Genomic DNA, 57,055 nt, shown 5'->3' on the forward strand with positions numbered 1-57,055 from the left:
CCGTACCAACCCCGCCTTCACTCACCCCGCCTGAGCAGGAGTTCGCCATCCACATGGCCTACGCCCCCGCCGACTACCACCTCGACATCACGGTCAACAAGCCCAAGCACGAAGGCCCGGCTCCCACACACGCTGTGTGGGAGCCGGGCCTTCGTGCTTGGGAGGGTGCAGCCCCGTCAGGGTGAGACGCAGGTCACCCAGAAAATACGGACATAGCGGGAAGTTACCTACCTATGGTGAGCGTTTTATCGCATACATCACGAGAGAGTTGGGGGCTCCCTTGACCATGTCCGACGGCAGCGACGACAGGTCCCGCTTCACTCACTTCCACTTCGGCCACGAGCCGGAGCCGGCCGAGCCCACTCCCGGCACCCTCGCCATCCCCCACCCCGGCCCGCTGAGCCCCCGCGGCATGCTCATCGCCTGCGCCCGGTGCGAGGCGACACGCGACTGGCTCCTGGTCCATGTCCACCCGGACCTCGTCTTCGTCCGCTGCCGCTGCACCCACGAGTGGCGCGAGCCGGACCTGGAGGCCCGCGACGTGGCCGCGGCGCGGGGCGAGAACTTCGAGGAGCGCGAGTGGAGCTCCTTCGAGGAGATGTACCGCGGCCTCGGCTTCGACGGCCTCTTCCACGGCACCTACCTGGCCTAATGCGCGGTGTTGTATCGGCTGCAGCATTCGGCGAGACCGATAGAGGCTGCTGGCCTGCCGTCTTACGAGGAGGCCGGCTTCGAGTCGGCCTCCTCGTCCAGCACCAGGACTTGGGCCCGCAACCGATGCAACGTGTATGCCGACCGAGGCGGCCGGTGAGTCGGGACGGTGGACGTCGGTTGCCGTTTCCTCATTCACCCTTGCGCCCCTTGCCGAGCTGCTTGTGCTCGTCCTCAGTGAGCAGCGCGAGCACCTTGCGACCGTTGTAGTGATCTCGCCACTGGCGACGCACCGCGGGGTCGGCGAGGAGGGCGACGCCCTCCTCCTCTGAGGACGTGATCTCGACTGACTCCCAGTTGCCCTCCAAGCCGATGAACGCGGTGATGACGATCCGGACGGCTTGGCGGCAGAGGGGCCGGGTGGTGCGCTTCACGCACGATTCCTCCTGGGAGCACACGGGGCGGGCCGGTGAGCTGGATCCGTGTTACCTGCGATGGTGCGTGCTACCGGCGTCGGCGAGCGCCGCGTCCACGCTCCGCTGCAGGCGCAGAAGCCTCCCTTGGGAGACGATCTGCTGGACGCACGTCGTGCCGAGAGCGTAGATGAGCAGGGTGTGGTGAAGGCCGCCGCCGAGGCGGCAGTGGCGACGGTTCCGGCAACAGCGAGGAAGTGGATGCGGGCGAAGCTGTCGGCGAGGTCCTTCGACGCCTTCGACGTGCTGATGGTGACCGTCTCCCAGGGGCAGCGGCTGATATGGGTGTCCATGTTTGCTCTGCTTGGCCTATTTGCGCCACGACCGGCTGGGCGCACCGGTGCCAGAGCCCACGCTGCCCGAACTGGCTTGCCGCCAGGAGGCAATGGCGTCCGACCGGCGTCATAGGATTCGGACAGCCGCCCGGAGAAGCAGTGGCGGACCAAGGTGTGCTGGAGTGCCATGCGGTTTTTGGTAGTCCCCCGCGGCAAGAGGGCCTTTCCGTTGGTCCCCCGGCCCTTCGCGCTACTTGAGGTCGACGAGTGGGACGACTTCGGCTTCCGCACCCAGTACTCGCTGTCGGTCGTCGACAGCGGTGGAAGAATGCACGAGATCGGAGCGGTCAAGATCGGCCGCCGAGGGATGTCCGTCGCTACCGACGACATCCGCCCCCGGATCCCGGAAGACTTCACCCAGCTCTCGGCCGAGTACTTCTCCGTTGGGCAGGAGGATCTCTACTACGCGCAACTTGCCGACGTCGGCGGCTGGATCCGCCAACAGGTCCTGACCGGTCTCCGGGACATGGCCTACGCCCCGGAGATCCTGGAGGAGGTGTCATCGGAGGACGTCGCGCACAGGTCGCTGTGGCGCGTCGTCAAGCCGAACCTCATCCAAACGCAGTTCGCCCGCCTCGCGCAGCACGGCGGAAGCCGCGTTCTGAGCTTCAGGGTGGCGTACCACCTGCCCGGGCCCGACGGCGACGACGGCCTGCATCTGACCTTCCACGCCCGCCCGGAGCACCGGCCTCCCCACAACATCCATGTCCTGACCGGGCGCAACGGCGTCGGCAAGTCCTTCCTGCTCAACAAGCTCGTCCTCGCCGCAGTCGACCCGCAGGCCGACCCCGACGAGGTCGGGTCCATCGACGAGGTCGGCCGCGCCAAGTTCCGCTCCTTCACCAACCTCGTCTATGTCTCCTTCAGCGCATTCGACGACCTGCCGAGTTTCCCTGAGGTGAGGCGGATGCCGGTCAGTCGCATCGACCTGCGCGTCCAGGGCAAGAGCGGGTCCCCGAGGCTCAAGACACCGACAGCACTGCTCAAAGAGTTCGCCGAGGGCGCCGAGGCGTGCTTGTCCGGCGGGTACAGAGACCGCTGGACCAGCGCGCTGGAGACCCTCGCCTACGGGGGGAGCGGCCTGCTCCCTCCGGACTGGATCGAGCAGTTCCTGGCCAGCACGAGCGAGACGGTCCGAAACAGGAAGGCCAGGGCGCTCTTCCGGAACCTCAGCTCAGGACACAAGATCGTTCTCCTGGCGATCACCAAGCTGGTCGAGCTCGTGGGCGAGCGCACTCTGGTGATCATCGACGAGCCGGAAACGCACCTGCACCCACCACTGCTGTCCGCTCTCGTCCGGGCGATCTCCGACCTGCTCACCGAACGGAACGCGCTGGCGATCGTCGCCACCCACTCCCCCGTCGTCCTCCAGGAAGTGCCGGCCAGCTGCGTGTACAAGCTCCGCCGGTACGACAATCTCCTGGTGGCCGACCGGCCGACCCAGGAGACCTTCGGCGAGAGCATCGGCATCCTGACGCAGGAGGTCTTCGGCTTGGAAGTCACCAACAGCGGCTTCCACCACGCCATCGCCCAGTTGGTCGCCCAGGGCCGCACCTACGAAGGGATCATGGACGAGTACGGCGGGAACCTCGGCGGCGAGGCCCGTATCCTCGCCCGCTCCCTCGTCGCAACTCACAGAGTCGGCCGCGCCCGGGGCGAGGACCTCAGATAATGCACCCGCTCCCCAGACCACGGCTGGACGCCGCCACCGTCTTCGGTGTGTGCTCCAACGCCGCCAAGCTCAAGAAGGACAAGAAGGCCCTGGAGGGCCACTCCCAAACCGTGGTCGACGCCGTCGCCGCGTACGAGGCCGCTGCCGCCAGCCGGGCGCTGCACACCCTCCAGCACCTGGTGCACGAACCGGGCGGCGCACCGGATCTGACCGGTATGCCACCCAAGCCGAAGACGGCCGCGATCAACGTCGCGCTCATCAACGGTTACACCAACCGCATGGCCAAGAAGGGCAGTGCCGGCCACACCTTCTACCTGGAGCTGCAGAAGTCCGGCCCCGACGGCCAGTGCGCGCTGTGCGGGTGCCGATACGCCGACACGCTCGACCACCAACTGCCCAAGACTCTGTACCCGTTGCTCGCCGTCGCCCCCAGCAACCTGGCACCCGCATGCTCGGGTTGCAACAAGAGCAAGCTGGACCTCAACCCGGTCGATGCCAGCCAGCAAACCCTGAACCCCTACTTCGACCACGAGGCCGACCAGCACACCTGGCTCACCGCCCGGATCACCCCCCTGCCGCAGGGCAACGACACCCCGTTCGACATCACCTTCCACGCGGAACCTCCGCCCGACATGCCGCCGGTCCTGGCAGCCCGCGCGAAGTTCCACATCGATCAGCTCCACCTCGCGGAGGTGTACGCGTCCAATGCCGCTTCCCGGGTACGGACCGAGAGCCGCCTCATCCGCGACCTGGCCTTGGTGGACCCGGACGACATCCGCGAGCACCTTGCCTACAATGCCAAGAACTGGACGACGGAGCAGCGCAACGGCTGGGAAGCTGCCCTATACACCGCTCTGGCCAACGACGACTGGTACGTCAACGGTGGGTACCTAGTAGTCGCGGGCTGAGCCGGGGACCTTCGTGTTCGGCGGCCGATCGACCGGTGCCGCTGGCGAGAAGCATGCGGCAGCAGGCCAGTGTTCGCGGTCGATTGGTCGGGACGGGACGACGAACGCCCCGACCCCAAGCGTGTGTGCTCGACACCGAGGGCGTGGGTGGGGCGGGTGACAGCCGTTCAGCTCGCTGGTGGCGCGGGTGCGTCACCCGCCCGGTCGGCCGGGGTCGGCAGCTCGGTGGGCGCGGGCGTGGTGGTTCATCAGCCGGTGCGGCGGGTGGCCGCCCTGCCGGGCACCGCAGATGCGGCTGCTGTCCGGGGACACGGCCACCCGCTCCATCTTGCCGCTTGGCCGCGCAGGTGCCTCGCTATCTTGATCAACGCGCTCCCGCTTGAGGAATACGACGCACCAGGAATAAGTGGTCTCCGCCGGTAGAATAGGTCGAATTGCATCGGATGCAACATATTGTGACGGCATCTGGCGCTGAATCCGGACATGGCAATAGCCCGCACCACGATGTGGTGCGGGCCCTTCTTCCTCATCCGGCCGAGGCGGCTGCCGTGGTCAGCGGGTGGTGTAGCGGGTGACGCCGTTGGCTGTGTCGGCCACGACGACGTGCCCAGCCCGCTGCAGGCGACGGAGGCTGAGTCGGATGGGGCCGGGATGTCGGCCCAGGTGCCGGGCGAGGTTGTCGGCGCTGCACGGCAGCCGGGTTCCGCGCAGCCACTGGACGACGTCGGTGTCGGTGAGAACGTCCCAGGTGCGGGCTGCCCGGATGGTGACGAGGACGAAGGCGCCGCACACGATGAGGTTGCCACCGTGGAAACCGGGGTCGGTGACGGCTTCGTGGACGCTGCGGAAGGCGAACCCCGCAGCACCCGTGGCCCCTGAGGCGACCTGGATTCGGACGAACGTCTTGATGGCGCGGTCGCGGGTGGTGCGGGCGGTGTACTTCACGTGCTGGAGCCTCCAGAGCCGAGGACGAAAGGAGAGCTGGGCATCGGTGCGGGGATGCCTGGAGCGGGTCAGCTGGGCGTGTCGCGCTGCGGGGGGATCCGCCCGGCCGCGAGGGCGGCCATCGTGGCGCGCTGGAGGCGCTGAAGCTTCATCTGGAGGGCGATCTGCTGGGCGCACACCAGGATGAGGGTGGCGGCGAGCAGGTTCAGGTGGAGGCCAGCGCAGGTCGCGGCTGCCGCGGCGGTGGTGACGGTGCCGGCGATGGCGAGGTACTGCGCGGTGGCGAAGGTGTCGGTGAGGTCGGCTTCCTGGGCGTCACTGTCGGTGCTGATGGTGAGCGTCCTTCGGTGGTGTCTCAGCGGCTGGTGCGACTGTGCATGGCGGTGAGCAGATCCAGGACCAGCTCGACCGGTGCGTCGCTGTCGAAGACCGCCTTCCATCCTGGCTCGCAGGCCGTGCCGGTGACTGCGACGGTCCAGGTGTCCGCGTGCGGGTCGTCGGGGGCGTAGCCGAGGTAGACACGGGTGTCGGGGGACGCGGCGTGGATGGTGCCGCAGGGGTCGATGACCCAGCTCCAGCTGTGCGCAGTGAGGAAGCCGCTGATCTCGTACGGGCTGCCCGCGCCGATCAGCCAGTCGCGGTGCGCGATCGGGCCACCGGGCTTGAGCCCGGGGACGGTGGGAGCGGTGACGGCGATGGTCACAGTGGATGCCTTCCTGCTCGAAGACGTCCATGTTTGCTTCGGTATCAGCTGTTTGCGTAATCCGTGGCGTCTGCCCGGGGCGAACACACGGCGCCGTGATTGTGACCTGCACCGGTAGCTGGACACTTGCAGAGGCAGATGGCCGACACGGGATGCAGTCCGATCTGTGCGGCGGCGACCCACCTTTACATCCGGTACGCAAACCCCTACTGCCTGCGCATGATTGATGCACGAACGAGGGGCTTGCCACAGATCCGAGACAGGCAGATTCCGCTTCCACGTTTTCCCGATGCTTCGTCAGCACCAGTTCTAAGGTGGTGATTTAGTCGGCATCCACAGCCTCGGCGCCTTTGGAACGGTCGGAGGGCTGGCGCTGAGGCACAGTCGCCGACTCAGGGCCATAGGCGGGGAAAGGGCAAAGACATGAAGCACTTGGTGGAGCTGCCGGTCGGCGAAACGACCGTGAAAGTGGAGATCTCGGTCGAGGATGACGGGCTGGTACAGGTCTCCCGGCCTGAACGACTGGCCCGACGCGCCGCCAGGTCGCTGGGCGAGATGCTCGCGGATATCCGCCCTGTCGCCGAGGAGTTCGTCACGGGGCTCGGCTCCATGACACAGCGCCCTGACGAGGTGTCACTCGAGTTCGGCCTGACGATGTCGGCCGAGGCAGACCTAGTGATCTCCTCGGCGGCTGCGGAGGCGAACTTCACAGTCTCCATGACGTGGCACCCCTCGCGTGGCGACACCGAGCCGACCCTGCCGTCGTGACAACGTCGGAGGCCCTGGCGGGCCACGACGCGGGTGCGCTTGAAGCGGCGGTCGTACGTATCCACAGCAAACTGGCCGGCCCGATCGGTGTCGGGTTTCTGATCAGCGAGCGATTGGTGCTCACCTGTGCGCACGTTGTGAGCAGCGCGTTGGGCCTACCGGTGGGTGAGAGGCCACCGGACGACGTCGAGGTAGCTCTGGACGCCCCACTGTCCGGGCCACGTCCTGGTGAGGCGGTGCCTGGTCAGGCAACGCTGAAGGTCTGGGGGCCAACGCAGCCGGTGGGCGCGGACCTTGCGGTTCTCGAACTCGGCTCTCCGCTCGCCGGGACCCGGCCGGTGCGGCTTCTCCAAGCGGGCCCGCAGGAGGTTTGGGGGCACTCGGCGAGGGTGTTCGGTCTTCCGCAGGGCCGGCCGGGCGGGGTGTGGCACGCAGGCGTTCTGCGGGGGCGCCAGGCCGACGGCTGGGTACAGCTGGACCTGTCCGGCGAGGGCTACCGGGTGTCGGGCGGGTTCAGCGGCGGCGCGGTCTGGGATCAGGAACTGGGTGGGGTGGTGGGCTTGATGGCGGTTGCCGAGGCCGGCAACCCTCCCGTCAGCTACCTCCTGCCGGCATCAACGCTTTTCGCCTCCTGGCCAGAGCTGCAAGCGCTGGCTCTGCCGCCGTCGCCGTTCCGAGGGCTGTCGCCGTTCCGGGAGGCGGACGCTGCGGTGTTCTTCGGCCGGGACGCAGACGCCGTCGAAGTTGCCTTGATCGTCGGCGGCGAGCGGTGGACCACGCTGGTGGGACCCTCGGGGTGCGGCAAGTCATCGCTCGCGATGGCGGGGGTCATCCCTCGCCGACGCCAGGCCGGAGACGTGACCGCGGTGGTCAGGTTCGCCTGGTACGACAGCGGGCTGCGGGCGCTCGCCGCAGCCCTAATGCCTCTGCTGGGGCCGGAGCCCGCCGAGGCCGAACGTGCGGGGCGAATCTCCGAGCTGGCAGCAGAGCTCGGGCAGCGGGGCCTACGGGAGATCACCCACCGCATCCTCCACCTGCACTCCGGACAGCGGCTACTCCTGGTCGTCGACCAACTGGAGGAGCTGCTCACCCTCGGCGACGACGACATCGACGCGGTCGCCGAGGTGCTGACCGGACCGAGCACCACGCCAGCGGTTGCAGTACTGGCCACGCTGCGCGCCGATCTGCTGGACGCCGCTTTGGTGCACCCTCGGCTGGGCCCGCTCGTCAGCCGACGCGTCCACGCGCTCGACCCGATGACGCCCGACCAACTCGGCGAGGCGGTCCGCCGCCCGATCGAGGCCGTGCCAGGCATCTCCTACGAGGAGGCCCTGCCCGAGCGCATCCTCGCCGACGCCGGGACCGGGCCCGGTGTCCTCCCTCTGCTCGGCTTCACCCTCGACCTGTTGTGGAAGGCACGCAGCGGGACGCTCATCGGCCACCGCGACTACAGCGCGCTGGGCGGAGTCGCCGGAGCCCTTGGCAGATACGCGGACGAGGCATGGGCTGCCGCGATCGGAGCCGAGGACGCCGCCGGCGGCGAGCGGCTGCTGACCCGGCTCGTGAGCGTACCGCTGGGGACAGCGGCACCTGTGCGCCGTACCGTACTGCGCCAGGAGACTGGCCCCGCAGAGTGGGAGGTCGCCGAACGTCTCGCGGCCAGCCGGCTTCTGGTGATTCGAGGAGCGGGCGGTGCCGAGAGCGTCGAGCTCGTCCACGAGTCACTGATCACCGCCTGGCCGAAGACCCGGGACCGTGTGGTGGCCGACCGCGCCTTCCTGGCCTGGCGGGAGGGCGCTCAACGCGACATGGAACGCTGGACGAACGCGGACCAGCCCGCCGACATGCTGCCCAGGCGCACCGCACTGGCCGCCAGCACCCAGTGGCTGCCCGCACGCCAGGCCGAACTCAGCGAAGCGGTGCGGGAATTCCTCTCCCGCGGCCGTCGGCGCCAGCGCCGACGTCGCGCTCTGCTGGCGGGTATCCTCGCCACCGCCTGCGCGCTGGCGTTGATCACGGCCGTCGCCGCCGTGAACGCACGACGAGCGGACCGCGAGGCCGCCCAGAACGCCGCACTCACCCGCGCCGACGCCCTCGCGGCCAAAGCCGCCGACCTGGTACGTTCCGATCCCGGCCGAGCCGCGCAGCTCGCGGTCGCCGCCTACCGGACCGCGCCGACCCAGCGCTCCATCGGCCAGCTCTACTCAACGCTCGGCCTGCCCGTGAACCGGATCCTCTCCGCTACCGGAAGCCCGGTGCTGCGCGTTGCCGCCCAGAGCCGTGGACCGCTGATCGCCGCGGCGAGCGAGGACAGCTCGGTCCGCGTGTGGACGACCGAGGGCGGTGCCGTGCCGGTACTGCAGACCACGCTCGCCACGCACGCGTCCGCTTCCATCGCGCTGGCGCCCAGCAGCCCACTGCTGGCCGCCGCGTGCATCGACAGCAATGGAATGTGCCTGATCTCCGTCGCCGATCCCCAGCACCCCCGCGTACTGTCGGTCCTCCCGCTGCCGCCCGCAAAGCAGCTGCCCACCGACGACCGTCGCATTTCCTCCCTCGCTTTCAGCCCGGACGGCTCCCTGCTCGCCGCCGCAACGTTGAAGGGCCCCACCCTGCTGTGGTCCCTCACCGACCAGGCTCATCCTCAGTTCGTGGATCTGCTGGCCGGCGAAGGCAGCGGGGACATGGTCGGCGCGGTCGCCTTCGCACCAAACGGACGGCTTCTCGCAACAACGAACCAGATGGGCACGACCCGGCTGTGGGATCTCACCACACCAACCACGCCGCGCGCTGGAGCGACGATTGCCCGTGGCTACCAGTCCCTGGCATTCGGCCCCGACAGCACATGGCTCATCGCGGTCGGCAACTCGCACATGGACGTGTGGAACCCTGCTGACACCAGCAAAGCGATCATCGACTACCCGCAGCTCGACTCGACGGACCTGACCAGCGTCTCCGTCAGCACCGACGGCCTGTCGGTCGCCATCGGCGGAATCAACCCTTCCGGCAGCAGAGGCGTGCTGTGTGGGTTCGACACCGCCGAGATCGCGCCCGGCGCGACGTTCCCGAACATGTGCACCAGCATGGGCTTCGGCACCGCCGCCCTCGCCTACACCAGCGATGGCCGTATCGTGGCCGGCGGAGCCGACCGGGCCGTACGCCTGTGGACAGACCCGCTGCCACACATCACCGGAGCCCGGGTGACGAACCGCCAGCACTGGGCGTTCAGCCCCGACGGCCAGCTGGCTGCCGTCAGAAGCGGACCGGAGGCGGATTTTGACCACATGCCGCGCGAGGTACGCCTGTGGAAGATCACCGGCGCCGGTCAGCCCGAACGACTCGGCGTGATCACCACCGAGGCATCTCCGCAGCTCGTGTCGTTCATCAGGCCGACCATCCTGCTGACAGTCGACCACGACGGCGCCGTCCGGCTGTGGGACACCAGCAACCCGAGCTCCCCCGCCCCGGGCATCGTGCTCGACCGCGCGGACTTCAGCGTCGATCGCGCCAGCTTCATCTACTTCGTCGGCGTCACCGTGGACGGCGACAAGATCGCCGTCCAGACCACAAACGAGCTCCACCTGTGGCAGGTCACCGACAGCCAGGCCGCCCACCGGATCGGCACCATACCCATCCCCGACAAGGAGAGGGTTACCGGGATCATCGACCGTGACACCGCTTTCGTCGCGTCGGCGGACAGCATCGCCTGGTGGAACATCACCGATCCCGGCCACCTGCAGCACTCCGGCGAGTCCGCGGTGAAGGGTGCCGTCTACGGTTCGCTGAGTTCTGTGACGGGCCTCGTCGTCGGCACCGGACACAACAGCTACAACAACGTCCCGCTCCAGCTGTACACGTTCGACCACGGGCAACTGCGCAACACCGTCCAGCTCGCCGAGAACTCGGGCAGCGATCTAGCCCTCGACAGCACCCTCCACCTGGTCGCGGCGTCCGGCCCCTCCGGGAACAGTGTCACTCTGTTCGACATCCGCGACCCTGCCCAGCCCAAAGCCCTGTCGACCGTCGCCGTCGCCAGCATCGGCCGCCTACAGACCCTCGAACTCCACCCGGAGAAACACCTCCTGGCCGCATCGGGCAGCGAAGGAATCCAGCTGTGGGACATCCGCGACGCCGCAAGCCCGAAACCGATCACATCGTTCCGGCCGGCCAGCAGCATCGGCACCGATATGCAGCTCACCCCGAGCTCCGGCCTGGTCTCCATCTCTGGAGGAGGCGAATCCGTCGCCTTCCTCGACCACGACCCCGCCGCCATCGCAGCCCGCCTCTGCACACTCGTCGGCGGAGACATCACCAAGGACGAATGGGCCCGCGCCGCCGCGGGCATCCCCTACTCACCCGCGTGCCCGCGCTGAACCGTTCAGCTCGTAACCCGACGGGGTGACCTTGCTGGGCCAGCCGCCGCTGAAAGTCACACTGCCTGTGACCTGCACCAGCAGCTGGCTACTTGCAGGTCCAGCTGGCCAAGTGCTTCACCAACCAGCGCCGATCCGGGGGTGCTACCTACTGCGCGGGCCGATCCGGGGCCCGTCCTGGCCAACTACTGACGCGGGAAATAGCCAACCCCTGCTGAACGCGGCCCCCCACCGCGGCCAACCCACCGCGGCTTGGCCACCTACCGGTGCAAGTCACAGTGATCGTGACGTCCATGGGTCTGGCCTCCCAACGGTGAAGCCGGGCTCAGCAGCCACGCGAGAAGCGTCTCCACTGGGTCGGCTACCGCAGCAAGTCGGATTCAGCCGTGAAGGGTTGGGCCTGGGCGCGCCGTGTATCGGTGCTGCGCGCCTCGGCTCGGCAAGGTTGTCAAATGCCCCAACGGGCCTGTGTGGGCTGCGGTACAACGGTTGCGATCCGACCGAAGAGAGGAACACCCTGATGCGAAGTGGCCGCCGCGTTCGATACGGCTCGGGCGACAACGCGGTGCTGAGGATGGCTCTGTGGCGCGCGTGGAAGTCGAAGTGCTACTGGTGCAAGGGACCGGTGGAGTTCAACACCTGCCAGATCGACCACATCATCCCGCAGGACGTCAGCGACGATCGTCTAAAGATCCTCAAGGTGGAGTTCGGCCTGCCGGAGGACTTCGACCTCAACGACCCGCAGAACCTCGCGCCGATCTGCGTGCCCTGCAACGGGGCGGGCCGCAAGGGTGGTGCCACCTACAGCGAGCCGGTCTACATGAGCCAGCTGAAGCAGGCGGCAAGGCACCGCCGGGCGGTCGTCGCGTCCGTGAGGGGCTTCGGCCGTTCCGGCAAGGTCGCCGGGCACCTGCTGGAGGTCATCACGGCGGACCTCGGCCAGGGGAACGTCCGTGAGGAGTTCCTAGAGTTCGCGCCTACGATCGTCCAGATTCTGGCGATGGCCGACAGCGACCTGGCCGGCTACCTGTCGTTCGAGCGTGTCGAGGTCGAGGTCGACAGACAGCTCGGGACCGAGCAAGGCGTCAACGTTTCCCTCGACGAGCGGGGGCGGATGACGGAGTCCCTGCTCAAGGAGGTGTGCGGGGCTGATCTCGCGTCGGTGTTCCAGGCTCCCATCCGGGAACTGCTGCGTGAGATCGGCACGCGAGCAACCGCCGGTTTTGAGGCGCTGGAGTCGGACAGCCCGATCTGCGCCGGCGAGCCCGTCCGCGACTGGCTCGTCGTCGATGTGGAATCGCTCGACTACCAACGGGAGAGGGACGTCATCGAGGTCACCATCGGAGGCGTCTTCGAATGCAGCCTGTCGGCGGGTCTGACGCGCAGCGATCCCCGGGGAGACGGACTGGAGGATCTTCAAGGTGACGCGGTGGTCAGCGGCACGTTTACAGCCTCTGCGTCCTGGGACCTGGCTGATGCTCTGTCCGGACTGGAAGCGGGCGACTGCGTCATCGGCGAGTGGACGCAGGAATCCTGGTGCTGATCTGAGCCGCCGAGCCGGGGTGCCGTCAGGGTCATCTCCGGTTGGGACGAGGCGAGTTCGCGGCCTGCGACGGCGGGAGTGCCGCCGGTGAGGCGGGCGTCTCGGTGACGGTGCGCGATCGTACGCCGCCCCGGGGACGGGCCCCAGCGGTCCGGCCGTGCTCGGTGCGGCGGCAGGCGTCCAGGAGGACGGGGGCGTGCGTGGCCCACACGTCCATCTCGTGCCAGATCTCGGCGGCGACTTCTTCGACGAGGGGGTGGGAGAGGTCTTCGGAGGAGGCGATGAGCTCGCGGAGCCGTCGGTGGGCCGAGGTGTAAGTGGCCGTGAGCTCGCGGGTGCTGTGGGCGAGCCGGGGGTCCGGGCGGTCCGTGGCGCTGACGTGACTAACGTGCAGCAGTAACGCGGCCCCGTGTTCAAGAACAGTCGTGAAGCTCGCCCAGGCGGCGAGGTCGCGTTCGACGATGCGGGTGTCCCACGCGTCGGTGTCCACGACGTTGCCGCTCTCGTCGCAGAAGCCGTCGTTCACGGCGTCCCAGCTGATGCTCCTATCGGCTGTCAAGCGGCGGTGAGCCAGTCGCGGTAGGCGTTGGCGAGGGTGTCGTCGCGGCGGGTGCCGCGCTCGATGGTGGAGATGACTGCGGGCCAGACGCCGAAGTGGTTGGCGACGGCGGTGAGGGTGATGTTCTTTGCCCGGCGTGCCGGGCGAAGGTCGGCGATCTCGGGGACGGCGACGGTCGTGGTGAGGCAGCGGAAGATCTCTCGGGCGATGGCGCGTTTGAGGAGGCGGATGATCTCCTTCTTCGTGCGGCCGGCCTGGGTCTGGCGGGCGACGTAGTCGCGGGTGCGCTGGTCGCTGGACATGCGCACGAGGGCTATGCGGTAGAGGGCCGCGTTGGCCGCGCGGTCTCCGCCGCGGGAGAGGCGGTGGCGGTTGGTCTTGCCGCTGGAGGCGGGGACGGGGGCGACGCCGCACAGGGCCGCGAAGGACGTCTCGGTGCGCAGGCGGTCGGGGTTGCCGCCGGCGGTGATCAGCAACTGGGCGGCGGTGTCCGGGCCGACGCCGTGGGTGGCGCGCAGGCCGGGGTTGAGGTCCGTGACCAGGGTGTCGAGTGCTGCGGTGAGGGCGTGGTGTCCTCGGTCAGGGCCTGGACGCGCTTGGCGAGGGTTCTGAGCGCGGTCAGGATCGCGGTGTGGACGCCGTCGCCGGTCGGGCGGAGCCGGGCGAGGGCCTCGGTCCGCTTTTCGCCTTGCAGTGCGCCGTACTTGGCGCGGATGTCGTCGGGCGCGCCGATGAGGGTGTGCCCGATCTGGTTCAGTGTGGCGGTTCGGGCCTTGACCGCCGATCGGGCCGCGTTGTGCAGGGCCAGGATACCGGCGACGCTGTCGTCCTTGGGGGTGCTGGAGGCCCGGCCGGAGAGGACCGCGCGGGCGGCGGCGTAGGCGTCGATGGGGTCGGACTTGCCGATGCGGCGGCGCTCGGCCTTGTCGGGGCGGTTGACCTCCACCACCGTCAGGCCCATCTGACGGGCGGCGCGAGCGAAGCCGGAGCCGTAGGAGGAGGTGCCTTCGACTCCGACCGCGGTGACGGTGCCGTGGGCGGTCAGGAAGGCGATCGCCGCCGTGTAGCCCGGGGCGGTGGTGGGGAACTCGGCGTCCGCGACATGGCCGCCGCAGTCGGTGACGACCGCGACGTGGATGGTGTCAGCGTGGGAGTCCACACCACCGAACACCGTGTGATCCGTGGCGCTGGGGGTATTTGGTCCTGTCATGCTGGAGCTGCCTTCCTAGCCGGAGGCGGCCCGGCCGGGTGGGGCAGACAGGACACTGAGGGGGCCTCTGGCCAGGCTCCTATAAGGTCATGCTCCGCCTGGCCGGGGCCATCGAGAACGGGCCCCGGCAGCCGGACGGAACAGCCGAAGGACAGCCCAGCAGGGCGTCAGTCAGTGGCAGAGCCACGACCACCGGGGACCCAGTTACGACTATCAGTGTCGGTGGCCGCCCGGATGCCGCGGACCGCCCCCTCGATCGCCTCGAAGGAGCCGGGCGGGCGGCTGGCGGCCGGCTGGGGTTGAGGTTTGTCGTTCACCGGGCCTTCCTTGCCGGGTCGGGCGCAGTACGGGTGCGTGCGGGAAGCCCCGTGGCGGTGGCGGGCAGAGGGCTCCGGCGGGCCGTGGACAGGAGGGCCGACAGGGCCCGGGTGGATCGGGCGTCAGGGTGTTCGAGGGAGGCCGGGTCAGAGGCCGGGTGGCGGTATCGGAAGTCCAGGGCGGCGATGGCGAGGGTGTCGGCCTGGGTGATCGGCTCCAGCCGGGCGAGGTGGGTCATGTAGGCCGGGATCCGGTCGTCCAGCGGGCCTGCCCCGTGGGGCAGTTCGTTGGCCCGGGCTACGGCGTGGGCGACCTGGACCTCGACGAACGGTGTCCAGCCCGGGTCGAGGTCGGCCGCCCGGCACATCTCGGCACTCACGTTTCGAAGGGCTTCGGGCAGGGTCCTGCCGCCGGGGATCCACTGCTCGTGCTCGTCCCGGCCGGTGTACCGCTTCTCCGAGAGTTGCAGGCTGCTGTGGACCACCGCCCCCAGCAGTTCGCGCAGTTGCTCATCGCGGAGCCACGAACCGCTCGGGCGGGGAATGCCGGGACGAGCGGCGGGCGATCGGCTGCGGGTGCCGAGGGTGGGGGTGGGGTCGGCGGCGCGCTTGGCTGCTGCGAAGACGGCGTCGCGGTGCCTGGCCGATGCGCGGTCGAGGGCGACGAGGGTCTGCGGGAGGCGACCGTCGAGGGCATGCTCGATGCCGTGGTCGGCAGCGTGGGCGAGGAGGAACGCGGCGTCGGCCGCGACCACGGACGCCAAGTCGGGCCCGGAACGGCTGTGTTGGTCGGCCGAGGCGTCGAGGGCGTCGAGGACGGGCACACGGCCGGCCAGCAGGTGCGCGTCGTGCAGCACCTCACGGGCAGCCTCGCGGCCGTAGGGGTAGATGTCGAGTGCGGCACCGGCCTCAGGGTTCGGCGGGCGAGGGACGGGGGCCTCCATGGAGTAGCGGTCTACCGGCGGGGTGCAGGAGCGGCGGTGGTACCGGTCGCCGGAGCGGACGGTGGGGCAGCGGGGCTGCCGATGCTCGTGCTGGTCTCGGCCGTGCGCAGGCCGATCGACCGCAGGACGGCCGCCGCCCGTGCCGGTTGGAATTCGTCGATCGAGCGGACGGTCACGTACGGCAGGTGGTGCACCGGGACGGTGCGCACCGACCGGCGAGCCGGGGAAGGGCGGGAGAGCTCGTCGTGGAGCAGGTCGACGAGGTGGGGCGGTGCGCCGGCGGAGAGCGTGACCGACCAGCGGTCGGGGCTCAGCCCGGGACCGGCGATGAACCAGTAGCCCGGCGGATCTGTTCTCGGGTCTGCGGTGTCGGTGGGCTGCGCGGTGCGGGCGGCGAAGCAGGCCAGCCGGTCCGGGGCGCTGTGGAGCTGCGCGTCGGGGCGGTCGAAGGCGATGCTCCACCCGTCCGCAGGTTCCCTGCGGCGGTAACCCGCTGCTGGGTCGGTCGGGCCGAGGACCTGCTCCGGGTTCTCCCGCAGCCCCCGGGCCAGGGCGTCGACCAGGGGGAGGGTGATCTCCTCCGGGGTGTGGGCGGTGACGGCGGCGTGCCACCCGGGGTGGCCCTGGGAGGCGATGTCGATGGTGAGCACGGGGTGGGCGGCGCTGCGCGGCTCGGTCACSAGGGCCCGGCCGCAGGGACTGCGGGCCTCCCGGATGCTGTTCATGTGCTCGACGCGGGTCCAGCCGTGGTCGTTGACCAGCAGCGCGGTGGCGCGGTTGAAGTCGTACGGGCCGCCGGCCAGGTACCGGGGCCGGACGTGGACAAGCGGCGGCGGGCCGTGGGGGTCCTCGGGGATCGGTGCCTCCTGGTGGGGCAGTTGGTAGTCAGCGGGTGCGCCGACACCGGCCGCTCGTTGCGGAGCTGCTGATCGCCATACGGGATCGGGCGGCGCGTGGCGAGGCGGCGGCGTTGGTTCGCGTCAGCGTCCGCGGGCGGGGTCGGGCGGTGTGGGTCCAGCCTGCGGCGGTGCGGCGGGCGGCCCTGGCCGGGAGTGGATCTGGGTGCTTCGTCCGCGGGCGGCGGCGGCCCGGGCGCTGTCCTCCTCGGCGGGGATCGGGGGCAGCGGCTGGCTGGTGTCCTGGGTCCAGTCGCTCGCGGCCGCCCAGGTCTCGAAGCCGCCTTCGCGCAGGGTGTAGGTGTCGGCTCGCATGTCGATCTCCTCGAAGAACACGCGGTACTCGGGCTGGCCGGGGAGCTGCTGGGTGTCGCGGGCGATGGCCCAGGTGTAGAAGGAGTACTGCAGCCGGGCTGCCCACTCGGGGCCGGAGCTGGGAAGGCCCTCCGTGCCGCGCTCGGGGTCGGTGACCGTGTCGTCCGTGTAGTCGTCGCGGATGTCGAAGCGGTCGCCGGACAGACGCAGGCGCTCCTCCAGGTCGGTGGTCGCCGAGTCCGCGGGCGCGACGGCGCCGTCGGACTGCCGGGCGATGACCGTCGGGTCGGCGCCGCGGGCGATGAGCCAGCGCTGTGCGAGAGCGACCAGCGGCTCGCGGGAGTAGTCGAAGCGGAAGGTGCCCGCGTCCAGGTCGCGGTGCACGTGGATGGCCGCGATCTGCGGCAGCCCGGGCACATCCCAGGTCATCGAGCCGTCGTAGACCACGTAGTAGCTATCGGTCGGCTGGGCGGCGTGCGGGGCGGAGCGGTGCTCCTGGGCGAGGGGTCGGAGGCAGTCAAGGACGCGGCTGAGCTGCGACTCGGCGGAGTCGTCCGCGTCGGTGACTGGCTCCAGCTCCTCGACGAGGAAGTCGAGGTCGGTGGCTTCGATCGGGTGTCCTTAAAGCGGGGCGGGCTGGCGGGGAGAAAGTCCGGCGGCAGACAGACCGCGGTACCGGCCGGGCGGATGCGCGGTGGTGGTGCTGGGTGCCTCGTCCGTCGGCGTGGCACTGGACGCCGGGACCGGGGCGGCGGAGGGTGCGTTGCTTCGGACGCGGGCCGCGTGGGCTGCCGGGGAGAGCCGCTCGTCGGCGTCCGGGACGAACGCGTTGACGCTGACGTTCTCGGCGGTGAACCGCAGCGTCCGGAAGGCCCCAGTGCGCAGCAGCGGTTCGGGGTCGGCGAGTTCCCGGGTGAACGCCGCGCAGGGCTGACGGTCACCATGTCGGAGGGGTCGAACCAGTCCTGGCGCTCGATCAGGTCGCGGAGCAGGAGCGGACATAGAGATTTCCGGAAGTGGGGAGCAGTGGTCAGCGGGTGCGTTTGGCCTGTGGGCCGAGGAGTCCGGTGGGCCGGGGGGTGTCGGCGCGGGGGGCAGTGGTGATCACGGCTGCGGCGGGGCTGCGGCTGCGCGAGGCCCGGGCAGCTGGTGAGAGCGTGACGTCGGCCGTCTCCAGACGGACAGCGCCGAGGAACTGCTGCGGGATCCGGTGGGTGTGGCGGTGGACGGGAGCTGGGTCGGATACGGCTGCGGAGAGAGCGCGGACGAGGTGGAGGGGGGTGAGGGGGGACACTGCGGCGCGCCAGCGGTGGCCCGGTGCTCCGGTGACGTCGATGGAGGCTCCCCAGTGCGTGGTCTGTGTGAGGGCGTCGGCGGCCCTTGTGCCGGGGACGAGCCGGCCGTGGGTGATCCGGGCGGTGGCGTGTCCGTCGGGCGAGATCAGGTGAAGGTCGGCGTCGTCGGTGTGCGTGACCCACCCGGCGGCGGTGAGCGGCTGCACGGAGTCGCCGACGCTCATGCCGGGTCCGGGGCCGAACGAGGCTGAGGTGCCGAGGTCGATGTCGGTGGCGAGGGAGTCGGTGAGGCTGTCCAGCCAGGCGGCGGTGATCTCGGGTGGGACCGTGTCGGTGAACTCGGCCGTCCACACCGGGCGGGGCTCGGGCCCGTACGGCCCCACGGTCACCAGCACGCCCTGGCCGGGTCCGCTGTCGGCCCGCGCCCGCCCGCAGGAACTCTCCATCCGCCCGGGCCTGGTCTGGTGCCACAGGGCCGAGGCGTCCGGGAGCGGCGCCGGCCCGGAATTGGTGCCGGCCAGCTGGCGGGGCGAGACGAGCACCCGTTGCGGGGTCCGCGGCTGCATCACCTCGGCAGATATCCGCTGCCGGTGCGCGGTGGGCAACTCGTCGAGCGAGCGCACGGCCGGGCGCAGCAGGGTGGCTGCGGCTGCTTGGAGGAGGACTGCGGGGGTGCGGGAGCTGAAGGTGGTGTTCCAGGTGCCGCGTTCGGCGGCGCCGGTCAGCACGGTGGTGGCGTCGTCGGTGGCCAGGGGGCGGGTGAGGGCGGCGAGGCGGTCTGGGGCCATCAGGATCTCGTGGCCGTCGCGTTGCTGGAATGCCCAGCCGCCGTGGCGCAGTACGCCGAGGGCTGCGTCTTGGCCGGGCAACGGGTACGTGAGCTGCAGCGGCCAGTGCTCGAGTCCGTGGGCGAGGGTGTAGAGGAACGAGGCCGCGATCTCGGAGGGCGCGTGGTCGTCGAAGGTGGCGCTCCAGCGGTGGCGGGTCCGGTGGGGGCTGGGCGCGGTGACCTCCCACCGGGCCGGGTCCGGCCGCCAGGCCAGGAGCGCCTGCCGGTCGGGGCTGGCGAGCAGGATGGCGTCGCCGGCCGACGGTGGGGTGGTCCAGCCGAAGTGGGTGACGAGGTTGAACGCGAAGTCGCTGTCGCCGCGGCCGGCCAGGTGGAGCGGGGAGAGGAGGGCATGGTCGGCGGGGGCAGTGGGCACACGGGTCTTTCTGGGCAGGGGCCCGGCGGGTCAACGCCGTGGCGCGGAGGTGGCGGAGGTGATCGGCGGCGCCGGTGTCGACGACGTGACGGCCGCGGTGAAGGAGAGGAGCCGGGTTCGGGCGCGGGCTGCCTCGGTCCGGGGCGCGGGTGGTGGCTCGTCGAGGGAGTCGGCGGCGCGGCGCAGCAGGGCGCAACTCTCCGCCGGGGACCGCTCGGACAGGCGGCGCAGCTGGTGAGGGATGCCGGGGTCGAACAACGAGCGGTTGTCGACGCCGGCGGCCGCCAGAACGGCCTGCACGGCAGCCGCCTCGAACAGGGGCGCCAAGTCGTAGTCGAACTCGAAGCGGTCACAGATGTATTCGCCGCCGCCGGCCAGCACCTCGGCGAGGCCGGAAGGCTCGTCCGCGACGCGGAGCTCGGCGACGAGCAGCAGGGTGCGCACGGCGTTGCTCAGCAGGGCGGAGTCGGCGTCCTGGCTCGTGAAGGGCAGATCGGCGGTGGAGTTGATGCGCTCCAGGACCTGGTGGATCGCCTGGGTGTAGCGGGGCAGGAGCCTTTCGCTGATCGCGGCGGCTGCGCGGGCCGGGTCCGGGTCGACCGCGATGCCGTGCGGTGCCAGGTCCTCGTGGTCGTAGGCGGAGCCGAACGCCTCGGGCAGCAGGGCGGCGACGATGTACTGGCCGGTGTGCGGGCGCGGGCGGGGCAGGACGAACAGCTCGCGTCCGCCGGGACCGCGCAGGAGCCCGGCGGAGTCGTAGACGAATTCGCCCAGGGCCCAGGAGGCGTGGGCGAGGTCCCACAGCCGGGCGTCCATCTCGCAGCGGGCGCCCGAGGTGGCCAGGGAGGCGGAGGACGCTGTCCACTGGCCGGGCAGGCGCGGTGCGAGCGCCCCGGTGAAGGTGGCCAGAGCCTGGTCGGGCCTGGAACGGCGGTCTGGGGGTGCGGAGTTGGTGCTGCTCAACGGTTCCTCATGGCTGGGGGCGGCTGGTCGGGCAAGCCGGTGCCGGGCCAGGAAATCGACAACTGACTGAGGTTGTGGATTTGTGCGGCCATCGGTTGTCGAGGTCGGCCTGTCCCGGCCGGGTGTCGGGTGCGTCGGGTGGGTGGCGGTGCCCCGGCCCGGCGGCGTGTTGTCGGCGAGGCACGGTCGCAGGCGCGGAACTGCTCGGGCCGGAAGCGCGGTCAGCGGCCAGGGCGCTTGGGCGTGGGTGCCTCGGTTGCCAGCGCGGCGCCTGCGGAGGGTGCCATCGTGTCGATGGCAGTGCTGCGGGCTCGGCCCCGGGCGGTGGAAGCAGCCACCCGATCGGCCGGGAAGTACGTGCTGTGCCAGTCGCCGAGCGCGTCGTACACGCCGCCCAGGCGCCTGAGAGCGACGATCGCGGCATGAGCGTCATCGCTCCCCCGCCCGGCCTCGTCGGCGGGCGCGGACAGCGGCAGGTGGTTGGCAAGTTCCGTGGCGCCGGCGGTGTGCAGTGCGGCGGCAAGGGTCTGTCGGGAAGCCGGGGCATCCCGCAGTTGCTGGACTGCCGTGAGGGTGGCCGGGGAGGCGGCGAGGTGCATGACCCGCTCGATGGTCATCGCGACGGGCTGGGCCATCGCCGGGTCATTAAGGCCGAGGGATCGGGCGGCCAGGACTGCAGTGGTCCAGGCCGGCCACAGGTCGCGGCCGGCCTCGGTGCTGGCCTGCCGTTCGATGTTGTAGTTGCCGGTGTGGGCGAGAAGCCGGATGTCCTGCAGGCGTCGCAGGTGGTCCTGGACCTCGCCCGGCGGGATGTCCTCGATGGCAGGTCCGCCGTTCGGTCGGGCCTCGGGGTGCATCTCGTAGTAGCGGGCGCCGAGCAGGACCCGGATGGTGCCGGGCGGTGCCAGCAGCTGCAGGGCGTGCTCGATGTGCGGGTCGGGTGTGGTGGTCAGTTGGAGTTCCTGGGGCCGGGCCGGTGGGTGGGAGCGGAAGGGTGGGGGCTGCGGGGGTGGCGGCTGCAATTCGCTTACGGGGGTCAGCGGTTGCGTGCTGCAGGAGGTGTGGTGGTCGGCTGGAGTGGCGGAGCCGTTGTGGGAAGTGCGGCGGGGGCAGCGGTGGTGCGACCGCGGGCGGAGGCGACCCGTTCGCTGACGGTGGGCGCCGGGGACAGCTCTCGGTACAGGTCGATCAGGCCCGTCAGGTGCTGGTGGCGTTCGGCGCGTGCGGCCAGGGGCCTGCTGAGCACGGTGTGGAGCATGAAGGCCGGCACGTCGCCCGAGTGGAGCTCGCGGATCTCGCCGTCGGCGAGTGTCTGGAGCTGGCGTCGGACGGCGTCCAGGCGGGTGAGGGCGGTGTCGACGGTTTGGAGCAGCTCCTTGTGGGCGTCGTCGAGCCGCAGCGCCGCCTGGTTGAGCTGCCGCACGAGCAGGCCACGGGGGCCGCTTTCCCCTGCGCCGGGCAGGGTCCGGATGCGGTTCACCCCGAGCGCCTCGTGGACCGTGCGGGTGCCGAGTTCGTGGGCCAGCAGCGGCTTGGGGACGTAGGCGACGGTGTACGGGGTCGTCGAGTCGAGGACGGTGCGCAGGCCCTCGATGCCCTCCAGCCACTGCTCGCCCCGGTCACGCGCACCGGCACAGGTCCAGCCGTCGACGTGGCGTTGTGCGTCAAGCAGCACGAGGTCGAGCGCGGCGGATGCCACCCGGCGCAGGCGCGCCGGCAGCTCGGGGATCAGGTCCTGCGGGCCGTAGCCGGAGGTGACGGGCAGGCCGCCGGGGCACTGTGCGGCGACCAGTGCGGCGGCCGCGATGGCCTCGTCCATGAGGTAGTCGTCCGGGTCGGACGCGCCGGTGTACCGGGTCAGGCGGTGCTCGATGACGATGTGGCGTTCGCCCGCACGGGCGAGGTCGACCTCGCTGGCGAACTCGCTCGCGTGGTCACTGTCGAACGGGCCGATGCCCCAGGAACCCATCGGGCGGATACTCCTCTGTTCGTCGGGAAGGCGGTCAACGGCGGGCGTTGTTTGTGCTGGCGGGTGCGGGCGGGCCGGCGGCCGCAGTCGCGGCCGTGGAGACGGCGTCCGGCGATGGGGCGGCGCTGGTGCGGGCCAGTGCGGCGTCGCGTCGCACCGTGTCGGCGGGCTCGTTGGCCTGCCGGTAGAGGTGGATGGCCATGCCGAGCTGCTCGACGGCGAGGTCGTAGCGGGCGGCGAGCGTCTCGATGTCGCTGCCGAGGGTGCGCAGGACGCCCCAGGACTGGATGTCGCGGTGGTCGCCGTTGCGTGTGCGGGTAAGGCGCGTGATCACGTGGTCGGCGTTGCGGCGGAGCTCGTCGTCGAAGTTGTCGACGCGGTGTGCCTGCCGCTCGACCAGGCGGGCGAGGGTGCGCAGCTCCCCCGGTTCGGGGTGCCGGTCCGGGAGTCCGTAGGTGTCGAGGCCGAGGCGGTCCAGGACGAGCAGGCGTCCCGCGAAGGCGGGTCTGCCGTCGACCAGGCGCGCCGGTGCCGGACCGCTGGCGGGGTTCTTGGTCATCGTGCTCCCGGGGTGGTGCGAGGCGGGTGGACGCTGACCGGCGGCGTCGGGCCCGCGTTGCCTGGCAGTGAGATGGGCAGGGGGGTCCGGGCCGGGGAGGTTCCCGCGAGGGAGGCGCGCAGGCGGGCACCTGCGTCGGTGAGCCGGAGCTTCTGTCCGAAGTACAGGTTCGTGCTGGTGTCGCGCACGATGAGTTTGCGCTCGATCAGGGAGTTCACCGACGCGGGACTGAGGCGCTGGCCCCCTGCGCTGATCTTCGTGCCCTGGCGGATGCTTGTCTCGCGGACGGTGACCGTACCGAGGGCGACGGCGTCCAGGACCTGCTTCTGCGGGTCGCTGAGTTTCGCCTCCCGGCGCGGCGGTGAGTTGGTGCGGGCCTTGCTCTCGGCCTCCGCGGCGGGCGGTGGGCTGGAGGCTGCGGAGGTGAGGACCTTGTGCAGTTCGGTGAGGGCCTCCAGGTGCTGGTGGAGCTCGGCGCGGCGGGCGACGAGGAGGTCCAGCGACTGGGCGGTGCTGCCGAGCACGCCGTGAGTCTGCGGCAGATCGACGTCCGCACCGTCGATGACGCGCTGCATGTCACGCCGGATGCTGGAGGCCAGCGCCACCAGGTTCTGCTGGACGTGGTCCAGGCGGCGGGCGGTGCGGTGGACCTCGCTGGTCAGGCGGCCGAGCGGGGTGTCGTCCTCGTCGTGCCAGCCGGGCGTTGCCGTCAGCCGCTCGACGCCGAGGGCGCGCAGGACCAGCGCGGTGCCGACCCTGGTCGGGTCCGCAGTGGGCCGTGCAGGAGCCGGTGGATCCGGCTGGGTCACCGCCACGGGCGGACTCCCTGGCGTTCGGCGACGGCGGCGAGCCCGGCGTGGACGGCTTCGTCGAGGGTGCTGACGACCGGGACTCCGGCGCCTGCCAGGCGTTCGGCGCTGTGCAGGCCGCCGCTGTACAGGACGGGGACGGCGCCGACCGCGCGGGCGGCGACCGCATCGTCCGCACTGTCGCCGATCACGACCACGGTGGCCGGGTCGACGTTAGGGCCGAGCGCGGCCAGGTGCGCCGTCAGAGCGGGGGCTTTGCTGGTGGCCGAGGGCCCGACGCGGCCGTCGACCCGGTCCAGCAGCCCGGCGATACCGACCTGGTGGACCTCGCGCAGCAGCCGCTCGTGCGGGGCCAGGGAAAGCAGGGACTGGCCGATGCCTCGGGCGCGCAGGGTCATCATCCACGACCGGGCTCCCGCGGTCAGCCGGACCGGACGCTGGTCGAGTACGGCGAGGAAAGCGGCGTCGTTGGACTCCCACTCCTGGTCGCTGATCGTGCGTCCGAGGAGGTGGTCGTAGAACGAGCGGATCGGCACCCGGTGCTGGGAGCGGTAGGTGTCCACGCTGACCGGCTTGCCGCCGAGCGCGGGCAAGGTGGCGTTGAGGGCGGCGACGTGGTCGTCCACGTCATCGCGGACGGTGCCGTTCCAGTCCCAGACGATGCGTGCGGTGACAGGGGAGGTGGTGGTGCGGTGGGTCAAGCGGTCTTCTCCACAGTGAGGTTGGCGGGGGCGATCAGGTCGCCGCGGGTGAGCAGGAGGGCCGTGGCGAGGGCGGCGGCGAGCACCGGGACAGCAGCAACGGCGGTGGTGCCGTGGTCGGCCAGGTGACCGGCCAGGGCGGAACCCAGTGCCTGGCCCAGGCCGATCACCGCGATCAGCCAGGCGGCGGCCTCGGTCGCGGTGCCCGCGGGCGCGAGGCGGTCGCAGACGATGAACGTCACGGTCAGCAGCGGAGCGAGGTAGAGGCCGGGACAGAAGCTGAACACGAGGGCCAGGGACGGGGCGGTGACCAGCGCCAGTGGTGCGAAGCAGACGGCGTATCCGGCGGTGGCGTAGAGCAGTTGCCGCGCCAGCGGGACGGGCCACGGGATGCGGGCGTATGCGATGCCGCCGATCAGGCTGCCCACCGACAGGGCTGCGGGCAGGAGCCCGGTGAGCCAGCTGCTGGCGGTCAGGTCTGCGAGCGCCAGGGCCAGGACGTTGAACGCTCCGAGGCTGACACCGAGGCAGAGCATCGCGGCGAGCAGGAGCCGCAGGCCGGGTGAGCGCAGCGGGCCGCTCCAGTGGACGGCCCGGCGGGAGGGTGGTTCCCAGGAGGCCGGCGCCCGGGTGGCGACGGCCACCGTCCCCAGCACCCCGAGGACGCCGCAGGCCCACAACGCCGCTGCGGGAGATATGAGTTGGGACAGTGCGGTTGCCACGAGCGGTCCTGCGAGGAAGACCAGTTCCTGGCTGGTGCTGTCGAGGGTGTAGGCGATTCGCAGTTCGGCCGGGCCGGTGACCAGGCGTGGCCACAATGCGCGAAGTCCCGATTCCAGGGGTGGAGTTGAGGCCCCGGCGAGCACCGCGAGGGTTGCGGACGTGATCGGATCGGCGGCCACGTCGATCATGGCGAGTGCGGTGAAGGTGGCGAACGCCACTGAGCCCGCGATTGCGGCGACCGGCCCCAGGCGGGTGCGGTCGACGAGACGGCCGAGCAGAGGCTGGGCGATTGCGCAGGCCAGTGCGTACAGAGCGGCCAGGGCACCACCGAGGGCGATCCCTCCGCCCCCGGCCCGTACAGCGAGCAGCAGGGCGATGGGAGCCATCGCGGTCGGCAACCGGCCGGTCAGGGTGCCTGCGAGCAGGGGGGTGACGTGTGGGGCGGTCAGGACGTGGCGTAGTGAGGTGCGGGCGGCGGAGGTGGTCACGGGCTCCAGACGGGTGGTCGGTCGGCGGTGCGGGCGGTCAGCGGCCTCCGGGGGTGCTTCTCGCGCGGCAGGGTGGCGCGTGGGGGTACGGGCTTGTTGCCGGGGCCGGGAGCGGCGTTGGTGACGTGGGCGGCGAGACGTTTGGCGATCTCGTCGTGCTCACGCCTGGCCTGCTCCAGCTGGTCCTTGGCCGCCTGCTCCAGAGCGCGGGCGTTTCGCCACGCCAGCTCCGCCTTCTGAACGCGGTGGCGGGCAGCCCGCAGCGCGTAGCCTCGTTCCTGCGGGCCCTCCACGGCCTCGGTCATGAACCGACCCGCCGCAACGTCGAGCGTCTTGGCCAGAGCGACGACCTCGTCGAAGCGGACCGGGCGGCTGCCGTTCTCGATCTTGGCGATCTGGGTCTGGTGGAACTTGAAGCCAAGCCGGGTCATGCGCTCGGCCACGTCCTGCTGGGACAGTTGGGCAGCTGTCCGCAGGATCTTCAGATTGTGAGCCACCAGGTCCTCGCCCTCCAGCGGCGTGACGCGCTGGGCCGTGTGGGTGCCCTCAGAGAACGGTGACGTCAGCAGGTCCTCCGGCTGGGGTGCGATCCGGTGGTGGGGGCCGGCGAGGTGTGGATCAGGGGTGGCGGGCCCGGTCACGCGCGTGGACGGCGGCCCGGTGCCGGTCGCGGTCAACGGCTTCTCCGGGCGGGTGCGGGCACGGCCGGGACGTGGGTGACGACAGGGGCAGCGGCACCGGCGACCCGGGCGGCAGGCGAGAGGCCGCGGGCGGTGTCTGTCCGGTCGGGATCCGGGCCGACATCCAGGAAGCGGCGCAGCGCGTTGGGCAGGTCGGCGGAGAAACGCCGGACCGGGGACTCGGCGGCCAGGGAGCCGACGACGGCCTCGACGAGCTGCTCGGGGCAGTCGCCGACCAGCTCGGCCTCCCAACCCTCGCCGTCCATACCCACGGTGATAAGCCAGGCCCTCCCGCCGGGATGGCAGAGGACTTCGGCGAGACGGTCGGGCGAGGTGACCCGCGCGATGCCGTCGCCGGGGGCGTCCGCCCCTTCCCAGCCGGCCTCGGCCAGGCAGTAGAGAGCGTTGTCGCGATCGGCGGGATCGGGTGTGCCGTCCTGGCTGGCGGAGGAGACCTCGACCAGGGCCTCGGCAGCTGAGGCGAGGACCTCGTCGGGCGTCTGCGCGCTGAATACGGCCCGCCAGCTGGGGCCGTGGGCGGTGAGTACCTCGCGCTGGTACGAGCGGTCGGTGCTCTCGTGGAGGAGCACACGCAGGTCGCCACTAGTGAAGGCTGCCGTCTTGCCCTGGTCGGTGCGGGTCCAGGACGCGGCCTGCAGTACGCGGCGGGCCCGGACGAGGGAGGTGTAGGTGCCAAGGGCAAGGTAGGCGGGCCGGACCCCTACAGGCTTGGCGTGGTACCAGGTGGAACCCGGCAGAGGCGCCGTGACGCGCTTCCTGGGCTCGCTCTCGGCCGGGCGGCGCGGCCTGCGGGCGGGCGCGGAGCGATCGGGGGAAGTCGTGGAATCCATGGGTGTCCTCAGCGTCGCTGCGTGGCAGTGGAGTTGGCGAAGAGCGGTGCGGGCTGGGGGATGGGATCGTGGCTGAAGCTCAGGGCGGTGGTGGCCGAGCGCAGGCCGGCGGCGTTCGACCGGAGCGCGGCCCTCTCCGACGGCGAGGTCCCGTCCGCGGCAGGCGCGACCTGGGCCGGAGCGGACCTGGCCGGCGGGGCCGTCCGGGACTGCGCCACGGGCGTGGGCATCACGACGGTGGGCCGCGGAGCCGGGGCCACCAGGGTGGCGCTGCTCGTGCTCGCACGGCGGGTGGTCGCCTCCGCGCGGGACTTCGGCAGGTGGCGCTGGGACCACCGGCCGATGGCCTCCAGCGGTTCGGCCAGTGCCTTGCCCGCCGCGGTCAGCCCGTACATGTAGTTGCGGGGCTCGCCGGTGCGCCGGACGAGACCGGCCTTCTCCATCTGGGCGAGCCGCTGGTAGAGGTTGCCCGGGTTCATGTCCTTGGGCAGCGCGTCTTCGAGGATCTCGCTCGGATAGGCCGGTTCCCCGTACGCGGCCAGCGCCATGATCGTGGCGGCGGTGTGCGCCTTGTTGAGCGTGGCGAGGGCCTGCTCGGTGTACGCGCCCTGACCGGTGCCGTGCTCGGGGACGCCCTGGTGCGCGGAGGACCAGCGGGTGACGGGGATCTGGACGTACAGCGCCTCGCGGCCGGCGCGGGTGAGGGAGATCAGGGTGCTGCTGTCCTCGCGCTTGCGGGTGATGAGCCCGTCCTCCTCCATCGCGTCGAGACGGTTGTCGACCTGGGACTCGCTCATCCACCGCGACTGGGCCTCCAGCAGCGACTTCGGCAGGGTGCCGTCGGCGCTCTTGAGTAGGCGCAGGATGGAGACGGTGTCCTGCGGGCCGAGGATCGACAGGGCGTTCTGGATGCGCTGGGCCTGGGAGAGCGTGGAGAGGGCCATCAATGAGTCCTTCGAGGTGAGGGGCTGGTCAAAGCGGGGCGGTCAGGATGCCGGGGTGGCTGCGAGCAGCTGCAGGCGGCGGGCCGCGGTGTTGTAGACCTGGTGGCCGCTGCGTGCGCCGGCGGCCACCAGGTAGATCTCGCCGCCGGAGGCGGAGGCGAGCCGGGGCGGGCGTTCCTGGTAGACCAGGCGCCAGCAGCGGTCGCGGTCGAGGTAGATGCGGCGGCAGCCGGTCAGGTCCCACAGGCCGCGTCGGCCGAGGACCGGACCGCGCTGCTGGCAGTTCAGCAGGTGGTGCACGGCGGCTTCCTGCATGCCGCGTGGGAGCTGGTCGAGGTCGGTGAGCGCCGCCGGGTGGGCGTCGAAGTCGAGCAGGGCGGCGGCACTCACGAGCCGTCCTTGGCTAGACGGAAGTGCGGGGGACGCCGGGCCGGGGCAGGGAGGCGGGATCCGTGAACGGCGGATGCGGCAGCAGCCGGTGGTGCGGATGGTCGGGGTTGGTGGTGCACGCCCCGAACGGGCCGTCGGGGGCCCGGAGTTTGAGCAGCAGCGCCTCCAGGTGGTCGCGCTGCCACACCGACGGTCCCGTCGCGCCGGAGCGGGCGTCGGTCAGCTCCTGCCATGCCAGCCAACAGTGGTGGATCCGGGCGAGGGCCTCGTCGTGCTCGGGCCAACTGGTGCACCACGGCCGCCCCGAGGTGATCTCCTGCCCGTACACACCGAGCAGGATGTGGTCCACCCAGGGCACCATCGTGGCCACTTCGGCGGCCAGCGCGTCGTCGTCGAACGCCAGGATCGTCAGCGAGATCAGTTCCTCGGGCTCGTCCGGCGAGCCGACGTCTGCGGACTCCTCCTCGGTGTCGTCGAAGTCCTCCCGGGCGGCCTGGTCGTGCTCTTCCGCGAGGCGCTCGGCCACGATGTCGAGCGAGTCCCGCTCGGCCTGGATGCAGGCGAGAACGGCACTCCACTCGGCCACGGTCTCCGGTGTGACCGCGGGCGGACCGGGCGGATCGGGGGGTGTGAAGGTGGGCAAGGAAGAGCTCCAGGGAATCGGTGGTGCGGTTCGGCGAGCACGACTCTGCCCGCCGACCGTGTCCTTGCTCGGGAGATATCGGGTCGTGTATGGCTTCCCGCAATTCACGCGGATGGCGCGGCATGGTTCCCGCACAGCGCAATTCCGGGTGACAGCAACTGCGTTGCCAGAGCTGCCTGTTGGGGGACGACGCCGTTGCCGAGCGCGGTGAGCTGAGCCGACCGGGAAATCCCTGTGATCTGCGTCACCCACCCCTCTTCCAATCCCATGACCCATTCCACGAAAGCCGGGGAAAGACGGCCTCGGGAATCCACCGGATCGGGAGCCGTTCGCGTTACGCGCTCCCAGCGGGCGATGGCAGGGGCGTACTCGCCCCAGCGCTCTCCGGGGGCGTCTGCGCCGGGGACCACATCGGCAGTACCACCTGCGAAAGCGGGGGCGGCAAGCCCCCGCTGGCGTGGTGCCCCGGTGTCCCCGTGCCGTCCGTCTTCGGTGTCGGCAGCAGCCGGGCGGCGGCGCTCGGCAGGGTCAGATCCCAGCGGCTGCCGCGCTGGTTCGGGCCGCCCTTGGTCCCGTCGGTCGCACGCGGGGTCGGCAGCAGGTGCTCCACCAGGTCGGAGAGGTTCGGCCCGTGGCCGCCGGCCTTCCGCAGGTCCGGGTGCTGACTGCCCCCGATGCTGCCCAGGTTCGAGGTCGGGGTGAGCAGCAGGGTGACCACATGCCCCAGGTCCTCCCGTTTCGGGTCCGGGCCCTTGAAGTCCCGGGCCCTCGGCGTCGGCAGGCCAGGCGGCGATGAAGGCCCTCTCGCGTCGGTGTGGTGCTCCGACGTCGGAGGCTCGTAGCACCTGCCAGCGCGCATCGAACCCCGCGATGGCCAGGTCGCCGAGTACGGCACCGAGTGCCCGCAGAGGATGCTCATCTCCTGCGTCTCCCAGACACCACGGGCAGAACTCCACGTCGCCATCGGCTGGCGAGTGAGCGGGGGTGGAGAGCAGGCCGCGGACGTTTTCAAGGATCACCATGCAAGGTCGAAGAGTTGAGATGGCGCGGGCGATGGTGTGCCACAGGCCGGAGCGGGTTCCCTCGGCGAGGCCGCGCCGGTTGCCGGCCACCGAGACGTCGGTGCAGGGGAATCCGGCGACTAGGACGCAGACCGGCTCGACGGTGGTGAAGTCGACCTTGGTGATATCGCCGAGGTTCGGAACCCCGGGCCAGTGGTGTTCGAGGATGGCGGCAGCTCCGGGAGCCGGGTCGGCGTGCCAGGCGATCGAGCCACCCAGGACGGACTGCACGCCGAGGTCGAGACCGCCGTAGCCGCTGCAGAGGCTGCCGATGCGTATGCCGTCCGGGTGCCCGGTCACCGGGCCCGCCCGGTGACCGGCGCCCCGTCTGATGCCGCATCCGGTCGCCGGATGCCGGTCGAACGGGCGGCGTCGAGTGCGGGGGAGGCGAAGAGGTTGGCCCGGGCTGTCAGCACTGCCACCAAGGCGAAGGCGGTGTTGGTGCGGGCGGGCGCGACATCCGGGCGGTCGGTCTGCGCGCCCTGGGGCGGTGGGCTCCAGGTCTCGCGGACGAGATGGTCGTGGACCTCGGCGAGGTCGGCCAGCGGATCGCCGACGGCGGCGACCGATGGAATCCCGGGCTGCTGGGAGAGTGCGGTGACCTGCAGCGCGCGGGCCCGGAGTTCGTTCGCCGTGCTGGCCAGGCACTCGATCTGGATATCGGGAGGGAGGTGCAGGGAGGGCTCCGGGGAAGTGAGGAAGGCCCGGTCGCGGGTGGACAGCGACGGGCAGGCCGGGTACGGCAGGCCGCTCTGCCCCGGTGTGTCGGCGGCGCGAGTCGGGCCGGGGGTGGTCAGCGGGTGCGCGTGGCCCGGGGCGGGGGCCCGGAGTCAGTGCGGTCGGCGCCGCTGCCCTTGCGGAAGGGCAGGCGCAGGGAGGAGCTGAGCCGGGCGGCGGCGCCGCGCTCCTTGGGAACGGGCTCGCCAACCTGACGGCGCGCCCGACCGATGCGGGGCAGCTGGACGTGCTGACGGAGGTGGCGGGACGCCGAGGTGAGGGACCTTGCGGCGTCCCGGTACAGCCACTGGGTGTGCTGGAGGGCGATCTGGGTCGGTGGCTGTCCCTGTGCGGCGAGGACGAGTTCCATGACCTCGCCCAAGCAGTGGTCGGCGAAAGCCGACTGGGTGTAGGCGCGAGCGGCGGCCCGTGCGGCACGGCGGGTGCCGGCCGCTTCGTCCGGTTCGGCGAAGGCGTCGGTCGGAGCGGCGGAGGCGTGGAGCAGTCCGGTGCGCAGCGAGTTGAGCGAGGCCAGCTGCCCGGCGACGAGGCCGACGGGGGAAGCGGCCCGTGTGCGGGGATGGCCGGCCACGTGGCGGCGAGGTCGTCCGCCAGATCGGCTAGCGCCAACAGGTCGGGGCGGTCAGGGAGTTCAGGCAGGGGGCGCTCCGGTGTGAGGGTCAGCGGTTGCGGCGAAGCGGGATGACGGTCGCGGTCGGCGTGGAGTCCTGCGGCGGTTCACTGCCAGCCGGTTGGGCACTGACGATGCGGGAGCCTGCCCGGGCCGCCACCTGCTGGCCGGCACGTCGGGACTCCGGTGTGGCGCCGGGCAGTGACAGGACCGGGGCCGCGGCAGCGGTGGAGAGCCGGTCGGCAACGTCGCGCAGTTCTCCGGCCCCGAGGACGGCGAGGCGCTCTGCGAGGGCGACGCAGCCCTCGACTTGCGCGGTCGCGATTCCGTCCAGGTGCAGCTTCGTACTGTCGGCCACGGCGGCGAGGGCGAGGGCGGCGTGGGACGCGGCGGTGGCGAACGCCATCAGGGCCGCGCGGTCGGTATCAGGGTCCGCCACCCGGAACAGGAACTCGTCGCTGGCGTCGGCGGCGATTGCCACCAGGTGCGTTATCGGCCAGGCGGACTCACGGGGGTCTCCGGCCGGGGCGATGGCGGGCAGGGTGCAGCGCACCGCCTCCAGCCGGTCCGCCAGGGAGCGGATCACGGCCGCCGGGTCGTCGGTGTCGTTCAGGGTGCTCCGATCATCATGGAGAGGGTGATCAGCGGCGTCCTGCCGCCGGGGCGGGGTCGGTGGCCGGGGTCCGCGAGACGAGGCGGGAGGTGCCCGAGCGCCGCGATGCAGCGCTGGCAGTGGCCGCCGCCGCCTGCTCGAAGCCCCACGGCACGATCACCAGGGGCTGTGATCTGGCCTTGGCTCGGGCGGCGAGCATCCGGGCGGCGAGCCCGTCCGGATCGGCCAGGGCCTGTTGCTCGCGGTCGAGTTCGCGCTTGCGGACCTGGCCGAGGCCGGTGCGGAACTGGCGAATCGTGCTGATGGTGTGGGTAAGCATGTCGTCGGCCTCGGCGAACTGCCGGGCGACGCGCTGATCCAGGCCGGGCGCGTAGAAGTGGCTGCGGGTCTTGGTGCGGGGCCGGACCTGGTTGGCGAGGTCGCAGGCGAGGTCGAGCAGTTCGGTGAGCTTGTGCAGGACCGGGCTCGACCGGGTGGCGGCGAAGGTGGGCCCCCAGTCCACGCCGACGTTTGCGACCCCCGGCCCGGGGCGCTGTGAAAGGTCGGCCCTCAGCCTGGAGGCCGTGGCGACGTAGTCGGCCAACGCGGTGATGTTCTGCGCCAGCAGGTCCGGGATCTTGCCCGCCGGCCGCTTGGCGGTGTGCCGCAGATCGCGCCGGATCCCGGCCAGAGCGTTGGCCAGGTCGGTCAGCCGCTGGACGTCCTCCTCGTGGATGTCGGTCATCGTCGCCGTCCCGAGGCGGTGACCAGCGGTGGCCCGGCCGCAGGACGGGAGGCGACCGTGGTGGTGCGCGAGCGCCGGGCGGCGGGTGCCCTCGGAACTGCTACGGGCGGCAGCTGGTCGGCGAGCGCCAACGCCTCCCTCGCTGCGGCGATCCCGGCGTTCTGGGCCTCGGCGACCGCGAAAAGCGCCTGGTAGACGAGGCGGCGCTCACGTTCGGCGCCCTCGGTGTCGTCCTTGGCGGGCAGGGGCCTGTCTTCGAGGACGACGGACAGGTGGAGGGCGTGGGCCAGCTGGCGGTGAAGGGCGGCGGCGTGCACGCGCGTGACCCGGAAGGCGGCCACGGCGGCCAGGCGGTGCGGGTCCTCGCCGGTCGTGGAGGCGGTGAGGTCACTGATCCGGCGCGTGCAGTGGCGCAGTACGGTCCGGGCGTTCTCGCACTCCTCGGCCGCGGCACCGGACGTGAGCAGTCCGGGCCGCTCGGGCATCTTCGCGGGCCGGGCGAGATTCTCCGCGATGAGCGTGAGGACGGAAGCGAGCTGGGTCAACTCGCCAGTGTGGTCGACGGGTTCGGGCGTGGGTCGAGTGATGGGAGGCTCCTGGTGGGGACGGGGGCTACCGGCGGGAAGCGGTGACTGCCGCCGCCGAGGCTGGCAGTAGGACCGCGCTGGTGGTGCGGCCGGTGAGGGGTTCCACGGGCACGGAAGCCGAGGCGCTGCGGGCCCGGGCGGCGGTGCTTCGCGGAACGGGCGGCGCTGCGGCGTCTCGGTTGGACCGGGCTTGGTGGCGCAGGGCGTCACTGGCCTCGGTGAGGGCGAGCCGCGTACGGGAGAGGGACAGGCTCAGTTCGCGGCCGCCCGCTCGCGCACGTCCTCGGCCCGGGGGCTGCCCAGGCCGTCGACTTCGTGGAGCCGGGCGGACATCGCCACAGCTCTGCTGATGCTGGACAGTGCCTGGCCAACCTGGGCGCCGGTGTCGGCGAGTATCCGGGCGAGAGCCTTGCGGGAGCTGTCCACGGGGAAGCTGGTGAGGGCGCCAGCCGAGCCGAGCAGGTCGTGGTGGCGCGCACTGATCCGCGTGACGTGGCGGAGCAACTCGCCGACGGTGGGCGGTCCTTGTTCGCGGTAGGCCCCGGGGACGGCGGCAGCCAGTTCGTCGATCGCGTCGGCCTCGGCCCGAAGCCGGACGGTCGGCGGATTCTGCGGTCGCGGCTGGATCTGAGGGGACAGAGGGACTCCTTGCAGGGGACTACCGGGCGCGGGCGGCCCGCGGATCGGAGGTCGGTTCGCTCAGCCGCGCCGGTCGGGACACGGGCACGTGGGCGGAGCGAACCGCGGTGCTGCGGCCGGTAGCGGCTGCTGCGCGGCCGGTGGCGAACTCCGGAGATACAGCGGTGCGGCGCACGGAGAGCAGCTGCTCCTCGCCCTCACCTACCTCGACGACCAGGTCGCCGGGCTGCAGGTCAAGGGCGTTGATCTGGATGACGTCGGTGGCGCGTCCGTGCCAGTCGGGCAGCCAACCCAGCGACTGGAGAGCGTCCTGCAGAGTCATGGCGTGGTGGTCCATCTGCTTGCGCAGCGTCTGTTCGGATATCTGGCTGAGCCGGGCCCAGTCGGGCAGGCCCATCCGGCGTCCGAACGCCGCCCAGGGGGCGCCGCTGCCGAGGCCGTGCCGGTGTACGGGTTCCTCGGTGATCGCCTGACGGGCGCTCCAGCCGGCCTTGACCCGCTTGGAAATCGTGGTCGCGGTGGCGTTCGCACGCGGGTCGACTGCCCACTGGTGGATCGCTTTGGTCTCCCCGAACGCGGTGAGCGGCTCCTCGTGCTTGGCGGATCCGGGGCCGAGAGCGAGGGCGTCGCCGATGCTCAAGTCCTGTGTGACGACGCGTTTGTAGAGGGTGTGGTAGGTGGTGCCGATCCGCTCGGCCCAGCCGCGCAGCGTCATCGTCCGACCGTTGTACGTGTACTCGGGCAGCGTCTGGTCATGCTTGTCGGTGGCGATAGCCCGCTCGACCTCCCATCCGAGTGCGAGCCGGGTGCGCAGGGCCTCCTTCTTGACCACGCAGCGGGGGTCGGCGGCCCATTCGCGCAAGCTCTTCGCCTGGCCGAATGCGGAGAGCTGGCCTCGGGCCAGCTCCCAGTTGTAGCGGTCACGGCGGGTGTCGGTCGGAATGACGGGGCGGGCGGGACGGTCGTCGTCGGTCAGCGGGTGCTCCTGATGGCGGATCGGGCCGGTGCCGCCTCCTGGGCGGGCGAGGAGGCGGCACCGGATCGGGGTGTGGGGACGGGAGTTCGGGGGCGGGCGGCGTTCCGGCGCTTCTCCGCTGCAGCCGGGACTCGGTCCGCGTCGGTCCGGCGTTCGAAGCCGTGCGCGGTGCGCCAGCGCTCCTGCACGCGCTCGGCGGGGCCGAGGGCGTGCAGCGCGGAACCAAGAAGACGGCCGCCGGGCAGGGACGAGTCGCGGGCAAGCAGTCGGATGACACCGGCCGAACCGGCACTCTGGCGCAGCAGGGATGCGCGCAGGACGCGCTCGGCCCAGTACTCCGGGTCGCCGGTGATCCCGCCGCGAGTGACGGCGCGAATGCCGTCGGCGGTGATGACTCCGGAGGCGACGGCCCCGCGGTGATGCGCCTCCCGCAGCACGGTGAGCGCGTCGATCGGCTCCGATCGGTGCGCGAGAGCGGCCAGTGCCTGGTAGACGGCGCCGTGCCCGGAGCCGAGGAAGTCCGTCGGTCGCAGCCACCGGGTGATCTCGACCAGGCCGCCGGGGACGGCGGTGGCGCAGGAGAGCATCGCGGCCTCGTACTGAAGGGTCGTTTCGCGGACGCTGTCGGCGATCTCCAGCGGCCAGGGCCCCGGCAGCGGACGCGGTCGCTCGTCCAATGACCCCCAGGAGCCCACGAGTTCGAGGATCGCCGCACGCAGCTCGCCGGTCAGCTCCAGCGCGCCTTCGAGGGAGCCGGTGCGGGCGGCGTGCTGGAGCCGGTGGGCGCGTTCGTGGACCTGGCGGCGGATCGCGTCTTCCAGCACGATGCGGCCGTAGGCACCGGCATGACGCGAGACGGGGCACGCCGCGATCAGCGCGGCCCCGTACCCGGGGGTCAGCCCTCGGCTGCGCTCGGCAGCCGCAGCCGCCGCCCCGAGCGCCCAGTCGCGCAGCTGGTCCTCGCCGGCGCCTGTGGCCAGGGCGGGGTGACCGGCAGCGCGCTGGGCGAGCAGGACCTCGTACAACGCGCCGTGGGGATGGCTGTAGAAGTGCTCTGGCCTCAACCACGCTGCGACCGAGTCCAGTTGGCCGGGCGACAGAAGGAGGGCGCCGAGCAGAGCCTGCTCGGCCTCCTGCTGAAGGTTCACGGCAGCCCCCTCGCGGCGCTGGCCGGCGGCGAGCCGTCGCTACGGCCGCACTGGCATCCCGGTAGGGCGAGCCCGGCTGTCATCGCGTCGGGCCGGACCTGCGCGGTTGGCCGGTGGCAGCCGGGGGCGCGGGGGGCTTCTGGCCGGGCTCGTTGGCCTCGGCCAGTGCGCGTTTGATGGCGTCCTGGTGGGCGGCGTACCGGGACAGGGCCCGTTGGTAGCCGCGCCCGGAGCCGAGGAGGAACCAATTCACGTCCGGCTGGACGGGGGCGTGGTCGTTCTCGCTGATGACGTTCTCCGTGAGGATCGTGGATTGGGGTGGGAGACCGGAGCAGGTCGGTCCGGCCGAGGCCGGGGGAACCGGATCGGCGCCGGTGAAAAGGAATTGAGAGCGAGAGCGGCGCCGACAGCACGGTGTGTGAACCACCGCAGGCGCCGCTCTGGTGGTTTCGCGGCCATCGCGGCGCCGGTCAGCGGCTGCGCGGGCCCGGCCGCCGGGGGGTCGCGGACCGCACGGGTACCGCGGGCGGCTCCCAGTCGGTGAATCCGGGCAGCATCGGGGAAGCGGAGAGGGCGGCTGCTGCGCGGACGGAGAGCGGATGGGGCATCGCGGCAGCGAGCGCCTGACTGTCCGGGCCGTAGAGCTCGGCGAGGTAGTCCGGCACCTTCTCCTGCCACCGCCGGCGCAGGAGCGCGCCCAGGACACGGGCGGCTTCGGTGGGGGCGACGATGCCGCCGGCCTGCCGGAACGCGGACGTCGGCGAGCCCTCCCACGGATGGTCGGCGGGCATCCCGACCAGCAGCGACACCTCACCGAGGCCGAGGCGGCGTTGCGGGTCGTCCGCCCAGTACCAGCTGCGCGAGCGCCCGGTGATGGCGGTCGCCGGCCGGTCGGCTGACCACTCGTTGCCGCCGCCTGTGTGTTCCCCGCGGGTGTTGACGCGAACGCCCTCGCGCCAGCCCAGGGCCTGCGCCGCAGTTCGCGTGGGCACAGGCCCGGCCGGCTGCATGGCCTGCAGCGCCACCCGGTGGTGGTATCCGGCAACGAGGAAGGTCCGACGACGGTGGGAGGCGAGGCCGGCATCGGCCGCGTCCAGGGTCTGGAACCCGCTGCTGTACCAGTCGGCCAGTTCCAGCGCGCCGCCGAGGTGGTCGAGGACGATTGCCGGCAGAGCGCTGGACTGTTCCATCGCCAGCCACCGCAGGGAGTTGAACTTCGCGGTCAGGGTGAGTGACCAGATCAGCGTCTCGGCGATCAGTCCGATCTTCGCGTCGCTCATCTCGGCGATCGGCTCCCGGACCTCGGACAAGGTCAGCAGCGGTCCGGTCCAGCCGCCGTTGCCGTCCCAGGTCGGGTCGCTGCAGATGACGCAGGTGTCCGCCTCGTCGCACTCCTCCTCGTCGTGCCAATGCCCGAAGCTTCCTTCGAGGGCGCGCGCGAACACCTCCTCCAGCAGTTTGATGTTGTGGTCCTCGCGTCCCTGGCGCAGGCCGGCCGGTGTCCAGACCTCGCAGGGCGCGCTGACGATGAGACCCTCGACGTGGCGCAGCGCCGGATGGGTCGGGTCCAGCGACCGCACGTCGCAGACGATGCGCCGGTAGCCGGCGGCCACCGCGGTCGCCGCCGCATCGCGGTTCAGCTCGACCCCGATGACGTCGAACGCACCGCCTGTCGGGTTGAGGATGTGCAGTCCGCGTTCCCAACCACCCGGCCCGGCGAAGAGATTGACGATTCGAGGAGGATCACCGGGTCGGGGCGGGTAGAGCCAGGCGATCGGCCAGGGGTGCGCGAGCGCGACGAGCTGCGCGTAGGCCCACGGACCCATCCGCTGGTCGGGGCCGAACCAGCGGCTGTCGCCCGCGGAGGACAGGGGGCGGTAACCGCCTCGCGGGAGTGGGCTGTTCAGATACTCCAAGGGCTGGTGCTCCGAATCGTCAGCGGCTCGGGCGCGGTGGCAGCCCGCCTGCCGGGGGCACGGCCCGGCTCCGGTCCGCCTGACCGCCGGGGTCCTGCGGGGCAGGCGGGCGGCCGGAGCGCCGGAGGGCGGCCCCGGGCGGCCGGGTGGGGGCGGCGAGCATCCCAGCGGCCGTGTCCGACAGGGCGGCGGCAATCGCCTCGATCCGCTCCCTGGCTCGGGCGACCTGCAGGGCCCGGTCGTTGTCGTGGCGCTCCCACAGCCGGCTCTCGGCCGACCTCAGGAACTGGTGCAGCTGGACGAAGGCCCCGTTGTCGCCCCGGACGACGTGGGAGAGGACCCCGGCGAATTCCCCGGGTCCCTCGGTCCAGGTCACCAGCACGGCCCAGGGGTTGACGCTGTCGCCGGACGGCTGGAGCGTCCGCTCCCCCCAGCGCCCCAGGACGGACTCGAGCCCGGTCCGCAGCGCCTCGTCCTTGCCCGGGACTGCCGGCAGGTGCGCGGGCTCGTGATTCTCGAAGCGGGGATGAAGCATGGCCGTCACCTCCAAGGGGTGCGACGTAGGTCAGTTGGCGGGGCTGCCGGAGCGGCACGAGTACGGGGAGCAGCCGTCCTCGGGTCCGAACTCGGCTTCGTCGGCGGCCTGTTGCTCGTCGAGGGCGAGCTGCTCGCGGCGGGTGAGGCGGTCGATCGGGGCCTCGGACAGCGGCACCCGGGAGCGGTGGAGGTACGCCTGGCCGAGCAGGGGGCGGCCGTCCGCGGTGGCGCGGGCGTTGCCGGCCCGGATCTGGGCGTCGAACTCGACGACGTCCGCCCACCCCGCCGGGTCGCTGTCGCGGATCTCCCGCCACTGCTGGTTGCCGTGGAACGAGCACCCCAGGCAGCTGCTCTTCGGCGTGGTCTCCAGACCGTGCTCGGCAAGCAGGGCCAGGCAGTCGCCGCGCGACAGGCCGAGTTCGATCAGGGGGAACCGGTTGCGCGTGTATTTGACGTCGGCGTCCTTCGCACGGTGGAATTCATCCGTCGAGATGCCGATCCACTGCTCGGTGAAGACGTCGGCCGGGATGCGCGCCGGATACGGGTATCCGAGGATTTCCCGGACCTTCTTCTTGATCGGTGAAATTTTATATTCACCGGTGCATTGGCGGCGCGTCATCCCAGGTGAGCCGTCCTTGTTGAGGATGTAGAGCGGCATACTGGCGAAACGGTGAGCCGGGTCCAGGGCGTCGTTCCTGATATTGCCGGAGGAGACCCGGAAGATGGGTACCCCTGCGGGCTCGGCTATCTCGCGTTCGACGCGGTCGAGGTGTTCGTAGACCTTTTTCGGCTCCCATCCGGTGTCCGCGAAGATCGCGTAGTCGAGCTGCGGGAGCTCGCCGAGGGCGGACAGGAGGAGCAGGGTCGTGGACTGGACCCCGGCGCCGAGCGACAGCGTGCGAATCGTCGGGGCGGCAGTCGTGGTGGGGGCGGTGGCGGGGTGGGCGGCAGGCAGGCGAGGACTCATGCGGCGGCCTCCGCCTTGGCCTTGGCCCGCTCGGTGATCGCGGCGGTCTGCTTCGCCGATGCCTTGCCGATCACGTCGGCGCCGGATTCCTTGTACCAGGGCTGTAGTTGGAGCATCGCGGGCTTGATCCCGGTGGCGAACAACAGCGCCGAGCCCTTCTTGAGGGCGCGGATCTGGTCGGCGGGAAGGATGCGTTCCTGCCGCATCGAGACGGAAGTGGAGCGGCCGGACTCGGAGGTGGAGTGCGAGACGCTCTCGACGTCGTGGTCACCGACGAGCCTGCTGAGCTTGTCGGCGAAGTCGGCGTCGTCAATCCCACTGCCGATAATCTTGATTGTCGCGGCGCTCCACAGGGCGTCCATGCCGACTTCGCCCCACACCCGCTGGCCCTGCCGGTAGGACTGCAGGATCGTGATCGGGATGACCCCGCGCGAGCCCAAGTGCGAGTACAGGTCAGGGAGATCGGAGATCTTGCAGACGTTGGCTGCCTCGTCCAGGATCGCCAGCAGGGGCGGGTCGAGGCGTCCGCCGTCGCGCTCGGCCTGGATGACGGCAGTGCGCATCACGCTGTCCGCCGCCGCGGCGATCAGCGCCGAGGCGCTGCCGCCGCCGTCCTTGGACAGCAGGTACAAGGTGTCCTTGTGGTTGACGAACTCGGCGGGGCGGAACTGCGGCAGCGTGTCGCTCGGGGTGACCCAGGCGGCGATCTTCGGGTCGAGCAGGCACGCGGCGTACTGCCGCGCGGTCTCGAAGATGCCGTCCCGGGTCTCGACCGCGCCGGATACGGTGCCCTGCAGCTGGGCGGCTATGGCAGTGAGTTGGCTGGACTTGAGGATGTCGATCGGCGTGCGGTCGGCGGGCTGGGCGAGCCAGCCGAGCACATCCGTGATCGGCCGCCCGTCCGCACCCGCCGCCAGAAACAACGCCGTCAGCGTGTTGGCCGCGGCGGTGCTCCAGAAGTCACCCTGCGACTTCTCGTCGACGGAGGCGGTGACGAAGTGCGTGGCCAGGCGCCGAGCACCGGGCAGGTCCTTGGCGTCGGCGAGCGGATCCCACCACATGGCCTGTTCGGTGTGGGCGATCTGCTGCGGGTCCATCGTCCACACCCGGCCCACTGCGGCGCGGGCGTCCAGGGTGACTGTGTAGGCGTCGCCGGCGGCTTTGTTGCTGGTGAGCAGGACCGGGCCGGGGGCGCGCAGGATGGAGGGGACGGCCAGCGAGGTCGTCTTGCCGGAGCGGGGCGCCATGATCGCGACCGCGACGTCCTCCCAGGAGGTGCGCACCTCGGGCCCGCCGGCGCCGAGGCTGCCGAGCAGGACGCCGGTGTCGTCCGGCTTGAGCGATCCGGGTTTGGCGGCGGCGATGCTGGGGCGAAGGCTCCGGGCCTTGTCGGCGACTTCCTTCGGCAGGAGGGCGGCCAGGTCGCGGCTGGTGGCCAGCCCGGCGCTCTTGGACCGGCGGCGCTTGATCACCCAGCCGGTGACGGTGCCCGCGAGGAGCGCGAAGACCAGGCCCGGGATGATCCGGGCGCCGACCAGCATCTGCAGCGGGTCGAGTGCCGGCCACATCCGGTCCGGGTGCAGGGCGGCGGTGACCGGCTGGAAGGGCTGCCAAGTTCCGTTACCGAGAAGGTGGTTGGTGAGGTTCCCGCCGGTCCAGGCAAGAGAACCGTAGGCGGAGAGGGCGAGGCCGCCACCGATGAGGGCATAGAGGAGGGCATCGGTGCCGGGAGAGGACGAAGGAGCCTTGGGAGACGGGGAGGGCAGAGGAAGTCCTTGCTGGGAAGGCCCGGGCGCGGGGCGGCGCGCGGGCACGGGCACGGGGAAGGCCGCGAGCGGCCTGGGGACGGCGGGGCGGGCGGCGCGGTGTACTCACGCGCTCGCGGCCCGGGGCCGGAGATGTGCTGGTCAGCGCCGTGGAGAGGCGGCGGCGCCGGGAGAGGTCCACGACCGGACCGCAGGTGCGGCCAGCGCGGTGGCGGACGCGGCGTGGCGAACGTGGGCTGCCTGGGCGCGATGGCGGCCCACGGAGTGTTCGAGTTCCGCGAGTTGACAGGCCGCGTGGGCGAGCGAGTGGTCACGGTGCAGCTGCGGCGCAGTACCGTCGGGGCGCATCAGCGGGGCGATGATGCGCACCTCATGCTTATCGAGCCGCAGCGCGATCCACCGGCAACCGGCCCCGGGACGGTCCGCGGGGACGATGCCAGTGGCAGCCAGCACCCGTCGGGCGGTGGCCGCCCACTGGGCATCGGTCAGGGACGGGGCGTCGGGGTGATCGCGGATCGTGCAGTGCCATACGTCGCGGCTGCGACCCGGACGCTGTTCCCTGCCGGGCCGGTGGGCGCGCAGAAGTCCGTCCAACTCGGCAGCGAACGCGTCGAGTTCATCCGTGGCAAGCGGGGGCAGCGTGCTGATCTCCCGCCAGGCACCGATAACGGTCGGGCCGGGCCCGCCGGTACCCGCAGAAAGTGGTGTTGCGCGGACACCAGCAGGTCGCGGGTGCTGGCGTAGCGCGTGATGGCTGGAATCAGGGCGGACACGTTTCGTCATGCCAGTGTGTGTGGCCTGGCGGGCGGATGGTGCTACCGGGTGAGTGCACCGGTGCGGGACTGGCGCAGGCCGGGGGCGTCGGCCGACGACGGGGCCGGCGAGGCCGGCGGGGAGAGCCTGGCGGCGGTGCGAGTGCGGGTCCGGCTGCGGGCGGCTTCGGCGCGGGCCTGGACGGCGATGGCGCGGGCACTGGCGGTGGGTTCGGCTGTGTCGGTGGGCGGCATCGGCCTCGCCGGCGCGGTACCCGGCTTGCGTCAGCGTGCTGCTCGCGCTCTGCAGGCCAAGGGCCAGCGGGCGGGATAGGTGTCGGGCGGCCAGCCGTGCACCTGGACCAGCGGCTGGCGCACACGGCCGATCTCTCCCGCCCCGGCCAGGCAGCGGGGGCGGGGGCGGAACTCGCCTTGGGTCGTCATCGGATTGCGCCTCCTGCAGGCGAGTTGGGTCAGCGTCTGCGCGGTGCGGCTGGGGCCGGCGGCGGCTTCGCCGCGGGCGGAGCTTCGGCGGCCTCGCCGCTGTGGCGGACCGCGGCCGAGCGAATCCGGGCCGGGTTGGCCGACAGGGTGCGCAGCTGGGCGGGAAGGTTGGCGAGGTCGGCGCCGGCCTCCCAGATCTCGTCCGCGGCTCGGCCGAGCGGCTGCCACAGGTATGCGCCGCCGGGCCGGTCCTTGGTCCATCGGCTGGCGGTGGCGACCGCGTCGGAGAGGGCCTCCAGCGTGCCGCCGTCGCGGGTGATCTCCTCGACCAGGGCGGCGACTTCGGCGGGGCCGGTGGCGTCGCGGATCCGGCTCGCGACCTCGCGCAGAGCTGCGGTGGCGTCGGCCGGGGCGGGCTGGGTGTTCACCGGCGCCTTCCCGTGGCGGGGGCCGGTTCGCTCTGCGGGGTACCCGCCTGCGCAGGTCCGGGCGGCCGCGCGCCGGTGCGGGAGGTGATCTTGGCGGCCTGGGCTCGGGGACGGTCGGCGGCATTGCCGGGCCTGCAGTGGCCCCAAGGCCACTGGCCGCCGATCGCATACAGGCCGCGGTCGTCGGGGACGACGTGCATCCGGCCGCCCTCGCCGTCGTACTCCGTGGGCCAGCTGTAGACCAGCGACCCGTCGGGCTTGAACGCGGCCTCGAAGCCGGCGTTGTCGGCGAGCAGGTCGGCGACGATCCGCTCGGCGACCGCGCGGGTGAACAGCGGGGCACTGTAGGCGTCGACGAAACCGGCGCAGGTCGCAGCCAGGCCCGGCAGCGGAGCATGCTGGGAGCCGTCCGGCCAGAACAGGTGGACCCGTTCGTCGCCTCGGACCTCGGGGCCGTCCCACAGCTGCTGCTCCACCGCCCGGACTGCTGCGGCAGCTTCTGCGGGGCGGGTGTGGCCGGCCATCAGGCGCAGCGCCGCCGGGAGGTGCAGAGCGGCACCGGCGAGGGCGTCGTTGATGGCTTCCTCAGCACCGGCGACCTGACGGTCGAGTTCGTACAGGTGGCCGCTGGACGGGTCGGGGCGAAGGGCTTCGTCCCAGGCGTCGAGGTCGGTGCGGACAGTGGCGGCCATCTGGTGGGTGAGGGTGAGCAGCCCGCCGTTGATGGCGAGGGTCCGCAGCAGCGTCTGCCCGGGTCGGCCTGGGGATGCGTCGAGTTGGTCGGCGAGAACACGCAGCCACCTGGCGTAGGTCTGCGGGGGTGTGGGGGTCAAGCTCGCGCTCTCCTGGGGTCGAGGATGGTGTGAGCGGGTGCCCCGGTGGCGCTGACGGGCATCGAGGTGGCGGTGCGGGCGGCCGGGGAGCAGGCGCGGGCGGCTTCGGTCCGCTCGGCGAACGGGTCGGTCGGCGGCGGAGCGGCGGTGCTGGCGGCGAGCGCCGCCAGCTGGCCGGCGGAGTCCGCCCCGGCCTGGAACCAGGCGGCGATCCCCTCACGCTCGAACGGGAAGCCGCCCGTACGCCGGGTGGCTTCCGCCCCCGCCGTGAACGCCGCCCGGGCGGTGTCCACCACGTTGCCGCGGCCGACGAGCATCTGCCCGGCGACGTCCGCCAGGTCGTGGATGTCGTCCATGTCGGCCAGGACGTCGGCAAGTTCGCCGAGCCGCTCGCTCAGTTCGCCGAGGATCTCCAGCGCCTGCTCTCCGGCACGGGAGAGTCGCAGTTTCGGGTCGACCTCGACGGTGTAGCCGGCCCGTTCCAGGCGGCTGGCGGCCTCGCCGACCAGGGCGAGCCGGGTGAGCGGGCCTTCGAGGGTGTGGAGGGAGACCGGGTGCGGGGCGCGGCGCGGCGGGGTGAATCCGAGCGGTGCCAACAGGGCGAGAGCGGCCTGGTCCGCGCCGTTCACCTCGGCGTAGCCGAAGGTGCCGGGGGTGATGCGGACCGGGTCGGTCACCGCCGCACCGAGAGGGCGGCGGCGGCGCTCACCACGGTGCCCGGCGCCGGGGCGGGCTGCGAGTCCTGCCCGGCCCTGGCGGTGGTGCGTTGGGCGGCGGCAGAGCGCGGGGACAGCCCGGCGGTATCGGTGGGGAACTCCACTCCGTAGCCGCGCAGTTGGGTGGTGATCTGTTCCAGGTGCAGGCGCAGCAGGACGGTGGTGGCGCTGGCCTGCCCGAGCTGCTCGGCCGCGCCTTGGGCCGATGGTGTGGCACTGGCGCCGACGGCGGACTCGGCGGCCCGGCGCAGGGTCTCCTCGACCTCGTGGAGCAGGGGCTCCAGCAGGGCGAGCGGGCGGGCGATGTCGCTGGGCAGCTCGCCGTCGGCGAGGGAGTCACCCAGGTGGCGCACCGCCCAGGAGGCGATGCGGGAGCAGTCGTTGTCGTCGGGCTGGCTGAGGGCGAGGGCGGTGGTCAGGCTCAAGTGGGGTGCGTGCCTTATCCGTTAGTACGGGTTCTCGGTGCTGCGGTCGGCGTCGGTGGCGGCCTCCAGGAGCTCGGGCAGGTCAACGGGGGCGGCTTCGCGCTGGTCGAGCCACCAGCCCGCACGGTCGACGGTGCGGGCCTGCGCCTCGACCTCCTCCCACCGGCCCTCGGTGAGCGGTCCCTCGACGACGAGCGCCTTGTAGGCGGCGGCGACGAGCTGGTGGCGGCACCGCTCGCCCCAGTCCAGGATCTTCTCGGGCCCAGACAGCGGCGGCATGCGGTACTGCTCGGCCCACGCGGCGGCGGCCTGCTGCTCCTCGGCGCGGCGGCCGGCGATCCACGCGGCGCGCTCCTCGGCGCGGTTGCCGTCCCGCTGGGCGCGCCAGCAGTCAGTGCAGTCACGCCCCGAGAGCCAGCGGGCGTAGCCGGCGCGCCGGTCGGCCGGGCGGGCGGAGAGGTCGTGCTCGACCTCGTCCCCGCAGGCGTGGGTGACGACCCAACGGGTCTTAACGGCCAAGGTGTTGGTCCTTCGGGAGTGTCAGCGGGAGTGGTTGATGTAGGCCAGCCGCGGGTCGACGCTCTGGGCTGCGGCCTCGACGGGCTGCGCGGCACTGACCCGGCCCAGCCGCAGGCTGGTGGCGGTGGCGGCCTGGGCTCGGGCACCGAGCGCGGGCGAGGCAGCGGGGCGCGCGGCCTGGGCGGGGCGCCAGGCGCGGGCGGGGGCCGCAGCGGAGATCGTCTCCAGGTCGCGGCGCACGCCGCCGAGCGTGGTCTGCGCCTGCTCCAGGACGGCCGAGACCTGCGCCGGGTCCAGCGCCTGCGGGTCGTCGCGCAGCTGCTGGGCGAGCCCGTCCAGGATCTCCTGGACGGCTGCGAGCGCCGCCTGACGGTTACTCAGCAGCGCGCCCACCCGGCTGTCCTGCGCTGCCTGGCCCGGGGCCGGGTGGAGCTGGGTGGCGAACGGGTCCAGACCAGCCGTCGGCGCGGTCGGGCGGTCCGTGTCCTGCTTCGGCGCCGGGATGATCCGGGTGGCGAAGGGGTCCTGGAGTTCGGGCTCGCCGTCCGCGTCGGCGGCGGCCTTGATCACGCGGGTGTGGAACGGGTCCTGGTCGTCCGCGAGCGGGTGCGGCTCGAAGGCGGTGTCGGCGGCGACGCTCAGCCCGGCCGCGCGCAGCTTCGCGACCGTGTCGCGGGCCCGCTCGGGTCCGCCTGCCTGCTGCTCGGTCAACGAGAGCAGGGTCGGGTGGCCGGGGACCCGGTAGAAGCCGGCCGTGGCCAGGAGCCGGGCGGCGGCCGGGCTGCCCGACGGGTTGGTGGCGGTGATGCCGTGCAGGGGGTGCTCGCCCACGGCCACGTCGCTGTTCCCGGCCGGTGCGGATGTCGTCGGCGCGGTGGCGGCCCCGGGAGTGACGATCGTCGCGCCGACCCCGGCGGCGACCGACGAGGGCGAGGGGTGACCGGGGTGAGCGCTGGACTCGAACTCCGGGTCCGCGCGGACCTCGGCGCCGATGGAGCGCAGGGCCGCCACGGTCTGGCGGCCGTGAAGGAAGATGCTGTCGGTCTCGCCGGTGAACGCGAGATCGGTACTGCCGGGAATCGGGGTGAACCCGTAATCGGCCAGCAGGCGCCGCTGCCTGTAGGTGGCGTTTTCCAGACCGGTGGCGGCGACGCCGTGCAGGGAGTGGCGGACGATGCGGATGGCGGGGGTGTCGGTGATGCGGCTCTCCTAGAGCGTGACGGCGGAGGAGGGGAGGGTGGCCGGTGTGTGCGCGGCGGAGGCGGCCTGGCTGACCGGGCGGGCAGGCAGGCCGCGGGCCGCAGCGGTGCTCGCGGCGGTGGCGCGGATGCTGCGCACGGTGGCGATCGGCGCCTCGACGGCGGTGGCGAGAGCGGCCAGGCCGGCCTGGACGGTGGCCAGGGTCTCGGTCAGGCTGCTGGCCTGGTGCCGGGCGATGCCCACCTGCGCGCCGAGGATTTCGCCCTGCTCCGGGGGAAGCCGGGCGATGAACTCCCCTGTGGCGTCGAGGAGTTCCACGAGGTTGGGCAGCGCTCCCGTCTTCGGGTCGAGGGCGGCGTCCAGCACGTCGGCCACGTCGCGGCTGTCGGTGAGACTGCGCAGGTTGACCTGCTCGAGGGCGATGTCCTCGGCGGCTTCGGCGAGACGGTCGGCCGCTGCGGGGGGCGTGGCGAGCCCGACGGTGGCGACCTGAAGACCCAAACCCTGCAGGACCAGGCTGGCCCGGGCCGCGGCCACCAGGGCCTGCCGCTCGCTCGCGCCTTCCGGTGGCAGGTAGAAGTCCCGGTCGGGTGCGGAGCCGTCGTGGTGGAAGCCGAAGGTCCGCAGGACGTCGGGCACCAGGCCCTCGGTGGCGTCGGTGGCCGTCGCCGCGACGATTCCCTCGATCGGGCTGCGGGCGAAGACGACGTCGGCGCCGTCCACCGGCAGCTGGCGCGAGAGCGCATGCTCCCTGGAGGACACGGTGGCCGGCCGGGCCTCGGTGATGAGGTAGGCGGCCTGGGCGGCTCGGGCGACGGCGTCCGGCCCGTCGAAGACGTACTCCCCGTCGGCGGAGCCGCGGGTGCCGCCGTTCTGCTGCAGGAGCCGGTGGGCGCTCTCGGGGGCGTCGGGCCGGAGCCGGGCGGTGATGGAACCGGCGTCGGGGCCCGGCCCGAAGGAGATGTCGGACAAGGGTGTTCCTCGCTTGATGAAGGGGGTTGGTGGGTCGGTCAACGACGCAGGCCAGGTGCCGCCGCGGGGGGCGGGGCGGCGGTGTGCTCGCGGGACGTCCCGGGCGTGAAGGCACGGGAGGCGGCGGTGGCGGCACGGGCCCGCACCGATACCGGGTGCCGGGTCTCGCGCAGGATGTGCTGCCGGAAGCTGCGACGGACGTGGCCGGCGAACGACGCCGGGGGCTCGCCGGTGACGTACAGCTGGTTCCGCGGGAGGTGGTGCTGCAGCTCCAGGTAGTTGTCTGGCCGGTCGCGTTCGGAGGCGATCATCCACTCGTTGTCGCCGAACGTCCGACGGGCCTCCACCAGCAGCTCGCCGCGCGCGATCATTTCGGTGACCGTCCGGGAGTCGGGCGACTGCGGCCGGCTCAACCGCAGGTCGGCTTCTGCGCGGGCCGCCCGCGCGGTTGCCGCCGCGTCCGGGAACGGCCCCTCCGAGGTCAGCCAGGCGTAGTGGCGCACCACGTCGGCCAAACGCTGCTGCGGCGTATGCCAGTTGCGCACCGGCTCGCCTGCGGCAGCGAGGAGGCGGACTGCGGCAGCAGCGGCGTCGGCCTGCTCGAACACCGGGACCGCCTGGTGCATGTGCCAGGCCCCGAGCGGCTCCGCCCGGTACCAGAAGCCCGCTTCGTCGAGGACTTCCTTGACGGCCGGGTCCAGTCGCCGGGGCGCGACGACGAACTCGCCCAGGTCGAACTCCCAGCCGAAGCCCAGAACTGCGCCGGGGTTGCGGGGAGCGGTCACCGGCGCAGGGCGGCGGCGAGCGGCACATGCACCGCTGCCGGCACTGGTACGGAGGTGGCCGGCGGGCGGTTCCGCATCTCCTCGACGCGGGCCAGCAGGTCCATCTCGGCCTGGTCGCGGGCGGCTGCGGCGTCCTCCAGGATCTCCAGCTGGTCGGAGAGGTCGGCGAGCAGCTGATCGTCGACCCTGCGCTGGCGGTCGGCGCAGATCAGCAGCCGCACGCGCTCGAACGCCACTGCCGTCTCGGCTTTCGTCAGCGCGCGGTGGGCGTCCAGGACGCGGGCGCCCTGGGCGCTCAGTCGGGCCTCCTCGGCGTGGAGGGAGGCGATGCTGGTGCCGACGGCTGCCTCCACGCGGGAGTCCAGTCGGGTGAGGGAAGCGGGCATGAGGGAACTCCAGGAGGCGAAAATGGGGAGACAGTGACTGACCGTCACGGCCGGGAGCGGGACGAGTGCCGGTCCGGGCGCCGCGCGGTTGGATGAGCGGGGCGCCCGGGACAGCCGGGCAGACGGTCAGCGCGCGCGGGCGGCCGACTTGGTGACCACGACGGCGGGAGTGGGAGCGGGCTCGTCCGGGGTCGCGGGCGGCGCGGAGGCGGAGCGGATCTTGCCCGAGCTGGCCCGGGCTGCCGCTGCGGCGGCCTTCGGCATGAGACTCATCAGGCGCGAGTCCTTGCTCCAGAGCTCGGCGCGGTCAGTGAAGCGGGTGGTCGGGTCGGTGTCCCAGGGGACCAACGGTCCGCGCTCGTGCTCGTACAGGCCGATCACCTCGACACCGTGCGGGTGCAGGACGTACGCCCAGTCCAGCCCCTCGGTGTTGTCGTGGGTGACGATGTCCTTCGCGGGCGCCGAGCCGTCCGAGCTGATGATCTCGTCGGCGTCGAACTGCTTGCTGGGCTCACTCCCCCAGGGTCCGTTGATGGCGGCGCGCACGTCGTCGGGAGCGCTGTCGACCAGCTCGCTGCCGAGGGTCGACCAGCCGATCGCCGGGGCGTCGATGAGATAGGCGGCCAGGGCCTCGACGTCGCCGCCGAACCGGTGCTGGAAGGCGCCGAGCAGCAAAGGGAGTTGGTGGCTCGGGTACCCGTCGTAGTGGCAGTAGATACCGGTGTAGCCGCCGCTCTCAGTGGGGCGGGCGATGACCGAGCGGGTGGACAGAGTGCCTCCAGGGGCGGACGGGGAACGGGGGTTGGGCTGTCAGCGCGAGCGGACGGCGCTGCCCGGTGCGGGAACCGGGAGTGCCCGGTCGGGCGGGAGTGCCGGGGCTGTGGCCAGCGCGGTGCGGGTGGCCGCCGCTGCCGTGCGGACAGCGGGCGCCGGGACCGGCTGCTCCAGCGGGAGGCCGAAGTCCGCTCGCGCGGTGTCGAGGTCCTCGTACCGCGTGACGCCGAAGAAGCCGCCGCCCTCGGTGATGAAGACCGCAGCGTCGCCGTCGGCGGCATATCCGGTCAGGAAGCTGGTCGTGCCGTCGGCCTTGCTGCGGCGGGCGTGGACGACGAGGTGGCCCGCCTGGATGTCGGATGCCACGTGGTGCATCCAGATGGTCCCCGGCTCGCGGGTCAGCACGGGTCCGTCGGCGGTCCCCGCGACGACGGCCTGCTGCTGTTCCTCCGCGGCGTAGAGGCGGAGGACGTCGTAGCCCGAGGCGGTCAGCAGGCGGGTGGCGTCGGTGGAGATCCGCCGGCCAACGGACATTGGGGTGTCGCGTCGCAGGCGGTGCAGTCCGGTGGCGTCGTGCCGGACGAAGCCGGCCTGCTCCAGCTGCTGGCGGCCGCGGTTGTCAACGCTGGCTGCGGTGAGCGTCTCCAGCGCGGGGTCGAGATGGATGGTGATGGTGAGGGAAGAGGACACAGACCTCCGATCGAGGCAGAGAGGGATGGTGGGCTGCGGCTGGTGTCTAGTCGGCGTCGGTCTCGAAGTCGGGGTCGGCGTTGGGGTTGTGGACGTAGCCGAAGACGATCCGCTCCAGCTCGCCGAGCAGGAGGTCGCTGTGGAGGCGGAAGGCGTCGAGCCGTTCGGCGACGTAGTCCTGCCGGATGGTCTCGGCCTGGGCCACTCGGGCGAGGTTCTGGCTGGCCAGCCGGCCCCACTCCAGGAGGTCGGTGGGGGTGGCGGACTCCATCCACACCCACTTGCCGGAGCCCAGCTTGAGGATTCCCTGGGGGTGGAACATGCCCGATCGGCGCCTCGGGTTCGGGCTTCGTCGCTCGCCGAACCCCCGCACCAGGCCGTGCGCGAGTTTGTCCAAGGCCTCAGCCTGGATGTGCACTTCGAGGTCGTCGGCGGACAGCCGCTTGCGGACCTCAGACTCGAAATCGGTCTTGTGGAAGCGGCCGGTGTCGTCGGTGACGGTGCGGGCGGCGTCCTCGACGATCTCCTGCAGCCGGATCTCGGCGGTCTTGCTCATGCGGCCTCGCGCTCTCGCCATGCCTGGGCCATCTCGGCCAGGGCCTCCATCGCCTGGTCGATCACCTCGCTGGTGATCGCCCGGCCGGTCAGCATGAACTCCTGGTCGTAGAGCCGGACAGTGTCCGTGCCGCGGGCCTGCGCCAGCGGCGGGACCACCTCGCAGAGGAACTGGGTCGCGACGCGGCGTTGGCGGACCTCTTCCTCGGCTCGTTCCTTGCGCTCCGTCCATGCCGCGGCCAGGCTGAGCTCGCCCTCGACGACCTTGTCCGCCAGCTCTGCGTCCTCCGCGCGAAGCCGGGCGAGCCGGTTCTCCACGGAGTCGGCCTGGGCCTTGGTTTCGCGGGCGGTCTTGTACGCCTCGTCCAAGGTGAGGGCCCCGGTGATCACCGGATCAATCAGGTCGGGTGCATGCTGCAGCACGGTGTTGGCGAGCCCGATACGGCCGAGAGTCAGGCCGGTTTCCTCGCTGACCTGCCGGGCGGACTGGTGTTTCGCCACGAAACGGTCGCCCTGTTTCGCGGCGAAACGCTCACTCTGTTTCGTGACGAAACGGGCCTTGGCCACGATCATCGCCATCTGGCCCTTGGTGAGGTTACGGCGCCTGATGTTGATCGACAGGGCGTAGCCGTCGGCGTCGTCACCCTCGTAAGTGCTGAACTTCGGCTCGATGCAAGCGAGTTCGCAGGCGCGGAGGCGGTTGCGACCGTCGAGGAGTCGGCCTTGATCGTCGAGGATGATCGGCTGGAGTTGGCCGCGGGTGGCTATGTCGTCGGCGAGAGCTTGCAGTTCGTCGTCGTCGAGCAGCGGGAAGATGGCGGCGGTGGGATGGAACTCGATGAGTTGCTCCTGATCGAGGGGCTTACCCGGCGCGTACGTCAGCGGCTGCGGGTGGGGGACGGCGGAAACGGGATGGCGGGAGGCGGCGCGAGCGGCGCTTCCCGTGGCTGGGATGCGCGAGCGCTGCGGGTGGTGGCGGCTGCGGCTCGGACGGCGATCTCGTCCAGGACTTGCGGGGAAGCAGCGGAGAGCGGTTCGCCTCCCTCGATCAGCCGGGGAAAGGCGGCGGTGGCACGCTCGCGGCTCGGGAAGGTCTCGGTGATCCCGAGGACACCACCCTCGTCGATGATGTGCATCGCGGCGCCGGTGCGTTCGTCCGTGACGCTGGTCAGCAGATGGCCGAGGTCCTGCTCGACGTAATGCCAGTCCACGACGAGGTGGCCGGCGGCGATCCCGGCGTAGACCTCGGCCGTTTGAGCCGCGAGGTCCTGTTCCCAGGCCGTGGAGTGTTCCTTGGAGCCGCACTCCGTCTGCTCGTACGGCCGCAGGTGGTCGGGGTGCGGACCGGCGACCATCCGGGGGTCGGGCGGCTCACCGGGTCCGCGCAGGCCGCGCAGCGGGTGCGCCTCGTAGTCCTTGGTGAGGCCGCTCCGGATCTCGCTGACCTCACGGCTGATCGCCTGGATCTGCTCAGCGAGTTCGTGGAGACGCTCAACGCGGGGAACGTTGCGTTCGCCGAAGTCGGCGGCCCAGTCTGCGGTCGCGGTCAGCGCGGCGGAGGCCGCGTAGAGGACACCGTCACCGGGGGCGGTGATCTCCGCGAGCAGCGAGGCCATATCGCTGGTGTCGCGGGCGTAGCGGATCCGGTCGGCATGCTCATAGGTCTGCTGCCCGGCGGTGGTGTGGACGGGTGGCAGCGGCTGAGCGACGGGGACAGCCAGTGCGGGATGGAGGTCGACCGTGATGCCGGCGCGGGTGAGCGCCACGGCCGCACGGGAGGCGGCAAGGTCACGTTCCGGACGGGAGAGGCCGTTCGGCAGCCTGTACTCGGCGCTCTCGTCCAGCCGGAAGGGGGCACCTGGGGAGAAGGTCGGCCCGGGGAGGAATCCGGCCCGCTGGAGAATCCCCGCTGCCATGAACTGCCCGCCGGTGGCGATGGCCGCACCCGGGTCATCGGGTGCGGGGTTGATCACCACGCGCAGCAGGCGGGTGGTGCGCGACGGGCTGCTCATCGGGAGCCGCTGTGCGCTGAGGACTGGACCGGCGGGGTGGTCGGCCCGTCAGTTTTCGTGAACTCACGGGGATTTGCCTGCATGCGGGCGTCGGTGTCGTAGAGGCGGCGCTCTCTCGGGTGGAGCAGATGCTGCACGACGAAGGAGCGCCCGGCGATCTTGTAGAGGCCCCGTCCGCGGGTGAGTGCCGAGATGGCCTGGGTCTCGACGCCGGTCAGGCCCAGGAGGCTTGCGGTGGAGCTGAGTTGGTCGGCTTCCTGGCGGTAGATGATCCTGGTGGCGCAGTCGGTGAGCAGGCCCTCGGCCAGGGCCCGGCCGCGCGAGCCGGCGTCGCCGGCGGACAGCAGGTCGGACAGCCGGTGGATGACGACGAGGTTCGCGATGCCGAGGCCGCGAGAGAGCTTGAACTGCTGCTGCATGCGCTCCAGCAGCGGCAGGTGGCGCATGAGGCGCCACGCCTCGTCGTAGACGACCCAGCGGCGTCCGCCGCCTGGGTCGGACAGTGCGGCCTCCATCCAGGCGGAGGCGCAGGTCATGGCCAGGATCAGGCCGGTGTCGTCGCCGACGGAGCCGAGCTGGGACAGGTCGATGCTGAGCATCGGCGCGTCGGGGTCGAACTCGACGGTCGACGGGGCGTCGAACATCCCGGCCAGGTCGCCCTGGACGAGCCGCCGCAGGGCGTGGGCGAGGTCTTCAGCGGCGGCGCCGAGGCGACGGGCCGGGTCTCCGAGCGCGTCGTCGAGGCGCCGGGCGTTGCCGAGCATCGCGGCGACATCGCCCAACAGCGGTACCCGGCCGGTGCGTTCGGCGTCGGCGACGACTTCGTCGAGGGCGATGTCCAGGCCGGTGTGCTCCATCGGCACGAGGTCGCGGTGCAGGACCGTGCGGGCCAGGCTCGCGAGCAGCAGTAGCCGGCGCTTGCGGACCTCCGCCGCCCAGTCCGCCGGGTTGGCACCGGCTGGTGCGTCGGGGGCGTCGAGCGGGTTGAGCCGCCCGCCCATCCCCGGGCCGAGCGCGATGGTGCGCCCGCCGAGTGCCTCGGCGACACCGCTCCACTCGCCCTTCGGGTCGCAGGGGATGTAGACCTTGTATCCGTGCGCGATGCTGCGCAGGGCAAGGGACTTGGCGAGTGCGGACTTGCCCATACCGATCACGCCGGCGAGCAGAACGTTGGGGTTGGTGAACCCTTCGAGGCGGCCGTACAGCTCGAACGGGTCGAAGCAGAAGGAGCCCTCGGCGTGGACGTCGCGGCCGATGTAGACGCCCCCGGTGCCGAGGCCGCCTTCGGCCAGGAACGGGTAGGCGCCTGCTGCGACGGCGGTGGTCATCCGGTGGGGCGGGAGCTTGAGCTTGGCGCCTCGGGCGGAGGCCGGTCCGGGGCGGCCGGTTGTGGGGTAGACCGGGCGGGCGTCGAGTTCGTCGACGGCGGTGTCGTTGTGGCGGCGGGGCCGGTCGGCGAGACGGGCCTCGCGCTGGGCGGCGGTGAGGTCGCGCCGGGCCCGGCGGCGCTCGGCCCGGTCGCCGCGGGCGGGGGTGAACAGCGCGCTGGCGCTGGTGCTGGTGCGTATTCGCAAGGTGGGGTGGGTCTCTCTCGGCCGACGGTCAGCGGCGGATCATGCCGGGTGCGGGTGCGTGCAGGTCGGCGGGGGTGGTGAAGTACCGGATTCGGGCGGATGCCTTGAGGTGTCGCTGGCAGATCGTCAGGTCCGGTGCGCCCTCGGGCAGCCGGGTGGCGCACGCCTCGCGGGTGGGCATCCGGCCGTCGGCGCGCGGGGCGGCGTGGTAGGCGGCGTGCAGGTGCTCGCTGACCTGCCACATCCGGATCCGGGCGTTGTGCAGCTCGTTGCCCTGGGTCGGGACGTGGGGGCGGGTGCGGGCGGTGGCGTGATCGAGCAGCAGGTACAGCGCGACGGCGTGCTCGTGGAGGGCGTCGAGTTCCTCGCGGGTCAGCGGCTTGTCGCTGGTCAGCTCGGTGTCACTGTGGAAGGCGAGGGAGGCGGTGGCGAACCTGATCAGGCTCGGCTCGTCGTGCATGGGGAGCCCTTCGGCGGTCAGAGGCGGGCCAGCGGGAGGGCGGCGGAGGTGAACGCTTCGGCCTGCTGGAGGGTGAGGCGTCGCAGGTCGATCAGTGCGGCGACGGCGGCGGTCTCGACCTGGGCGCAGGCGGCGGAGAGCTGGTCGGCGTCGTCGGCGGAGACGACGAGCAGCCCGGTCATGGCGACGTCGGCGTGGCCGGCGATGAGCTGCAGCTCGCGCTGCTTGACGTCGGCGTACTCGACGGTGTCGGACTCGGAGTCGACCTGGCCGCGGCGCACGCGCTCGGCGGCGTCGGCGATGATCGTCGACTTCTTGCGCTGGACGTCCTTCAACGCTGCGTCCAGGCCCTGCGGGGTGTAGAGGAGGGAGAGGGTGCGCCGCACGCCGGAGGAGTAGAGCAGCTGGTGCAGGAAGCCCGCGCTGGTCTCGGTCCGGGGCCACTGCTCGATCCAGAAGACGGCGTGGTGCGCGGAGTCGGTGCGGATCTTCTCCGCCTCCTCGACCAGGACCACCGGACCCGCGGCGGCGACATCCGCCTCGGGGCGGCCGGCGTCGGACCAGCGCTCCAGCGCGCCCAGGACCGCCGGATCGTAGGCGGTGCGCACGGTTGCGGCGATCTCTCCGGCGGTGAGCCAGCCGCCGGAGGCGAGCCCGGCGCCGCGGATCGAGGCGTCGAGGCTGGCGGTGAGCTGCTGCAGGACACTGAACGCCCCACCGAGTCCGCCTCCGGCCTGGTTGATCAGCCGCCGGGCGGAGCGCAGGTCGAGGGCGACGGCGATGTACGCCTCGTGCGGCGCGGCCGACGGACCGGCGGCGGAGAGCAGGTCCTCGTAGATCGGGCCGGCGACCGGGGTGCTGGGACGGCCGTGCTCCAGCCAGTAGCGCTGGAGCGCGTCGCCGCTGTCGGGGACGGTGCGCTCCATCACCTGGATGCGGGCGATCTGCCCCGAGCGGGACAGGGCGGCAAGCGCCCGGCCCCAGCCGGAGACGTTGCTGCTCTGGGTGGAGGGATCGAGCAGGGCGAACGCGCGGCTGCTGACGCGGGTGACCGCGGTGAGGGTGCCCTGCTGCTGGTCGTGGACGGCGCCGAGCCGCCGGTCAGAGCTGGTGACGGCGCGCAGCGAGGCGGCGGTGCCGGGCAGGTGGAGCAGGCCCTCGACGCGCGGGCGCATCGAGGGGCGGGCCAGCCACAGCAGCTGTCCGCGGGTGCGGCGAAGCCAGTAGCGCAGGGCGATCGGTGCCCATTCGGCCAGCGACCGGCCGCGCACCCGCAGGACGACGACGGCGGCCAGCAGCACCCACAGGGGGGTGAGGGCGAGCGCTGCGACGATGCCGGCGGTCATCAGCACGGCGAGCAGGACGGCGCCGCCGATCGCGGTGAGGACGAGCTGGGGAAGGGTCAGGCCGAGGAGGATGCCCCGGCGGGAGCGGGTGGGGAACTTGATGGTGGCGGGTATCTCGCTGGAGGTGCTCAGGAGGAGGCGCTCTCTTGGTGCGGGGCGGGATGGCGGCCCGGGCCCTCCCGGCCGGCCGGGCCGGGAGGGGCAGAAGCGGGTTCTGCTGGCGGGACGCCCGGGACGGGTGCGAGTCCGGGGAGGTGTCCGGCGGGCCGTCAGGCCGAGGGCGGTCGCTGGGGGAAGACGAACCGCTGGCCGGGACCGGGGGCGGTCGGGCCGGAGGGCGCCGCGATCACCGGGTTGAAGTCCGCTCCGCCGCCGGAGGCCGGTGGCGGGGAGGCCGCCGCTGCGGGAGCGGAGGACCCGGCCGGTGCGGCGGGGCGGCCCGGGGTCGACAGGCTGGTGGCACCGGCTGCTGCGTGGGCGGCTGCGGCCGAGCCGGAACCACCGCCGGATGCCGCCGGGGTACCCGAGGACGCGCCGGAGCTGCTGAGGCGGGTGACCAGCGCACGTCCCTGGTCGCCGTCGCTGCGGTCAGTGGCGGGGCGGCTGGTGAGCGGGACGCCGCCGTCTCCGCCGCCGGAGCGCTGCTCGCCGTAGCGGAACGAGCTGGGCGTCGCCTTGGCCAGGGTGTCAGTGCCCGGGCCCTCCGGCCCGCCACCGCCCTGGCCCGCTCCGGCGGACTGCATGCCGGGGACCTGGGAGGGGCCCGCGGGGCTCCCGCCGGCCATGCCCGCACCGGCCGCAGCGCCGCCGGAGCCAGCGGTCATGGCCATCTGACCGCCCTTCTTGGCGGCGGCGCTGGCCGTCTGGAGCCCGGCGGCGGTCGAGCGGTGCAGGTCGTGCGACTGGCCGTCGCCGGCCCAGTGGATGAACTTGTAGATCATGAACGGCGAGAGCAGGACCAGCGCCATGACGACGAGGCCGGCGATGATGTCGCTGAGCGCCTGAACGCCGTCCTTGGTCTCGCTCTGGCCGATCGCCGAGACGCCGACCAGCATGATGATCGTGATGAC

Annotated in this window: 61 protein-coding genes and 2 pseudogenes (1 of these 63 running past the window's edge); 7 read left to right on the forward strand and 56 right to left on the reverse strand. The window is 71.9% G+C overall.

The annotated features are described in order from the left end of the window. Both ASC99_RS40140 and ASC99_RS07540 read left to right on the forward strand, forming a co-directional pair. A partial coding sequence (locus tag ASC99_RS40140; RefSeq protein WP_235583011.1) for a hypothetical protein occupies positions 1-185 on the forward strand: 185 nt, incomplete at its 5' end. A 95-nt stretch (positions 186-280) separates the two neighbouring features. Next, positions 281-652, forward strand: a complete 372-nt coding sequence (locus tag ASC99_RS07540; RefSeq protein ID WP_157531416.1) for a hypothetical protein — start codon at positions 281-283, stop codon at positions 650-652. A 190-nt stretch (positions 653-842) separates the two neighbouring features. Here the strand turns inward: ASC99_RS07540 and ASC99_RS07545 are convergent, their stop codons facing one another. Continuing rightward, the gene (locus ASC99_RS07545; protein ID WP_057229683.1) at positions 843-1,085 is read right to left on the reverse strand and encodes a hypothetical protein; all 243 of its coding nucleotides are present in this window, start codon (positions 1,083-1,085) and stop codon (positions 843-845) included. Between the two features lie 543 nt (positions 1,086-1,628). Between ASC99_RS07545 and ASC99_RS07550 the strand changes: the two genes are divergently transcribed. Continuing rightward, positions 1,629-3,131, forward strand: a complete 1,503-nt coding sequence (locus ASC99_RS07550) for an AAA family ATPase (RefSeq protein WP_235502977.1) — start codon at positions 1,629-1,631, stop codon at positions 3,129-3,131. Next, on the forward strand, positions 3,131-4,039 hold the full coding sequence (locus ASC99_RS07555) for an HNH endonuclease (RefSeq protein WP_057229687.1): 909 nt from the start codon (positions 3,131-3,133) through the stop codon (positions 4,037-4,039). The genes ASC99_RS07550 and ASC99_RS07555 overlap by 1 nt, the downstream gene beginning before the upstream one ends. Before the next feature lie 552 nt (positions 4,040-4,591). Here ASC99_RS07555 and ASC99_RS07560 read toward each other — a convergent pair. Together ASC99_RS07560 and ASC99_RS39330 are read right to left on the reverse strand one after the other, a co-directional pair. Then, positions 4,592-4,984: a hypothetical protein gene (locus ASC99_RS07560; protein WP_057229689.1), complete on the reverse strand. Its 393-nt coding sequence runs from the start codon at positions 4,982-4,984 to the stop codon at positions 4,592-4,594. Positions 4,985-5,339: 355 nt separating this feature from the next. Next, on the reverse strand, positions 5,340-5,687 hold the full coding sequence (locus tag ASC99_RS39330) for a DUF317 domain-containing protein (protein WP_057229691.1): 348 nt from the start codon (positions 5,685-5,687) through the stop codon (positions 5,340-5,342). 423 nt (positions 5,688-6,110) lie between these two features. Between ASC99_RS39330 and ASC99_RS07570 the strand changes: the two genes are divergently transcribed. The 3 genes from ASC99_RS07570 (at position 6,111) to ASC99_RS07580 (ending at position 12,371) form a co-directional block, all read left to right on the forward strand. Continuing rightward, positions 6,111-6,455 carry a CU044_2847 family protein gene (locus tag ASC99_RS07570; RefSeq protein ID WP_057229693.1) on the forward strand — a complete coding sequence of 115 codons (345 nt, stop codon included), beginning with the start codon at positions 6,111-6,113 and terminating at the stop codon, positions 6,453-6,455. Then, positions 6,452-10,828 (forward strand): trypsin-like peptidase domain-containing protein, encoded by a 4,377-nt coding sequence (locus tag ASC99_RS07575; protein WP_162257860.1) that lies wholly within the window; start codon positions 6,452-6,454, stop codon positions 10,826-10,828. The genes ASC99_RS07570 and ASC99_RS07575 overlap by 4 nt, the downstream gene beginning before the upstream one ends. 625 nt (positions 10,829-11,453) lie before the next feature. Then, positions 11,454-12,371, forward strand: coding sequence for a hypothetical protein (locus ASC99_RS07580; RefSeq protein WP_157531418.1), 918 nt, complete (start codon positions 11,454-11,456; stop codon positions 12,369-12,371). A 31-nt stretch (positions 12,372-12,402) separates the two neighbouring features. Here the strand turns inward: ASC99_RS07580 and ASC99_RS07585 are convergent, their stop codons facing one another. From ASC99_RS07585 to ASC99_RS07835, 53 genes and pseudogenes are all read right to left on the reverse strand, one after another. After that, positions 12,403-12,930, reverse strand: coding sequence for a hypothetical protein (locus ASC99_RS07585; RefSeq protein ID WP_157531419.1), 528 nt, complete (start codon positions 12,928-12,930; stop codon positions 12,403-12,405). Next, complete coding sequence (locus tag ASC99_RS40145; protein WP_235502976.1) at positions 12,927-13,406, reverse strand: IS110 family transposase; 480 nt, start codon at positions 13,404-13,406, stop codon at positions 12,927-12,929. Before ASC99_RS40145 ends, ASC99_RS07585 begins: the two co-directional genes overlap by 4 nt. Then, positions 13,400-14,089, reverse strand: a complete 690-nt coding sequence (locus ASC99_RS07590) for a transposase (protein ID WP_235502975.1) — start codon at positions 14,087-14,089, stop codon at positions 13,400-13,402. The genes ASC99_RS40145 and ASC99_RS07590 overlap by 7 nt, the downstream gene beginning before the upstream one ends. A 364-nt stretch (positions 14,090-14,453) precedes the next feature. After that, the gene (locus ASC99_RS07595) at positions 14,454-15,401 is read right to left on the reverse strand and encodes a hypothetical protein (RefSeq protein WP_057229701.1); all 948 of its coding nucleotides are present in this window, start codon (positions 15,399-15,401) and stop codon (positions 14,454-14,456) included. A gap of 11 nt (positions 15,402-15,412) precedes the next feature. Then, positions 15,413-16,126, reverse strand: coding sequence for a hypothetical protein (locus tag ASC99_RS07600; protein ID WP_057229703.1), 714 nt, complete (start codon positions 16,124-16,126; stop codon positions 15,413-15,415). Positions 16,127-16,381: 255 nt separating this feature from the next. Beyond that, the gene (locus tag ASC99_RS07610; protein ID WP_157531420.1) at positions 16,382-17,041 is read right to left on the reverse strand and encodes a hypothetical protein; all 660 of its coding nucleotides are present in this window, start codon (positions 17,039-17,041) and stop codon (positions 16,382-16,384) included. Between the two features lie 601 nt (positions 17,042-17,642). Beyond that, positions 17,643-19,112, reverse strand: coding sequence for a DUF317 domain-containing protein (locus ASC99_RS07620; protein WP_057229712.1), 1,470 nt, complete (start codon positions 19,110-19,112; stop codon positions 17,643-17,645). Positions 19,113-19,142: 30 nt separating this feature from the next. Continuing rightward, entirely contained in the window at positions 19,143-20,075 is a 933-nt protein-coding gene (locus ASC99_RS07625) for a hypothetical protein (protein ID WP_057229713.1), read from the reverse strand. A gap of 221 nt (positions 20,076-20,296) precedes the next feature. Continuing rightward, a complete protein-coding gene (locus ASC99_RS07630) occupies positions 20,297-21,097 on the reverse strand; it encodes a hypothetical protein (RefSeq protein ID WP_057229715.1) in 801 nt (266 codons plus the stop codon). A 14-nt stretch (positions 21,098-21,111) separates the two neighbouring features. After that, on the reverse strand, positions 21,112-22,044 hold the full coding sequence (locus tag ASC99_RS07635) for a DUF4259 domain-containing protein (protein ID WP_057229717.1): 933 nt from the start codon (positions 22,042-22,044) through the stop codon (positions 21,112-21,114). Positions 22,045-22,078: 34 nt separating this feature from the next. Beyond that, positions 22,079-22,603: a hypothetical protein gene (locus ASC99_RS07640; RefSeq protein WP_057229719.1), complete on the reverse strand. Its 525-nt coding sequence runs from the start codon at positions 22,601-22,603 to the stop codon at positions 22,079-22,081. Next, positions 22,600-23,418 (reverse strand): hypothetical protein, encoded by an 819-nt coding sequence (locus ASC99_RS07645; protein ID WP_057229721.1) that lies wholly within the window; start codon positions 23,416-23,418, stop codon positions 22,600-22,602. Before ASC99_RS07645 ends, ASC99_RS07640 begins: the two co-directional genes overlap by 4 nt. Further along, positions 23,409-24,113: an HAD family hydrolase gene (locus ASC99_RS07650; protein WP_057229723.1), complete on the reverse strand. Its 705-nt coding sequence runs from the start codon at positions 24,111-24,113 to the stop codon at positions 23,409-23,411. Before ASC99_RS07650 ends, ASC99_RS07645 begins: the two co-directional genes overlap by 10 nt. Then, positions 24,110-25,324: an MFS transporter gene (locus tag ASC99_RS07655; protein WP_057229725.1), complete on the reverse strand. Its 1,215-nt coding sequence runs from the start codon at positions 25,322-25,324 to the stop codon at positions 24,110-24,112. Before ASC99_RS07655 ends, ASC99_RS07650 begins: the two co-directional genes overlap by 4 nt. Then, entirely contained in the window at positions 25,321-26,001 is a 681-nt protein-coding gene (locus tag ASC99_RS07660; protein WP_057229727.1) for a helix-turn-helix domain-containing protein, read from the reverse strand. Before ASC99_RS07660 ends, ASC99_RS07655 begins: the two co-directional genes overlap by 4 nt. After that, positions 25,998-26,855 (reverse strand): DUF317 domain-containing protein, encoded by an 858-nt coding sequence (locus ASC99_RS38320; protein WP_057229729.1) that lies wholly within the window; start codon positions 26,853-26,855, stop codon positions 25,998-26,000. Before ASC99_RS38320 ends, ASC99_RS07660 begins: the two co-directional genes overlap by 4 nt. 8 nt (positions 26,856-26,863) lie before the next feature. Beyond that, positions 26,864-27,799: a winged helix-turn-helix transcriptional regulator gene (locus ASC99_RS07670; RefSeq protein ID WP_057229731.1), complete on the reverse strand. Its 936-nt coding sequence runs from the start codon at positions 27,797-27,799 to the stop codon at positions 26,864-26,866. A gap of 42 nt (positions 27,800-27,841) precedes the next feature. Next, the gene (locus ASC99_RS07675) at positions 27,842-28,189 is read right to left on the reverse strand and encodes a hypothetical protein (protein WP_057229733.1); all 348 of its coding nucleotides are present in this window, start codon (positions 28,187-28,189) and stop codon (positions 27,842-27,844) included. A 13-nt stretch (positions 28,190-28,202) separates the two neighbouring features. Next, positions 28,203-28,775 carry a DUF4913 domain-containing protein gene (locus ASC99_RS07680; RefSeq protein WP_157531421.1) on the reverse strand — a complete coding sequence of 191 codons (573 nt, stop codon included), beginning with the start codon at positions 28,773-28,775 and terminating at the stop codon, positions 28,203-28,205. A 391-nt stretch (positions 28,776-29,166) separates the two neighbouring features. Further along, positions 29,167-29,550: a hypothetical protein gene (locus ASC99_RS40150; RefSeq protein ID WP_057229737.1), complete on the reverse strand. Its 384-nt coding sequence runs from the start codon at positions 29,548-29,550 to the stop codon at positions 29,167-29,169. A 124-nt stretch (positions 29,551-29,674) separates the two neighbouring features. Continuing rightward, positions 29,675-30,541, reverse strand: a pseudogene (locus ASC99_RS42050) (DNA cytosine methyltransferase); the annotation flags it as partial. A 145-nt stretch (positions 30,542-30,686) separates the two neighbouring features. Then, on the reverse strand, positions 30,687-31,202 hold the full coding sequence (locus tag ASC99_RS07690; RefSeq protein WP_057229738.1) for a hypothetical protein: 516 nt from the start codon (positions 31,200-31,202) through the stop codon (positions 30,687-30,689). An 88-nt stretch (positions 31,203-31,290) separates the two neighbouring features. After that, complete coding sequence (locus tag ASC99_RS07695; RefSeq protein WP_057229741.1) at positions 31,291-31,827, reverse strand: hypothetical protein; 537 nt, start codon at positions 31,825-31,827, stop codon at positions 31,291-31,293. A gap of 55 nt (positions 31,828-31,882) precedes the next feature. Then, complete coding sequence (locus ASC99_RS07700; RefSeq protein ID WP_057229742.1) at positions 31,883-32,578, reverse strand: hypothetical protein; 696 nt, start codon at positions 32,576-32,578, stop codon at positions 31,883-31,885. After that, positions 32,575-33,123, reverse strand: a complete 549-nt coding sequence (locus ASC99_RS07705) for a hypothetical protein (protein ID WP_057241260.1) — start codon at positions 33,121-33,123, stop codon at positions 32,575-32,577. Before ASC99_RS07705 ends, ASC99_RS07700 begins: the two co-directional genes overlap by 4 nt. A 294-nt stretch (positions 33,124-33,417) precedes the next feature. Beyond that, complete coding sequence (locus ASC99_RS07710; RefSeq protein WP_057229746.1) at positions 33,418-33,669, reverse strand: hypothetical protein; 252 nt, start codon at positions 33,667-33,669, stop codon at positions 33,418-33,420. Between the two features lie 154 nt (positions 33,670-33,823). Further along, positions 33,824-34,666 carry a hypothetical protein gene (locus ASC99_RS07715; RefSeq protein WP_157531422.1) on the reverse strand — a complete coding sequence of 281 codons (843 nt, stop codon included), beginning with the start codon at positions 34,664-34,666 and terminating at the stop codon, positions 33,824-33,826. A gap of 110 nt (positions 34,667-34,776) precedes the next feature. Next, entirely contained in the window at positions 34,777-35,928 is a 1,152-nt protein-coding gene (locus ASC99_RS07720) for a DnaB-like helicase N-terminal domain-containing protein (RefSeq protein WP_057229750.1), read from the reverse strand. 470 nt (positions 35,929-36,398) lie between these two features. Continuing rightward, entirely contained in the window at positions 36,399-37,844 is a 1,446-nt protein-coding gene (locus ASC99_RS38330; protein ID WP_057229752.1) for a DNA cytosine methyltransferase, read from the reverse strand. Between the two features lie 19 nt (positions 37,845-37,863). After that, a complete protein-coding gene (locus ASC99_RS07730; protein ID WP_057229754.1) occupies positions 37,864-38,379 on the reverse strand; it encodes a hypothetical protein in 516 nt (171 codons plus the stop codon). A 30-nt stretch (positions 38,380-38,409) separates the two neighbouring features. Further along, positions 38,410-39,243: a hypothetical protein gene (locus tag ASC99_RS07735; RefSeq protein WP_057229832.1), complete on the reverse strand. Its 834-nt coding sequence runs from the start codon at positions 39,241-39,243 to the stop codon at positions 38,410-38,412. 101 nt (positions 39,244-39,344) lie between these two features. Beyond that, on the reverse strand, positions 39,345-41,114 hold the full coding sequence (locus ASC99_RS07740; protein WP_057229834.1) for a type IV secretory system conjugative DNA transfer family protein: 1,770 nt from the start codon (positions 41,112-41,114) through the stop codon (positions 39,345-39,347). Between the two features lie 141 nt (positions 41,115-41,255). After that, on the reverse strand, positions 41,256-41,897 hold the full coding sequence (locus ASC99_RS38335) for a hypothetical protein (RefSeq protein ID WP_157531424.1): 642 nt from the start codon (positions 41,895-41,897) through the stop codon (positions 41,256-41,258). A 32-nt stretch (positions 41,898-41,929) separates the two neighbouring features. Next, positions 41,930-42,121 (reverse strand): hypothetical protein, encoded by a 192-nt coding sequence (locus ASC99_RS07750; protein WP_057229758.1) that lies wholly within the window; start codon positions 42,119-42,121, stop codon positions 41,930-41,932. Positions 42,122-42,339: 218 nt separating this feature from the next. Further along, positions 42,340-42,738 carry a hypothetical protein gene (locus ASC99_RS07755; RefSeq protein ID WP_057229760.1) on the reverse strand — a complete coding sequence of 133 codons (399 nt, stop codon included), beginning with the start codon at positions 42,736-42,738 and terminating at the stop codon, positions 42,340-42,342. Beyond that, positions 42,735-43,571 carry a hypothetical protein gene (locus ASC99_RS07760; RefSeq protein ID WP_057229762.1) on the reverse strand — a complete coding sequence of 279 codons (837 nt, stop codon included), beginning with the start codon at positions 43,569-43,571 and terminating at the stop codon, positions 42,735-42,737. Before ASC99_RS07760 ends, ASC99_RS07755 begins: the two co-directional genes overlap by 4 nt. Then, positions 43,568-44,248, reverse strand: a complete 681-nt coding sequence (locus ASC99_RS07765) for a hypothetical protein (RefSeq protein WP_057229763.1) — start codon at positions 44,246-44,248, stop codon at positions 43,568-43,570. The genes ASC99_RS07760 and ASC99_RS07765 overlap by 4 nt, the downstream gene beginning before the upstream one ends. Next, the gene (locus ASC99_RS07770; RefSeq protein ID WP_057229765.1) at positions 44,245-44,712 is read right to left on the reverse strand and encodes a hypothetical protein; all 468 of its coding nucleotides are present in this window, start codon (positions 44,710-44,712) and stop codon (positions 44,245-44,247) included. Before ASC99_RS07770 ends, ASC99_RS07765 begins: the two co-directional genes overlap by 4 nt. Positions 44,713-44,733: 21 nt before the next feature. Beyond that, positions 44,734-45,231 (reverse strand): hypothetical protein, encoded by a 498-nt coding sequence (locus tag ASC99_RS07775; RefSeq protein WP_057229768.1) that lies wholly within the window; start codon positions 45,229-45,231, stop codon positions 44,734-44,736. A gap of 21 nt (positions 45,232-45,252) precedes the next feature. Then, a complete protein-coding gene (locus tag ASC99_RS07780) occupies positions 45,253-46,242 on the reverse strand; it encodes a hypothetical protein (protein ID WP_057229770.1) in 990 nt (329 codons plus the stop codon). 198 nt (positions 46,243-46,440) lie between these two features. Next, a complete protein-coding gene (locus tag ASC99_RS07785; RefSeq protein WP_057229772.1) occupies positions 46,441-47,403 on the reverse strand; it encodes a hypothetical protein in 963 nt (320 codons plus the stop codon). Positions 47,404-47,441: 38 nt separating this feature from the next. Then, complete coding sequence (locus ASC99_RS07790) at positions 47,442-48,188, reverse strand: hypothetical protein (RefSeq protein WP_057229774.1); 747 nt, start codon at positions 48,186-48,188, stop codon at positions 47,442-47,444. Beyond that, the gene (locus tag ASC99_RS07795; protein WP_057229776.1) at positions 48,185-48,574 is read right to left on the reverse strand and encodes a hypothetical protein; all 390 of its coding nucleotides are present in this window, start codon (positions 48,572-48,574) and stop codon (positions 48,185-48,187) included. The genes ASC99_RS07790 and ASC99_RS07795 overlap by 4 nt, the downstream gene beginning before the upstream one ends. 126 nt (positions 48,575-48,700) lie before the next feature. Beyond that, positions 48,701-49,249, reverse strand: coding sequence for a hypothetical protein (locus ASC99_RS07800; RefSeq protein WP_057229778.1), 549 nt, complete (start codon positions 49,247-49,249; stop codon positions 48,701-48,703). Between the two features lie 135 nt (positions 49,250-49,384). Beyond that, positions 49,385-50,038 carry a hypothetical protein gene (locus tag ASC99_RS07805; protein ID WP_057229780.1) on the reverse strand — a complete coding sequence of 218 codons (654 nt, stop codon included), beginning with the start codon at positions 50,036-50,038 and terminating at the stop codon, positions 49,385-49,387. Positions 50,039-50,084: 46 nt separating this feature from the next. After that, positions 50,085-50,594 (reverse strand): hypothetical protein, encoded by a 510-nt coding sequence (locus ASC99_RS07810; RefSeq protein ID WP_057229782.1) that lies wholly within the window; start codon positions 50,592-50,594, stop codon positions 50,085-50,087. Continuing rightward, on the reverse strand, positions 50,591-51,172 hold the full coding sequence (locus ASC99_RS07815; RefSeq protein WP_235502987.1) for a hypothetical protein: 582 nt from the start codon (positions 51,170-51,172) through the stop codon (positions 50,591-50,593). The genes ASC99_RS07810 and ASC99_RS07815 overlap by 4 nt, the downstream gene beginning before the upstream one ends. Positions 51,173-51,274: 102 nt before the next feature. Then, positions 51,275-51,547: pseudogene (locus ASC99_RS40160) on the reverse strand (ParB N-terminal domain-containing protein); the annotation flags it as partial. After that, positions 51,472-52,605: a hypothetical protein gene (locus tag ASC99_RS39335; protein WP_157543770.1), complete on the reverse strand. Its 1,134-nt coding sequence runs from the start codon at positions 52,603-52,605 to the stop codon at positions 51,472-51,474. The pseudogene ASC99_RS40160 and the gene ASC99_RS39335, both read right to left, overlap by 76 nt. After that, entirely contained in the window at positions 52,602-54,179 is a 1,578-nt protein-coding gene (locus ASC99_RS07820) for an ATP-binding protein (RefSeq protein WP_057229784.1), read from the reverse strand. Before ASC99_RS07820 ends, ASC99_RS39335 begins: the two co-directional genes overlap by 4 nt. Before the next feature lie 28 nt (positions 54,180-54,207). Beyond that, positions 54,208-54,639 carry a DUF6238 family protein gene (locus tag ASC99_RS07825; protein ID WP_057229785.1) on the reverse strand — a complete coding sequence of 144 codons (432 nt, stop codon included), beginning with the start codon at positions 54,637-54,639 and terminating at the stop codon, positions 54,208-54,210. A gap of 17 nt (positions 54,640-54,656) precedes the next feature. Further along, positions 54,657-56,117 (reverse strand): SCO6880 family protein, encoded by a 1,461-nt coding sequence (locus ASC99_RS07830; RefSeq protein WP_057229787.1) that lies wholly within the window; start codon positions 56,115-56,117, stop codon positions 54,657-54,659. A gap of 137 nt (positions 56,118-56,254) precedes the next feature. After that, positions 56,255-57,055, reverse strand: the 3' portion of a protein-coding gene (locus ASC99_RS07835) for a conjugal transfer protein TrbL family protein (RefSeq protein WP_057229789.1). Its footprint extends 630 nt past the window's final position; 801 of the gene's 1,431 nt are visible here — the last part of the coding sequence; its start codon lies off the right edge, out of view — the gene reads right to left on this strand; it ends in the stop codon at positions 56,255-56,257.

Origin of the sequence: Kitasatospora sp. Root107 (genome assembly GCF_001424875.1) — a bacterium.
GTDB lineage: Bacteria > Actinomycetota > Actinomycetes > Streptomycetales > Streptomycetaceae > Kitasatospora.

Coding starts and splice junctions, on each gene's coding strand:
- ASC99_RS07810 (WP_057229782.1), bottom strand. CDS start 50,594: ATGAGCAAGACCGCCGAGATCCGGCTGCAGGAGATCGTCGAGGACGCC.
- ASC99_RS38335 (WP_157531424.1), bottom strand. CDS start 41,897: ATGACGAAACGTGTCCGCCCTGATTCCAGCCATCACGCGCTACGCCAG.
- ASC99_RS07815 (WP_235502987.1), bottom strand. CDS start 51,172: ATGGCGATGATCGTGGCCAAGGCCCGTTTCGTCACGAAACAGAGTGAG.
- ASC99_RS07635 (WP_057229717.1), bottom strand. CDS start 22,044: ATGGGTTCCTGGGGCATCGGCCCGTTCGACAGTGACCACGCGAGCGAG.
- ASC99_RS07700 (WP_057229742.1), bottom strand. CDS start 32,578: ATGACCGACATCCACGAGGAGGACGTCCAGCGGCTGACCGACCTGGCC.
- ASC99_RS07555 (WP_057229687.1), top strand. CDS start 3,131: ATGCACCCGCTCCCCAGACCACGGCTGGACGCCGCCACCGTCTTCGGT.
- ASC99_RS07750 (WP_057229758.1), bottom strand. CDS start 42,121: ATGCCGCCCACCGACACAGCCGAACCCACCGCCAGTGCCCGCGCCATC.
- ASC99_RS39335 (WP_157543770.1), bottom strand. CDS start 52,605: ATGAGCAGCCCGTCGCGCACCACCCGCCTGCTGCGCGTGGTGATCAAC.
- ASC99_RS07610 (WP_157531420.1), bottom strand. CDS start 17,041: ATGACCTGGGATGTGCCCGGGCTGCCGCAGATCGCGGCCATCCACGTG.
- ASC99_RS07670 (WP_057229731.1), bottom strand. CDS start 27,799: ATGGCCCTCTCCACGCTCTCCCAGGCCCAGCGCATCCAGAACGCCCTG.
- ASC99_RS07730 (WP_057229754.1), bottom strand. CDS start 38,379: ATGCTTCATCCCCGCTTCGAGAATCACGAGCCCGCGCACCTGCCGGCA.
- ASC99_RS07570 (WP_057229693.1), top strand. CDS start 6,111: ATGAAGCACTTGGTGGAGCTGCCGGTCGGCGAAACGACCGTGAAAGTG.
- ASC99_RS07795 (WP_057229776.1), bottom strand. CDS start 48,574: ATGCCCGCTTCCCTCACCCGACTGGACTCCCGCGTGGAGGCAGCCGTC.
- ASC99_RS07640 (WP_057229719.1), bottom strand. CDS start 22,603: ATGACCAAGAACCCCGCCAGCGGTCCGGCACCGGCGCGCCTGGTCGAC.
- ASC99_RS07825 (WP_057229785.1), bottom strand. CDS start 54,639: ATGCACGACGAGCCGAGCCTGATCAGGTTCGCCACCGCCTCCCTCGCC.
- ASC99_RS07595 (WP_057229701.1), bottom strand. CDS start 15,401: ATGGAGGCCCCCGTCCCTCGCCCGCCGAACCCTGAGGCCGGTGCCGCA.
- ASC99_RS38320 (WP_057229729.1), bottom strand. CDS start 26,855: ATGGATTCCACGACTTCCCCCGATCGCTCCGCGCCCGCCCGCAGGCCG.